We start from the raw sequence: 46,099 nt of genomic DNA, 5'->3' as shown, positions 1-46,099 counted from the left end.
TTTACCAAAACTCTTTCTCATTGTCAAGAACTTTTTTATTTTTTCTTGAACCGTTTTGGCTTCTTTGCTTACCCCTTTCGGAGTCAGCTCGATTATAATACCACTGCTTTTCAGGATTGTCAACAACATTTTTCAACTTTTTTTGTTTTTCTTTTTTATCCGACAGCAGAAATTAAAATCCTTCTTTTTTGCGCTGTTTTCTCAACTGATATCGGCGCTTTCCGCCTTCCCATTCCATCTCCTGCTCTGCGGTTTCCCTGATCAGCCCTGGCACTTCCAGTGCGTTTCCTTCCTGATCGATGGCCACTTCCACAAGATAAGCTGTATTGATCAACCGGCGCTGTCCTTTCAGCGACTCTGCGTAAGTGTCTACCCGCACCTCCATAGAGGTGCGGCCCGTATAAGTAATTCTTCCAATCAACACTACCATATCATTTAAGTATGCCGCCGTCTTGAAATTCAACTGGTCTACGCATGCAGTCGTTATCTCACACTCAGAATGTCTCTTTGCCACAACGCCGGCCAGCTCGTCTATCCACTCCATTAACTGCCCGCCGAACAGCCTGCCATATCCGTTGATATGACGGTTCATAATCAGATACGTCTGCTCTGTCCTGGACTCCGACACTTTTTTCACTCTTTCCATGATCATTCTCCCTTCTTTTTTTGTTTTGCATGCTCTTAAGGCTCCGGAGCAGGTATTCTTTTCCGAAATGAATAATTATCCTTCTGCTTCCGCATCTACCGTGAACCAGAATTCCACACCATTTTCATAATTCACCACGCCATATTTCTGATGCATAGATTCCATGATTGCTTTTACAATAGACAATCCTACGCCACTGCCGCCGTATTCCCTGGTCCTTGCCTTGTCCACTTTATAAAACTTATCCCAGATCCGCTCCACATCCTGCTCCGGGATAGGCTTTCCGGTATTGAACACGCCGACGCGCACTTGTTTTTTCTGTTTTTCAATCGTTACCTTGATCACATTTTCTCCTTCTACATGATTCAGGGCATTGCTTACATAATTGGTCACTACTTCTTCCAGTTTGTATTCATTGGACCATACATAGACGGGTTCTCCCACATCAAACACAAGCCGGACATTTTTCTGTTCAAACAGAATCTTTGTGGACTGAAGCATATTGTGGATCATACCTGTCAAGTCAAACCGTTCCATCTCTACCACTTCATTGCCAAACTCCAGTTCATTCAGCGTGAGCAGATTTTTGACCATCGTATTCATCTTCCCCGCCTCGTCAATGATCACGTCACAGTAAAATTCCCTGCTTTCCGGATCGTCATTGACGCATGCCTGAAGACCTTCCGCATACCCCTGAATCAAAGCAATCGGCGTCTTCAGCTCATGAGACACATTGGACAAAAACTCCCGGCGCATCTCGTCGTTTTTCTCCCGCTGTTCGATATCCCGCTGCAGTTCATTGTTCGCCGTCTTCAGTTCTGAAATGGTTTTTTCCAGTTTTTCTGAAAGCTGGTTCATATGATGCCCCAGGAAATCCACCTCTGCGTCTTTTCCTCCGCTGTATTTCACATTAAAATCCAGGTTGCTCATACGTTCCGACAACTTTGCCAGTTCCAGAATGGGTCCCGCCAGCTTGCCCGACAGAATCCATATAATGACCGCCCCTATAACCAGAGCCGTCAGACCTACCTGCGCGAAAAACCGGTTGGCAAGTTCCACGCTCTCCCTGATCGGCTCCAGAGCAGTTCTCGCCACAAGTGTTTCTCCCCCCTGTAAAAAACCGATGATCTCCAGATATTCTATATCAGTAAAATAATCAGCGCTCACATGAATCGAAAAATTCTGCGTCTCCTGCATGACAATGTCGTTGGAAGTATTATCCTGGGCAAACAGATACATATACAGCCGTCGCTGCAGCACGCCCGAATCCCGGACCGTACTGAGGATACCCTGCCCATCGCTTCCCATAACATAAAGACTGATATTATTAGTCTCACAAAGATTACTGAGTTCCTGCACAAAGTCATCAGCTTCCAGGTTGCCGCCGCCTGACGCATCATTCAAATAATCAAAAGCCTCCACAAGCACCTTCTCTTTATTGTTCATATAATAGCGCTGCAGGAAGAAATGATTGAGCAGCCAGCAGGCCGCCAGCGCAGCAAGCAGGATTACCGTAAATATAATCGTCATTCTGGTACGAATCGAATGTTTTCTGGTTTTTTTCACTCTTTATCACCTGTCCCAATATTCTGCTTTTTCTCAGTTATTACAAAAGGCGGAGCTCCGATGTGCTCCGCCTTCTATTATAACTCTGTTCCCGTTTTTTTTAAAGCTTCTCAATCTTAACCGCGCATACTTTATATTCCGGTATTCTTGCGTATTTATCCAGCGCGGCATTCGTCAGCCAGTTCGCGTTTCCATCCGGGAAATGGAATGGCATCCAGCTCTCTCCCGGAGAAGTTTTTGTTCCCACACGGGCAGTCGTCTCAATACTTCCTCTTCTGGAAGACACACGAACTTTTTCTCCGTTGCTGATATGAAGTCTCTCCGCGTCTTCTTCATTCATCTCGATGAAAGATTTCCCTTCAATCTCCATCAGCTCCGGCGTTCTTCCCGTCATGGCTCTGGTTGTATAATGATACAATATACGCCCCGTCATCAGGATAATCGGATATTCATCATCCGGAAGTTCCGCGGACGGTACATATTCTGCGGGATAAAACCATCCCAGCCCGCGGGTGAATTTGCCCACATGAAGGATCGGCGTGCCCGGATGATCTTTCGAAGTACATGGCCATTGCAGTCCTCTTCCGCCCACTTCTTCACTGTCCAGCCGCTCATGGCTGATGCCGGCAAAACTCGGAGTCACGGAGGCGATCTCGTCCATAATCTGCGCTGAAGTCAGATGCGGCTGGGGATAACCCATACGGTTCATCAGGTCGATAATAATATCTGTATCCAGTCTCATGTCTCCGTCCACGCTCACGGCCTTGCGGACCCTCTGGACACGGCGTTCCGTATTGGTGAATGTCCCTTCTTTCTCCGCATAACTCATACCCGGCAATATTACGTCCGCGTATTTTGCGGTCTCAGTCATGAACAATTCCTGAACCACAAAGAAATCCAGGCTTTCCAGTGCTTTGATCACATGCGAAGTATCCGGGTCGGTAACTACGGGATCTTCCCCATAGATATAAAGTCCTTTGATCTCCCCTTTGATTGCTTTCGGGAAAACATCGGTCGCATGCGTACCCACTTCATGATTCAGCGGCACGCCCCATGCCTTTTCAAATTTCTCCACTACCCCCGGGGTATTGATCTTCTGATAGCCCGGAAAATCTGTGGGAACCGCGCCCATATCACAGGCTCCCTGCACATTATTCTGTCCCCTCAGGGGGTTGACGCCGCATCCCGGACGCCCCAGTTTGCCCACCAGCAAAGCCATATTGGACATGGACATAACGCCCTCTGTACCGGTAGAATGCTCCGTAACACCAAGGCAATAAATAATCGGCGCGCGGTCCGCTTTCGCGTACATGATCGCGGCACGGCGCAGGTCTTCCGGATCAATATGGCAGATCCCGGCCACACGCTCCGGCGTATATTCTTTTACGATATCGCGGATCTTTTCGTATCCTTCCGTCCGCTCTTCGATGAATTTCTGGTCCTGAAGCCCTTCTTCGATGATCACATGCATAATGCCGTTGGCAAATGCCACGTTGGTTCCAGGTCTCAGCTTCAGATGAATGTCCGCCTTCTTTGCCAGATCAATGTCACGCGGATCTACTACGATCAGTTTGCAGCCGCGGTTCACCGCCTGACGGATCTGCATACCGATCACCGGATGTGCTTCTTCCGGGTTGGATCCGATCAGCATGATCAGATCTGCGTTGCGGGTAATGTCTTCGATCGGGTTGGTCATGGCGCCGGAACCCAGCGTCATATAAAGTCCCGCCACAGACGCGGAATGGCATACGCGGGCGCAGTTATCCGTGTTATTCGTTCCAAAGCAGGTACGTACCATCTTCTGCACCATATAGATGTCTTCATTCGGAGAACGGGAACATGCGAATCCGGCCAGTGAGTCCGGGCCGTATTTTTTCTTGATCTCCATGAATTTGGAGGCCACCAGATCCAGCGCCTCATCCCAGGTGGCGCGCTCAAATTCACCGGTCTCCTTATTCTTAATCAGTGGATATTTCAGACGGTCCGGAGAATTGACAAAATCAAAGCTTCCGCTCCGTCCTTTTACGCAGAGCAATCCCTTATTGGGCGCTCCGTTATACGCTTCCGTATCTACGATCTTGCCGTCCTTGACCACCAGATAGAACTGGCAGCCCGTTCCGCAGTGAGGACATGTCGTCAGCACTTTTTTCTCTACCTGCCAGGAACGGTATTTCTTTCTGCGCTTCATGGAAAGAGCGCCTGTAGGACATGCCTGCACACAGTTTCCGCAGGATTCGCAGATGCCCTGATCCCATTTATTCTTATAATGGGCGCCGATTACAGACTCAAATCCACGGTTCATCGTATCGATAGCTCCGCGTCCTACGATCTCTTTACAGGTATTTACGCATCTGTGACAGAGAATACACAGACTTGGATCATAAGTAAAAAATTTATTGGAGTCGTCCACCGGCATATCTTTCATCTCTCCCGGATAACTGGTCTTTTCCACTCCATATTCAAAGCAGTATTCCTGAAGCTTGCAGTCTCCGTTGGCCTCACAGGAGAAACAGTGAACCCGGTGGTCTGAAAGCAGAAGGTCCAGCGTATCCTTCCGGTATGCCACCACCTTCTCCGACATGGTCTGTACTTCATCTCCCTCCGAGCAGCGAAGCGTACATGCCGTATCAAATTTAGTCCTTCCGTTGTTGGCCACTTCAACCACACAGAGGCGGCAGGATCCGTCCGGCAGTACGTCTTTCAGATAACACAGAGTAGGAATCTTCACTCCGATCTGTTCCGCCGCCTGCAGGATCGTCGTACCCTCTTTCACCTCTGCCGGGATGCCGTCTATGGTCAAATGAATCATATCATCTACCCTCCTCTATTCCACATAAACCGCGCCAAATGCGCAGTTATCCATACATGCGCCGCATTTGATGCACTTGGATGCATCGATCACATGCGGTTCTTTCCGATTGCCGGTAATCGCTCCCGCCGGACAGTTACGCGCACATTTTGTGCAGCCTTTGCATTTCTCGGGATCGATCGCGTATACTCGCATAGCCTTGCAGACATGAGCAGCGCATTTCTTTTCCACGATATGTTCCATATACTCATCCCGGAAATTCTCGATGGTGCTGAGCACCGGAAGCGGCGCGCTCTTGCCCAGTCCGCAGAGAGAACGGTCTTTGACAAAATGCGCCAGATGCTCCAGCTTTTCCAGATCCTCCGGCTCTCCTCTGCCATCCACAATCTTCTCCAGGATCTCCAGCATACGTTTGGTGCCGATACGGCATGGACCGCATTTGCCGCAGGATTCTCTCTGAGTAAAGCTCATGAAGAACCGCGCCACTTCCACCATACAGGTATTCTCATCCATTACCACCAGGCCGCCGGAACCGACGATTGCCCCGTATTTTTTCACCGAGTCGAAATCCAGAGGCACATCCAGATGCTTTTCCGTCAGGCAGCCGCCTGAAGGTCCGCCGATCTGTACCGCTTTAAACTTAGCGCCGGATTTCAATCCGCCGCCGATGTCGAAGATAATCTCCCGAAGCGTCGTACCCATAGGCACTTCAATCAGACCGGTATTCTCAATACTTCCGGTCAGAGAAAAGGTCTTCGTTCCCGGAGAGCCTTCCGTTCCGATGGTCCGATACCAGTCCGCTCCCTTTAAAATAATCTCCGGTACATTGGCATAGGTCTCCACATTATTCAGAACCGTAGGCTTTGCCCAAAGTCCCTGCTCTACTGTCCGCGGAGGCTTCACTCTGGGCATGCCTCTGTTGCCTTCAATAGACGCCGTAAGCGCGCTGCCTTCACCGCATACAAACGCGCCCGCGCCCCTGTTGATATGTAAGCGGAAACTGAAATCCGTTCCCAGAATATGGTCTCCCAGAAGCCCCTGCTCCTCCAGTACCCCGATCGCATGTCTGAGGCGCGCCACAGAATTGGGATACTCCGCGCGCACATAGATGTAACCGTTCTGAGCCTGTACCGCATAGGCGGCCAGAATCATGCCTTCGATCATCCGGTAAGGATCTCCTTCCATGACCGAACCGTCCATGAACGCGCCCGGATCTCCCTCATCGCCGTTGCATACCACATACCGGGTCGTCTCTTTCTGACGCGCCACCTGGATCCATTTCCGGCCGGCCGGAAATCCGCCGCCGCCTCTTCCCCGAAGTCCGGACTTATCCACTTCCGCGATGACCTGATCCGGATTCATCTCGAACATGGCTTTCTCCAAAGCGCGGAATCCGCCGCTGGCAATATATTCTTCCAGGGATTCCGCGTCGTATTTTCCGCAGTTTTTCAGAACAATGCGGGTCTGCTTCGCGATAAACGGAATATCTTCCGGACGTTTGCAGTGCAGTCCGCCTTTCTGGTACAGCAGCCGTTCTATGATCTCATCTCCCAGCACGCTCTTTTCAAAAATCTCCCGGCAGTCATCCGGCTGTACCTTCGTGTACTGGATAGTCTCGCCGCCTTTTTGTATCCGGACCAGCGGACCCAGCTCGCAGATTCCCTGACATCCGGTCTTTTTTACACCCAGATGCGCTTTCTCATCATGGGGAGCGAACTCCAGCGTTACGCCCGGAGCATCTTTGGTAATCTCCAGAAATTTTTCATAGATCTTCTCGGAACCCGTGGCGATACATCCGGTTCCTGAACAGACTAAAATCCTGCAGGCATAAGAGTCCAGCACTTTTTCCGCATTCTCTCTTGCCTGTTTCAGCGCGTTTCTATCCTGAATCATGCTCCGGCACCCCCTCTCAGCTGGTCGATCAAGTCTCTTGCTTTCTCCGGCGTCATCCTCGGATGAACTTCATCGTTCACCATCAGTGTCGGCGCCAGTCCGCAGGCGCCCAGGCAGGATACCGTCTCCACGGTAAACATCATATCGTCCGTGGTCTTTTTCTCCCTGCTCAGTCCGAGCTTCTCATATAATGCTTCCAGCACCGGCATGGATTTCCGCACATGACAGGCTGTACCGTCGCATACCTTTATCACGTATTTCCCCTTCGGATCAAACGAGAAATTCTCATAGAATGTGGCAACACTGCATGCCTTTGCCTCTGTAACCCCGATTTTTCCTGCAACATATGTCAGCAGTTCACCTGGAAGATAGCGATACTCCCCCTGTATTGCCTGCATAATCGGGATCAGGGACGCCGGCTCCCCGCCGTACTGGTCGATGATCTCATCCGCTTTGGCATAATAGGACTGATCGAGCATACCCTCTTACCTCCTCTGTCTGTTTTTTATTGAAATATTCTACAATCATCATTATAGATTGCTTTATCTTCAAAAACAATCTGTTTTTATTTCCTTTATTATCCTTATTTTAGATAATATTTTCTTCCCGCAGACGCGTGTAATCTTCTTCACAATTCACGTTAGAAAAACAGGCTTCCGGAGCCTTGCTGCAAAAAATATCATAGCCCGTATGATTGATAAATGCGAATACGGATCCCCTTCCGCGGATCACTTCTTTCCTCATGGCATCCGCCAGACTTTTTTCATAGACACCGATCAGCGGTTCTTCCTTTCCCCCGTGGGACAGGATCGTCACGGCTTCCCGGTTTCCGGCCGACTGTTCCATCAACTGCCTCAATTCGGCAGCCGGGACCAATGGGATGTCCACTCCCAGCACCAGCACTTTATCATGGACGGCGCGCCGCAGGCATGCCTCCAGTCCGCCCAGGGGGCCTCTTCCCTCCAACCGGTCTCTTATCACCGGGACCGGACAGTCCTCCCCACGGTAACCGGATACCAGGATATCCCGGATCCCCAGTTCTGTCCCCTTCCTGATCTGGACATTGAGAAATGTATCCATGCCCAGGAGAAGGTCTGACTTATCCCGTCCCATCCGGCTGCTCTTTCCGCCCGCAAGCACGATCATCGAAAATTCCATACCGATATATTCTCCTTTTGACACCTGAAAACAGGAATTGTATAATGCAGAAAAAGCAGGAGGAAAAGACATGCGCATACAAGAACCGCTATCCAGAGCACCTCTCACACAGAGGCGCGAATATACCTATATTGGCCGTGACGGCATCTGCCGTACGGAGCAGGAACAGGTACTGTGTGAACTCCATATGAAGGTACAGGTTTCCCATGCATATTCTTTTTCCGTCGTATGCATTCCGGAATATCTGCCTGAACTGATACTCGGAAGACTGCTCACCAGCGGCCTGATCTCATCCGCAGACGATGTGGAAGAGATCAGGATCGACAGCAGCCTGAAAACTGCCGACGCCATACTAAAAGAACCGCTCCCTGCCGTCAATGCACCTGAACCGCCGGCGCCTATCCCCTGGTCCCCGTCTCAGATCTTCTCTCTGGCAGACCGTTTTTCCGGCGGTATGCCGCTGCACAGTCAGACCTTTGCCACGCACAGCTGTTTTCTCGCCCGGGAAGACCGGCTCCTTTTCCAATGCGAGGATATCGGCCGTCATAATGCCGTCGATAAAGCAGTCGGCTATGCGCTGCGCCGCGGGATCCCGCTTGGATCATGTATTCTCTACTCCAGCGGCAGGGCTCCCGCAGACATGGTCCTGAAAGCGATCCGGGCAGGCATTCCTGTGTTTGCCAGCAAGGCTTCCCCCACTGCAGAAGCCATCAGTCTGGCCCGGCAGTACCATCTGACCCTGATCTGCGCGGCAAGGCGGGACCGGATGAAGCTGTTCGCGGGCGCTCCATGGACATCGCATCCATAAGAAACGCCGCGATCTCCTCCGGAGCATTCAGATTCAGAAGCGGCGCGTCTATGTCCGGAAGCTCCTCCGGCAGAAGATCTGTAGCCACTGCCCAAAGCCCTTCCCTGCATACACTTTTTCCGGAATTTCCCCTGCGGATCACTTCGATCTTCGGATAGAAGGAATCCTTGAATCCTTCCAGCAGAATCAGATCCGCCTCGGGGAATAAGTTCATCAATTCCTCCTCTGACGTCTGCTTCTGTCTCTTCACAACCATATATTTTTCACCGGAAAAAACAGCCGTTCCATATGCTCCTGCCTGGAAATGGCGGTAACTGTCCGTCCCCGGCACGTCTGCCTCAAAATCGTGGCCGTCATGCTTGATCACTGCCGTCCTGATGCCATGCCTTGCAAGGATCGGAAGCACACGAGTGATCAGAGTCGTCTTTCCGGAATTTTTGATGCCGCTGACTGCGAACACGTATGAAGTTCCTTTTTCTCCCATCATTTTTCCTCGTCACAGAAGGATAGCCTCCGCGGGGGCTCCTTCTTTCAGTTCCGGATCTCCCGGCCGCATGTCGATCAGACAGTTGCAGCCGATCATGGATGCCAACACTCCATTGGAATGAAGTCCTTTCGGAAGATGAAACATTCCGTTCTCCCAATATGCCCGGATCAGCCTGCGCCCTTTGCTGGGCTTGGGAAAGGTATCCGCCATGATCCCTTTCACCCGCACCAGACGGACAGAGTCGTCCCTCTTCATCTTCTGGATAGCCGGTCTCACCAGAAGCTCCACAATCGCCGCGACTCCGAACGGATTGCCGGACAGGCTTAAAACCGGTACTCCCTGGTACACGGAAAACAGCGTCGGCATCCCCGGCTTTACTTTCACCTTCCAGAATACACGTTCGGCTCCGGCCATCTTCAGCGCTTCGTGCATGATATCCTTTTTCCCCACAGAGACGGCTCCTGTCGTCAGGATCAGATCGGCTTTCTGTGCCGCCTCCCGCAGTGTATCCGCCATCGCTTCCGGACGGTCCTCCACCCATCTTACCAGCGAAGGCCGCACTCCCAGTTCCGTCAGACGTCCCGTCAGAAGCATCCTGTTGCTGTCATAAATCTTTCCCGGCAGAAGCGGATCCCCCGGCGTCACCACTTCATCCCCGGTGGTCAGGATCACCACCCTCGGAAGGCGGTAGACCGGAACTGTCCCGCGTCCCATGCCTGCCAGGACGCCCATCTCTACAAAGCCGATCCGGCTTCCCTTTTTCATCAGCACGCTCCCGGCTTTAAAATCCTCCCCCCTGAAGCAGTAATTACCCCATTCTTTTTCCGGCCTGAAGATACGGACCACCTCTTCCCCATAATCCGTGTCCTCCTGCCGCACGCAGCAGTCGCAGCCCGCCGGCACCGGCGCGCCGGTCATGATCCGCACTGCCTCTCCTTTCCGGACCTCCCGGTCCGTATAGGCTCCGGCATATACTTCTTCTACCACTTTCAGGCGGACCGGACGTTCTTCAGAAGCGCCCGCTATATCCACACTCCGGCAGGCATAGCCGTCTATGGGAGAACGGTCAAACGGAGGATTGTCAAATTCCGACCTCATATCTTCCGCCAGGATGCGTCCCAGCGCGTCTTCTACCTCTATCTCTTCCGTCTCATCGATCGCTTTTATCCTCTCCAGGATCAGCTCTGTAGCCTGCTCCACTGATACTGTGTCCATCTCTTATGCCTCCTGCGGTTCAAATTTATAGCCCATTCCCCAGATTGTCTTGATCATATCACCTTTTTCGCCCAGCTTATTGCGGAGTTTCTTCACATGGGTGTCTATAGTCCTGGCGTCTCCGAAGTAATCATAGTTCCACACATTATTGAGGATCTTTTCCCTGGACAGGGCGATCCCCTGATTCTCCATAAAATATGCCAGCAGTTCAAATTCTTTATAGCTCAGCTCTATATTTTTGCCGTCAATCGTCACCTGGTGCGCGGATCTGTTCAGATCGATTCCCCCTGCCGACAAGATGTCTTCGCTCATCATCGGATTGGATCTTCGCAGGATCGCTTCTACGCGCGCGACCAGAATCTTCGGACTGAACGGTTTTGAAATATATTCATCAACCCCCAGCTCAAACCCCTGCAGCTCGTCTCTCTCGTCTCCCTTTGCTGTCAACATAATAATAGGCACTTTAGAATAGTTCCTTATTTCCTTGCAGACCTGCCATCCATCCATTTTCGGCATCATCACGTCCAGCAGGATCAGGGCAATATCTTTTTCCTGGAAGAAAACATCCAGCGCTTCCTCTCCGTCTCCTGCTTCCAATACTTCAAAATTCTCTTTCACAAGAAAATCCTTGACCAGCTTGCGCATACGGCTTTCATCATCTACTACCAGTACTTTAAGCTTTTCCATATTTTCGGCCCCTTTCTTTTTTCTTTATTGTATCAGCGCTCTATGTACATTTTGTGAATCCTGCGCCCGCAGGATTTACTTGAAAACTTTTCTGTTTTCCTATATTATTTTCCTATATTATTTTGGAAAACACAAGGAGAACCTTATGAAAAAGAGAAAAACTGTTCTCATGCTGCTCCTGGCAGCCGCAACATTTTCTGCTTCGCTGTCCGGATGCGGGGCAGACACCGGATCCGGCGAAACCGCAGAGTCCTCCCCGGATGCGTCAGACGGCTCTGTCGAGCTGGAACCATTTACGCCTCCGGTCACCTTTGAGGCTGTTTCTGCAGACGGTGAAACTGTCACTTCCGATATATTCGCCGATTCCCGGCTGACCATGGTCAATGTGTGGGCCACTTACTGTAACCCCTGTCTGATGGAAATGCCTTACCTGGGTGAGCTGGCAGCCGAATACTCCCCGGAAGATTTCCAGATCATCGGAATCATCAGCGATGTGATGGAAGGCGATGAAGACACGCTCCAGACTGCCCTCTCTCTGATCAGCGAGACCGGTGCGGATACCTATACGCACCTGCTCCTGAATGAATCCTTATATACGGCCATGCTGACCGATGTAACCGCCGTACCCACCACTTTTTTCGTGGACTCTGAAGGCAGGATCCTGGATACGGTTCTCGGTTCCAAAGAGAAAGACGCCTGGAAGGAGCTCATCGATGTTTACCTGGAAGAATAATATAAAAATACCCGGGCGCATCCCGGGATGGACCGCCGGGGTTCTGACCGGCATCCTGTTTCTTGCAGCCGGCGCAGTCCACGGCGAATTTACAGTTATTTTCCGGAAAGCAGTCATGATCTGTCTGGAATGCATCGGGATCGGGTAAAACTATGAAACGGATAAGATTTACTGTACAACTTCTTTATACAATTATCACCAATGGCTATGCCTATGGTTTCCTGAGCGGAAAGATCTATCGGGGAAACCTGAAATATGTCTGTGTTCCCGGCCTGAACTGTTATTCCTGTCCTGGCGCTCTGGCTTCCTGTCCCATCGGCGCGCTGCAGGCGCTCCTTAACCGTCAGGGATATGAGATTCCTTTCGCGGTACTGGGATTTCTCTTTGTATTCGGCAGTCTGCTGGGACGTTTTGTCTGCGGCTGGCTTTGTCCGTTCGGGCTTGTGCAGGATCTCCTGCACAAGATTCCTCTGTTCCGCAAAAGAAAACGGCTTCCTTTCCACCATATTCTGAAATATGGAAAGTACGCCGTTCTTCTTCTGCTGGTATGTATCGGATCCTGGTTCCTCTTTGGCGGCAGTTTCGCAAAGATACCTGCTTTCTGCAAATATCTCTGTCCGTCAGGCACCTTTTTCGGAGCCTTGCCTCTGCTCGCTGCCAATGAAAGCCTTCGAGGCCAGATCGGCCCGCTGTTTTTCTGGAAACTGGGTATCCTGGTCGGTATTCTATGTTTATCCATCAAAGTATATCGCCCGTTCTGCCAGTATCTCTGCCCTCTGGGCGCTGTCTACGGATGGTTCAACCGTTTCAGCCTGGTGCAGATACGCTGGGAAAAGGAAAAATGCATCTCCTGCATGTCCTGCCAGCGGGCCTGTCCTCTGGATCTGAAGCCGGAAGAAATCTCCGTCTCCCCCGAATGCATCCGATGCGGAGCCTGCCGCGCGGCCTGCCCCGCGTCCTGCATCCATTTTGGAAAGCATCAGTAATTGATGCCGGTAATCGCCAATCCGTCCGCGGTCATACTGAAAGTAATGCTTCCGCTGACTCCTTCCGTCATCATGGTAAATCCTGCCATGCTGGCGGAGAGCGCGGTCACATCCGTTCCTTCCACCGCTTCCTGAAGTTCCGGCGTGATCACCGTGTCTGCTCCCAGCGCCAGAAAATCTTCTCTCGTTTCCACGACGCCGTTCTCAGAAACGCCCACATATACCGGGAAAGACGTCAGATCAGCCAATGCTTCCAGATCCTGAGCAGCCACTGCCTCTTTGATCTTTTCCGCAAATGCTTCCACTTCTTCCTGATCCACATCGAAATTGTCCAGTCCTCCCGAAGTCTGTCCCTCTTCTGCCGGGGCGCTGTCCTCCGCATCACTTTCCTGCTCCGCAGGCGTTTCTGCTGTCTCTCCCGATACTGCGGCTTCCTCTTCTTCCGGTGCCGCAGTTTCCGTCTCATCCTGCGCTGTGGCTTCCGTCTCATCCTGCTCTGTATTTTTCGACATATCTATAGTTTCTACGGTAGTTGCCATGTTCGCCTGGCCTCCGCACGCCGTCAGGCAGAACGCCGTCAGTATTCCCGCCAAAACAAGTCTCATCTTTTTCATCTTTTTTTCCTCCTACTGATTATTCTTTCACAATTTCAAACTCCGGCATTCCCTCGGAACCCGGCGCAATCTCATACTGGTCAAACACAACGACCGGATTTCCCGCCTCGTTGATATAAAATTTTGCATTCTCAGTGATTCCGGCGAACCCGCCTTCCGCTTCTGTAAAGAAGACTGCTTCACCGGCAGCGATTCTTTCCTCCATCTGATTTCTAATACTTTCATCAGCGATACGGATATAATCATCACCCAGAAGATCCTGCAGCGTCACCGTCTTACCGGTAGACAAATCCAGATTATAATACCTTGTCTCATTATACGCAGACACCCAGTTTTCTGCACCCATGACCGCAAAGGACAGGTATTGCTCTGTCTGAGATTTGATCTCGTACCACACTTTTATCTCAATATTGTGGGCGGCCCACTCTTCTTCGGTACCGCCGGTCGCCATAAACGCCTCTTTGTACTCCTCCGCCCGCTGAATGGCTTCCTGCGCATATTCTTCGCAGCGCGCGTAAATCTCTTCATTTAAGGCGTCAGCAAGACCGCTGTCCTCTCCGATCATCTCCACACTGGGAATATCCACAGAGATCGACAAATCTTCCGTCGTCTTTTCATAAGACCGGAAAGTCAGGACTCTGGCAATGGTGCCTATTACCGGAAGTTCACTCACGCTCTCCGCAAAAGCCGTACTGGTATTCAGTCCCACTGTAAACACAACGGCCAGCGCTGCTGCAGCTGCCAGTACTCTCTTTCCGATCCTGAAGTTCTGCCGTTTCCGGATTTTTTTCTTCCGCACTGCCGAATAATCAATCGCCGACCGGACAACGTCGGACAGTTCTTCCGGAATCGGGATCTCATCGTATCTTTTTTTTGCGTCTGATATCTGGGTCATGCGTCCACCTCCTGTATATTCTGTTTCAAAGTTTTCAGTCCACGATACAACCTGGCTTTTACCGTATTCAGATTTGTCTCTGTGATCTGCGCTATTTCCTGCAGGGTCAGTTCTTCATAAAATCTCAGCTTGATTACGGTCTGCACCTCCTCGTTCAGCCGATTGATCTGCTCATAGAGATCATCCTGTATGTCGTAACCTTTTTCATGATACGGGATCTCTGCTCCGGTACCATCATCCGGCAGAGGCACTTCCTTCCTCTTTCTCAACATGGCAAGACTCTCGTTTACCAGAATTCTGTAAAACCAGGCCCGGACTGCTCCGGCGTCACGCAGTGTTTCATACCGTTCCAGCGCTCTGCATATGGCGTTTTGCACAATATCAAGCGCGTCGTCTTTATTCTGCACATAACTGTAAGCCAGCCGGTAGAACCGGTTCTGATCCTCCAGGATATACTCTATCAGAATCTCGTACAAATCCTTTTCCATATCTGCTCCTTTCTTTTTCTTTCTGTTATATAGATTCCCGAAGTCGGCAAATAGTTGCAGACAAATTATTTTTTCTGGGCAGCAAAAAAGCGCCGTAAAAACGGCGCTCTTTATGGAGCCCGCGCGACGGTACTCGAACCCCGAAGATCATCGTGCTGCGGGACTATGTCGTCCTCAGAATTGCCGTATAAAGCAAAAGAACCCCGGCGGGTGCCGGGGTTCTTTTGCTTTATCATGTATTTGCTGGCAGCGCCATCATGCCACGCCCAGGATCTTCTCGACCCTGTTCAGAACGTCAGCAGGATCCAGGCCGGAGGCCTTCACCTTGCCGGCGATCTCCTGCGCCAGCACGTCGGCAGGATCCGGCTCGGCCGGCTTCGCTGCGACGCCCTGGATGGTGCAGTAGTCAGGGTTTTCGAGGTAGATCCAGCCGGCGCCGCTTTTCAGCTTGCCCCAGCCGTCTTGCACCTCGGTGATGGTGAAGACGCCCTTGCCGGTCTGGCCTCTGACCGCGTAGCTCATGCCAGGGCCCTTGCGGTAGTTCAGATCCGGAATGATGACGCGGACAGTGAAGGGCGTCGCAGGGAAGCCCTGGACGGGCTCCGGAGCCGCTTCCGGCGCCTGGGTAGTGCCGGGGCCCAGGATCTCATTGACGGCCGCAGCGATGGCGCCGTGGCGGTCGTAGAGGTACTGGCCCGGGCAGGCCTTGTTGGCGTAGTCGCGGTGCACGGTCATGTTGCAGCCGTTGGCGTGGTTGACGCGGTCGGTCTTGTTGGTGGACCAGACCAGCTTCTTGATGCCGTTGCGCTTGCAGATGTCGGCCACCAGCTTGATCAGTGCGGCGTAGGCTGCGTCGGTGACAGCGTAGGGGTGCTCGGTGTCGCTGGCGACTTCGATGGTGATGGCGCGGTTGTCGTTCTCACGGCTGGAAGTGCACCAGGAGCGATCTGCCTCATCGACGGACAGACCGATGGAGCCATCCTTGCCGACGACATAGTTGGCGGAGCATTCGCGGTCGGTAGTGGCGAAGTAGTCGCAGCCCTGCTTCGCCGTCCACTGGCCCACGATGCAGTGGATCGTGATGGTGTCGATGGCGTGGTTGCGGGGGCTGGTCTTGTTCTTGGTGATGTTGGTGTACGTTACCAGAGGGCTGTTGCTCATGGTAATCTCCTCCTTCTCTGGGGTTGCTGTAGTGTTTGCGTAGGCGTCATAGTATGCCTGGCCGAAGCCGGCCCGTTTTACCTTGACGGCGTTGCTCATGTTGGCCGGGCGCTCGTACTTGGTCAGCACAATGTCGGACGCCTCCTTCACGGTCCGGGCTGTCCGGAGCACCTGGAAGACGGCCACGTAGCCCTTCAGCTCCTGGAACATGAAATCGAGCTGCATCATTAGGTCGCCGATGGACGCGCCGGTCTTCCGGGCGTAGTTGAGCATGGCCTCCTTGCGGCTCCAGTATGTCCACTGCGCGAGGCCGTAGCCAGCGCTGTCTCGGACGAAGTTGGAGTAGCTCCCGGAGTCCACGGCGGCCGTGTACTCGGCGTCCGTGAGGCCCAGGCGCTTCTCGTAGGTGTTCTGGAGGTTTATCGGATTGAGCCCGCTCTCGGCGTAGAGGTTGCCCATCAGCCCGGCCACACCGGCCGGGCTGAAACCTTTGCAGCAGAAGTAGTTCCAGATGGTCCTCTCGGTGGAGGACCCTGTCGCCTTCACGGCTTACTCCTTGCCTGGGCTGGTGTTAGCGTCGCCCTCTGCCTTCTGTTTCAGGATGTCGATGGCCTTCACCACAACGGCAGGGATAGGCACGCCCATCAGTCCGGCGTTTTCGATAATGCTGATCGTCTCATTGGCGATGAAGGCGATGATCGTCGTGTCTCTGATGAATGTGGAGCCCGTGACCAGATCGAGGCGGCAGGCTACCAGCACCACCAGGAGAGTCGTGCCCTTACGGCAGAGACCCTTCCATCCGGCGCGACTCTCCAGGGCGCCGTCTGTGGACTTCTGGGATCTGTGAAACACGCCGGCAACGATGAGGCCGGTGGCGTAGTCCACGCCCATGAAGATCAGGAGCGTGGTCAGAGCTGCGTCCCAGCCTCCGAAAAGGCTGGCGATGAAGCCGCCCACGACTCCCACTGCTGTGCAAATTCCAGTTTTCATGTTGTGTACCTTCCTTCTTTTTATTTGCTTAGAATTATGCCCCCACGAATATCTCCGTGGGGGCATTGTGGGCTTTACTCAGTGACGAGCTCTGCCAGTTCCAGGTCGATCAGCATCTCCTTGACCTGGGGCTTGATCAGGTCAGGGACGCTGTCGTAGGTACGCTTGCCCTTGACGATCAGGGCGACGTAGATGACTGCCATGTTGTTCACCTCCTTTCTGAGCCAGGATCTGAAGCGCCGGATCATCTTACTCCTCCAGGAGCGCGCGGACTTCGTCGCGCAGATTTTCGGGCACGTCGTCGATGGTTTTGAGCCCCTTCTTGATGAGGGCTGCGTAAACTTTAGCCATAGTTATTTACCTCCGATAATCATTTCATAGACCTCAGCCAGAGCGAGCTGAAGGTCGGTGATGCTGTTGGCGTTGGTGGCCAGAGCAGCTGCGGCGAGTTCCTTCTGCTTTTCCTCAGCCGTCTTCTCGGCCAGGATAAACCAGTAGCTCTTGCCGACCTTGCTGATCTGGACCAGCTTCATGTCCTCGTGGATCTCGGTGCCGTCGGGCCCCTCGATGGTCACGCTGGAGAGTTTGCCGGCGAAGGTGTCCTCGGTGACAGCGGTGGAGCTGATGAAGTTGTTCCCGTTGAGGTTGAGGCCGTCGAGGGATGTGCCATCAGCCAGTGTAATCTTCCATGTCCTTTTTTCCATTTTGGTCTCCTTCCGAACAGCTCATAGTAGAAGCTGCTCATGTTGTAGATTTGGTCGTGTGACATAATTTTGTAGTGACTGCCCAGCCAGGACTTGAACGAGTTCTCGACGGTTGGGTAGTCGATCCGACCGGCGTCCAGCAGGCGCTTGTACGCCTTCAGCTTCCGGCGTTCCCGGGTGATGTTCTTCGGGTGGATCTTCCGGATCAGGCGGCCGGACTCCGTCAGTGAGTAGCACACCTGCAGGTGTCTGAACTGAGAGGAGAGCTTCACGATCCGGGTCTTCTTTTCGTTGATGATCAGGCCATACGCTGCAGCCTCCTTCCTGAAGCCTTCCAGCACATTCAGCAGGAACTCCTTGGAGTCTGCGATGACGTAGAAGTCGTCGGTGTAGCGGCCATAGTGGCGGATGCTCCGGACGATCTTGGCGTAGTTGTCCACCTGGTAGGGGTAGATGATGCCGATGTTCTGGGAAGGCTGCGAGCCTATGTCCACGCCCTTCCTGAGCATCTTCTCGCCGGTCAGCAGCTCCGGATCCACGCCGCAGTTGAGCATCGGGTTGACCTTGCCGGTCATCATGGCCGCGATCTCCTCGTCTGAGAAGCGGGAGACGTCCTGCTCGAAGGTCTTGAAGATCAGGCGCGTCAGCATCTCAGCGATCAGCAGCGTCTCCGGATCTTCGACCTCTCGCTCCAGAAACTGGTCGAGGACCTCGATGCACTTGTCGTGCGGTATGTTGGCATAATAGCCGGAATAATCCACCAGCAGGATGTAGCCCTCGTTGGAGCCGTGTTCCATGTAATACCGATGCAGATGCGCCTCGAAGCGTCTGCGGTGGAAGGCCACGCCCTTGTCCTTTTGGGAGGCGCCGTTGTCGTAGATCAGATACTTGCTGATCGCCGGAGTCAGGACCTCGTCACAGAGGAGGTGGTTGACGGTCTTATCCACCATGGTGTTGCTGGTGATGTAGCGCTGATGCCCGCGCTCGTTGATCGGGAACTTGGTCCCGGGATCTGGGCGGTATGCCCCGTCCATAAAGTCGCGCCGGATGTGGGCCGTGGTCAGCAGCTGCGTCATCTCGAACAGCTGGGTGCTGCGCTTGAACTTGCTGCTTTTCATGGCCTTGGTGCCGGCGTCATAAATTAAATTTGCATCATAGAATACATTCATAAAAAACCACGCGTTAGCCCCATCGGTCGTAACCGGGAGCGTCCTGGTTAGTATTTACCAGCGAGGACGCTGGACGGATGGCCTCTCCTTTCCCATAGCCGCATGCGGGAGCTTTGCCCGTAGAATGTAGTGCGGTTGTGAAATCCGGGCGGACGCCGATGGAGTTCGAGGCGTTCCAGTTGTTGGCATTGCCGTTGTTGTTGACATTGCAGAAATTCGTCGCGGACTGGACGGCACAAACAGAGGCCACCCTATAGGTGTTAGGTTTTCAGGTGCTTCAGGAAGCGGTTGTCAGACTGCCGGAGCTTCTTCACCATGTTGAACAGCTTCTCGACTTCGAGCACGATGTTCATATACCGGTTTTTGTCGGCCGGCAGCGCTTCGGCGATGTATTGGAGCTCGTCCTGGAGCTGGTTGCAGCACTTCAGCGCCTGATTGAGCTCGTTGCGTCTGTCGTCATACTCGAAGCGGTACGACGGCCAGATAGTATTGGCAGCCCTGAGATGCTGGGCGATGTCGCAGCAGAGATCGTCCACACGGTCGCGGTGTCTCTTGATAAACCAGCAGGCGTAGTCGTCCTCCAGGCTGCGGATGGCCGCAGCGACTTCCTCCCGGTGCTCCGGATCCTGGACGTGTGCGGTCTGTTTTCTGATAGCTGCCTCCAGCTTCTTCTCGCTATAGGCGAAGCTGCTGAGGAGCTCGACCGCGATCATCCTCCGGATCGTGAGCGCCTGATGGTGCGCTTCCAGATTAGAATGGGCCCGTTTACTTTTAGGGATGTCTGACACGCTATCTTATCTCCTTGATTAGATTTACCCGGCCCACAAGGGGCCGGGATTTTTGATCAATAGATCAGGAAAGCCGGGCGGACGCCGATGGAGTACGAGGCGTAACAGTTGTAGGCAATGCCGTAGTTGGGGACATCGCAGAAAGCCGTCGCGGACTGGACGTCTCTCAGCCACCAGTTCTCTCTGTTCGTGATCAGATCCGGGCGTGCCTGGAACAGAGCCAGCTGGCTCTTGTCGATGCCAGTGTCGTAGCCGTTCTGCGCTCCGCCGCCCCATGCGTAGGAGCCGTAGACCATGTGCTCGTTCATCAGGTCGATCTGGCTGTCGTACCATGCCCAGCCGGAGCTGGCGCCATTGCTGATAGCGTTGGCCAGGAGAGCCCTGTGAGTCAGGATGTGGTCTGCGCCGAAGTCAGCCTTGATGGTGGCCAGAGCATCAGCCAGGCCGGAGGTCTTCATCTTGCTGCCGTAGTAGGAGCCGGTCGTGTCGTTGGCGTCATTCATCACGCCGTTATAGAAGGACTTGTCGGGAATGACCAGCATATGATGGGTAGTCAGCTCTGTGTCCCCACAGTGCAGACGATAGTCAGCATGGGCGGCCCAGTATTTTCGGCTGTTGATGGTCCAGTAGCCGCCGGTGCGGACCTTCTCGAACTTGCCAGCACGAATGTCGGCAGACTGCTCAGCGGTGAAGCTGGCACCGAGATCGTGCTCATAGATGAAGGAGTTGGCCCTGGACGCACCGGTCTGGCCGAGCATTGCGGTCAGCTCCTTCAGGGCTTTGATGTCTTGGGCGTTGGTGCCTACCAGGCCGAAGACTTCGTTGATGGCGGCGATCAGGCTGGTCTTGTCCTCAGTTTCCAGCGTATCCAGGTCTCCGTTGATGAAGGCCTTGATGGCGCTGATAGGGATCCTCTTGACGCCTGTGCCGTCTGCGAGTCGTACCAGGAGAACGTCCTCCTCGCTGGCCACGGCAGCCAGCGCGTCGTACTCGGTGAAGCGTTTGCCGTTTGTTACGTCAATCTGCATAATGTTCCTCCTTATGCGGTTTTATATTTCCAGTCGCCGATGATCGCGTTGCCATCGTCGTCCAGGATCGGGTTGCCGTCATCGTCAACGATGTGAGTGAACAGATCGTTGTGGATGATCATGTACTCCAGCGCGGTCAGGCGCTCGTCCAGGTTGCTCGTCTTGTTGATGAGCTCGCCGGCCACGTCCTCGTTCAGAAGGCCTTGCACGGTGGCAAACCACTCGTTGAAGGCGTTCTGGCTGGTGCGCTGGAACTCTTTCAGATCCTCCGTGATGGCGGTCAGGTCTGCGTTGCCCTTGTTCTCCAGCGCCTCGATGTACTCGTCGATGGCGGCCGTGTAGCCGTCATAGGCTGCCCTGGCCATCTGCTCGAACTGGGAGTAGCTGGCGTTGGACTTGGCCACAAATTCAGCATAGAAGGCATTGAACTGGTCATAGAAGGCCTCGGTGTCGATGCTGTCGATGAACTGGGTGATGTAGCCGCAGACTGCGCTGTTGGGGCGGGTGTCGCTGATGGAGCTCTGGGTGATGACGGTCTGGTTGGCGCTGATCGTCACATTCGCCAGGCCCAGCTCGTAGTAGTCGCCGCTGACGGGCTGGATGAGCTCCGGAGCTTGGGGCGTTGCCGCTGCCGTGCCGGTCTTCACGATGATCTCGCAGAGGCGCTCCAGGTAGTTGCAGCGCAGCACGATGCGGTCGATGCGGCTGTAGCTCGTAGGAGCTGCGGCCAGCTCGAAGATGGCGACGGCGGGGTCATAGGCGAAGGCGCCGTTAATCAGGCCGAAGCCGGGCTGGACCTTAACAGTGAGGCCCGTGTCGCCTGCCAGAACTTTGAAGCAGTCGGCAGGCTTGGCCAGCACGCCATTGGTCAACAGTTTGGAAAAGAGCAGGCGGAACAGTTCCGACGTCTCTGCTCTGTCAAAAATAGGCATACCCTCGGAGTCCACGCCGGTGATCTCCGAGTCAAAATAGCCGTATCTCATGGCCATGTTAAAATACCTCCCTTTGGATGATTTTCGTGATACTGGTCATCTGGTCATTGCCGAAGACAACGGAGAGGGTCTGCTTGCTGCCCTCGTAGACCTCCTGGATCTCAGTGATCCGCTTGGTGGTCTCGATGCCGACGTCGGCGTAGCGGTAGGTGCAGAGGTCGCCCAGGTCGAAGTCCACGCCGTAGGTCAGGTTGGCGCTGGGATCCACGTCGCTGTTGACCGTCTCGATTTTCTCGTACTCTGCCAGCTTTTCCAGACCGCGCTGGTAGAGCAGCGCCTGGTACTGTGCGGCCGTGTAGGTCTGCTCGTTGCCGTCCTCGTCCTGGTAGGTGCTCTGGAGATCCCGAGCATCCACCCAGAGCTCCCGGCGTTCCTCGTCCGCACTCTGGCGGAGATCCACCTCCACAATGACGCGGGCGGAGCCTTCGCCCTCGCCGGCGACGTAGGCGTAGTTCTTGCAGTCGGACTCGTCCCGGTCATACACGGCATTTTTTACGTTGTAGAAGCTGTCGGAGAAGATCGCCCAGCTGTTCTCGGTCTGGTCATCCGTTCTGTCCTTGCCTTTCCACACTTCGAAGCTGAGGGTGTTGGTCAGGTAGTCGTAGACCAGGCGATGGCTGAGCTCCTGGGTCTTCTCGATCTCGTAGAGCTTGTCGCCCAGCTTGTCGCCGGTGGCCGTGACCGTGACGCTCGTGCCGACGCCTGTCAGAGCCCCCAGCTGTATCTGTGGGATCCCGCGGTTGGTGTCGGCCGGGTTGATCACGCAGCGGTCCACCAGTTTCCGACCGATGCTCTCCGGCGTCCCGGAGAGGCTGACCTGGGGATGGATCACACGGTCGTTCAGCAGCTCCTCGCAGAAGTAGCCCTTGCAATAGGCTGTCCGGGCGCCTTTGGCGTCCCTGGCGAAGTTGACCTCTCGGATCACGCCCAGGTCCTTCCGGTCGTTCCGGTAGAGATAGCGGCCGATGTTCATCAGCTCGAAAAACTCGGCGGGAGTATGCAATTCAAAAAGGCCCGAGGCATAATACCGGCGGTCCCAGATGAGTGTATTGAACACGCTGACGACGCCCAGCGTGTCGAAGTTCTGGTCGAGGATGATCAAATTCATGCGCTACACCCCCAAATACTTCGGAGTGTAGAACAGATTGACGTCCAGGTTGGTGTAGTTCTCATCTGCGTCGTACTCCAGATAGTTGTCGCCCACTTCCAGCTTGAAGGGCTCACTCCGGCGGTCGATGTGCTGGTAATAGTTGACGCCGTTCAGAGTGATGACCTGGTGCCGGTCGTTGGTGTCGATGAGAAGCACGTCGCCGGTCTGCATCGTGACATTCACGCGCATGAACTGGCCCGTGCCGGTGTTTGTGATCTTAGGGTTGACCACGGCGCCCCTGGTGGCGATGAACTGGATCTGGACGCCTGTCGGAACGTCGCCGTCATTGCTCAGCACCACCTCTTTGTGCAGCGTTCTATAGCCCATCGTGCTGCCGCCCAGGAGGAGGCCACGGGCTTCGGCCTTGTAGTCCAGCTTGCCCGTCTCCATCCTTTTACTGAGCATCCTCCAGGGGAAAGCGAACAGCGGCGAGATGTTCGCCATGTTCTTGCCGAAGTTGTCCACGTTGAGCATATACGGGTCCGGACAGATCAGATCCACCAGGATCTTCAGCTTGTTGTCCAGGTTTTTCATGGCCGCGAAGGTCCAGCCCTCCAGCTCGTACTCGATGTTGCGGCTGACGCCCATGTTGGTGATGCGCGCCTTGCCGGTGTACTTCGGATTGAAAAACTTGATCACTTTCGCCCGGTTTTCCGGGTTGTTTTTGTTGCTTCTAAAACTGGCCTCGATGTGGATGGGCCTTGGCTTGATCTTCTTGCCATCGACGGACGCCCCGTCCACCAGGGCGTTGTCTGATGTGCTGATCTCGACCTCGGAGGACTCCAGGCCGGACACGGCAGTGATGTCGATGTCCTCGCCCGGTCCCATTTTGAGGGTCTTGCCGTTACAGGTCAGCTCTATGGTTAATGTATTTACTGTCATTTCACACCTCCGACCATGTTCCGCAGAGCCTCCCGCTGTGTCTTGGCCACTTCGGAAGGTGTAGCCACGGGCACGTTGTAGGTGTTGCTCTGCTCCATGCGATTGTCATAGTAGACGGTGGTGCCGGCGCCTGCCATCCTCAGCCCCGCTGCGTGCGAGGCTCCGACGGAAAGCTTGCCGGCGGTCGCCGACATCTCGGCCCGCATGGCGCTGACGAGCTCGCTGGCCTTGGCTTCCATGTCCTTCAGTGTCGCAGGCATAGACTTGTCCAGCCCCTTGCTCACGCCGGGCATGATCCAGCGGCCGACCTCGTCCGCGAACTCTTTAGACGGAGAGTTAATGCCGAGGGCGTCCTTCGCTGCGTCCAGCAGGCTGCTGGCCAGGCTGCTGACCTTATTCGTCAGCCAGCTCCAGCCGGAGCTGATGCCGTTCCAGATGCCGCTGATGATATTGCTGCCGATCTCCGCCATCTTGCTCGGCAGGCTTGCCAGGCCGTTGACGATGGAGTTGAACAGCTGGGTCGCCGCTGCGGCGCCCTTCTGAGCCAGCTGAGTGCCCCAGGTGACGACCTTCTGGGCCGCCTGGCTCAGATAGTCCCAGACCTTGCCCGGGAGCTGCTGGAGCGTGCTGGCGACCTTGCTGAGCATATTGCTCGCAGCGGTCGAAGCGTTGGAGACCATCTGCTGGCCCCATGCCACCACCTTATTGACGGCATTGACCAGGTGCGTCCAGATCTTTCCGGGCAGCTCCTGGATGATGCTGTTGACCTTGCTGAGCATATTGCTCATTGCGGTCGAGGCGTTGCTGAGCATCTGCTGGCCCCACTGCACGACCTTGGTCACTGCGTTGACCAGGTGCGTCCACACCTGTCCCGGCAGCTGTCTCAGGACGTTGGAGATCTTGGTGCCCATGTCGGTGATGGCCTTTTGAGCCTTGGTCGCCATGTCGGCGCCCCACTCCTGAAGGTCCGCCAGGATCTCAGAAAATACCTGAGCCACCTGATCGGGCAGAGTTGCCAGGCCATTGATCAGACCGTCTACAATGTAGCCACCCTGTTCGGCCATGACCGTGCTCGGACTGTTGATGCCGAGGAAGTCCTTGATGCCGTTGAGGATGTTGCTGCCCAGCTCACACGCTGCGTCCCATACCTGGGAGGCTCCGTTGGCCAGTCCAGTCACGATGCCGTTGATGATCTCTGGCACGGCCTCGCCGATCTTGGCGATAATATCCGGCACGGCCTCCTTGATCTGGCCCCAGAGCTCTTTGGCGCTCTCCAGGACCTGCGGACCGGCCGCGATGAGGCCGTCAATGATTGCCGTAATGATGTCGGGCAGAGCTGCGACCAGCTCGATGACGATAGTCGGGATGGCCTCGATCAGAGCCATCAGGAGCTCGATGCCAGCCGCCAGAATATCGGGCGCGGATGCCGCCAGAGTCGTCACGACGGACTCGATGATCTGCGGAAGGGCGTCTACCAGCGCGTCGATGATGACGGGAAGGGCGTCCACCAGTGCCATCAGGAGCTCGATGCCGGCGTCAATGATCTGCGGGACGGCCGAGATCAGGAACTGCACGATGGCGCTGATGATCTCCGGCAGGGCGTCGATCAACACGGGAAGCGCTGCAAGGATGCCGTCCGCCAGGCCCATGATCAGCTGGAGAGCGCAGTCCAGGATCGCCGGCAGCTGGTCGATCAGTGTGGTCACGGTGTAGGCGATCAGCTCGACGAGGGCCGGCAGTAATGTCGGCAGCATGGAGCTGATGCCGTTGACGATACCGGTGAAAATATCCACCAGGCAGCCCAGGAAAGAGCCCAGGCCGTCGCTGCTGATGAAGTCCGTGATGCCTTCGACGATTGTCTCGGCAGCAGCCACAAAGTCAAAGTTCTGCACGACGTCACGGAGCTGCTCCATGATACTCTTGCCGGCAGAAAGCACGGCAGGCACGATGGCAGAGACCAGATCCGGGATCTGCTTCACGATGGCACCAGCCAGAGCCGGCAGCGTCTCAGCGAAGCGCGGGATGAGTTCGCCCAAAACTCTGACGACGTTGTCGGCGGCTGTGGCGAAGGCGTCGGCCAGCTGGTCGGCGTCGCTCGACCCATTCATAAAGTTATCCCAGGCGGCCTTGGCGGAAGCCAGAGAGCCCTCCAGGGTCTCCGATGCCTCTTTCGCTGTCGTGCCGGTGATCCCCATCTCCTCCTGGATGACATGGATCGCCTGGTATACGTCGTTCAGGTTGTTGATGTCATACTTGACGCCCGTCAGCTCCTGAGCGTCGGCCAGCAGTCGCTCCATCTCGGTCTTCGTGCCGCCGTAGCCCAGCTTCAGATTGTCCAGCATGGTGTAGTTCTGCTTTGCGAAGCCCTGATAGGCGTCCTGGATGCGGTCCATGGAGGTGCCCATCTTGTTCGCATTGTCGGCCATGTCGATGATGGCCATGTCCGCCACCTTGGCGGCTTCCTCAGTATTTCCGCTGAGGGACTGGAGCAGGGACGCCGAGAAACTCGTGACCGTGCTCATGTAATCGTTGGCAGACATTCCCGCCGTCTGGTAGGCTCTGTCTGCTGCGGCGATGACTGCGTCGGCTGTGTTGCCGAACAGCGTCTCGACGCCGCCCACGTTCTGTTCGAGAGCGCCCACGCTATCGAGGGCCGTCTTACCGAGGTTGACCAGGCTATCGACTGCCCTGGTCATCATCTGGCCGCTGAACACGCCCAGCGCCTGCTGGGCGATGTTCGCGACCTTGCCCATCCCCGACTGTAGACCGCCGGAGTCCAGGCTTGTATCAAATCTTAGGGTTCCATCTGATGCCATGACCGTACCTCGCTACCATTCAAAAGTGCGGCGGGGTTTCCGCCGTTCATAAGTAGTTTGTTAAGGTCACTTTCGAGCTGCTGTCGGTCAGCCGACTGAGGGAGCGCATAGACGCGCTTCATGTGCTCATAGTGCTGCCGTTGCTCCTTGGAGATCTTGGCCGGGATCTTCATCGTGCGGTAGCCGATGATCTTGACCAGCTGAGTGTCTTCCGGGAGCGATCTAAAGAGTGCTCGGAACTGCCACCAGTGGAGGGGATGCCGCGCCAGATCCAGACCGTAGGCCTGCATAAACGCGGAGTAAATATAGTCAGCGTCGTGCTCGTAGGAAAAAGGCGGATCTTCTTCGGCGGCTCCGGACTTTTCGCCCGTCGTCTCTGCGGGATCCGTGCCGCAGCGGTAAAACCAGACCAGCCTGCTGAGGGCCTCGTCGAGCACGTCATAGTCGAAGACGACGCCGGGGAAATACAGGTGCAGAGCGGTCTGGAGCTTCTCCAGGTCGTCCAGCCCTGGGTCTTGCAGTAGTTCCTCGAACAAAATGCCCGTGCGGAAGTCACTGCTGATCGGGACCTGCTGGCCTGCGATCTCGACCTGTTCCGGCAGTCCGTCGATCAATAAATTCAGTGCTTTTTACCCTTGCCGTGCTTCTGAGAGACGAACTGCGCGGTCTGCATATTACGGACGGCGTTCTGCTGGCGCTGGGTGTAGCGGTTGGTGAAGTCGTTGAGGGTCTTGCGTTCTCCCGCAGCCCACTCGCTCACCTTCTCGATGGCCTTCAGGTGCTCCATGACGTTCATCTTGCCGCCGAACAGCTTGGCCGCTGTGCCGGCACCGAAGATCTCGTCGAAGCAGACATTGACCACCTCGCACTGTGCGCGGTAGTTGGCCGCAGCAGTCGGGAAGTTTTCGCCTCTTTTCTGCTGAGCCGTGTCGCGCATTTTGATCATCGCGGTCTCGAACTTCTCCATGAAGTCGGCGTCCATAAGATCGCCTTCGAGCTTGACATTGTTAATAATCAATTCCATTATTCTGTTTTCCTCCATTGGTCGGTGCTATAAAAAAGCACCAGCAGGCTGCACCGTTTGGCCTGCTGGTGCCTGGTCGCTCACTGCCTGATTAGGCCAGTCGCGCGGAGCCAGTTGTTGCGTTGTTAGGCGTCGTACTTGCCGCTGAAGTTGCCGGCCGTGAACTGCTTGGTCACGGTGTCAAACTTGCCCTGAACGGGATCGCCGACCGCGTGCAGCACGCCGGAGACGCTGATCTTCTCGCCACCAGCGCCGGAGTTGTCGCTGACCTCATTGGCCACGGTGAACTGGCGGGCAGTGAACTCGGCAGCATCCTCGGTGGCTTCGCCGATAGGGTTGAAAAGCTCGACGCGGACGTATTTCAGCTGGGCGTCAGTGCCGGTCGCATGATCGCGGCCCATCTTCCAGAGCTTATAGATCGCCTTCTGGGAAGGGATCAGACGGGACTCATAGGAGAACTCTGTCTCGTAGCTGGTGATGTCAGTGGTGGCAGTGACCTCGTTGATGTAGGTCTCGCTGTCGGTCTGTGCGTTGGGGCTCTCGTCCAGAGTGGTGAAGCCGGTGCCCATGAGCTCGTAGGTGCCGTCGATCTCGGCATAGTCCGCGATGGCGTTGCGGAGCAGGGCAGCACGACTCTCGTCAAAGAGCTGAAGATCAAACTTTTTCATGTGCTTATGCCTCCTTGTGATAGATGAGTTCTAACTGGATTTGATAGCGTGCGTTCCTCATGGACTCGTCGAACATATAGCCAGACGAGAGCACGCTGAGCTGTTCCGGGTGCATACCTTCCGGCAGCTCCGGAAAATTGCCGGCCGCCTCCTGATCTTCGACCCAGTTGGCGAAGTCCTCGTAGAAGGTGCTGTTGGCGATGTTCTGGAGCCGGTCCATGCTGTAATACTCCCGGCTGCCGAAGTTGAACTGGTAGCGCCGGTCAGAGCTGCCATCGATGTACGTCTCGATGATGGGGTTGAAAATCCCCGTCTCGATGGTGTACTCCTGCGGCTGGTCTCCCAGGGCGTCCACGCGGAACACTCCGGCATTGAGGAGAGGGCAGTCCTTGAAGAAGTCAGCGACGCCCTCGATGATTGACTTGACCATTTCGGGCCTCCTTTACTTGTTGACCAGCTTCAGGATCTGCGTCCTGTGTGCGGTTTTCATTCGTTCAAACCACATACCGCCACGCCTGGAGTCATAGCTCCGGGTCGTGCTGGTGTTGTAATACTGACGCCGGGCGTATGGTGCGATGTACTTCACCTCGCCGGAGCCGATGACTGTGCCCAGGGTGCCGGATCGTTCCAGGGCGCCGGTCCGTTTAGGGACCATCGGAGCGCAGAGCCGGAGCACTTCGCTGTCTATGATCTCCTGCTTCTTGCTGAGCACTTCGTTCATTCTCGGGGCGCAGCCGGCGTTCCAGATCAGCTCGGCCTTGCCGTTCTTTCCCTGGATGATGGCGCCCCTGGGGTTGGTGATAGGCTTAAACGCCATTTTACTCGCCTCCGATCCTCCAGTGCTTCACGGCGGCCGAGCCTCTGATGGTGTTGTCCGCGTACTCCTTGACGTAGATCAGATGGCCGAGCGCCTCCATCTGCTTCTGATCGACCGGAGCCGTCAGCTCGGTCGCCATAGGCAGCACATAGTCGCCGGTCTGGAGCGTCCACGCCTTGGCGGCTGCATCCTCGTCCAGCTGGCGGAACTTATCCGCCGGGACGTAGCTCCGGCCGTCCTGGATCTTCGCTCCCAGCGGGATCCTCAGCTTGTAGGCGAGGCTCTGGGAGTGAGCTCCGTCCGTAGAGTGGCCGGAGCTCTTGTTCTCCAGGAAGGACGCGCTGCGGATGCAGGTCGGGAAGTAGACCTCGCGCCGATCAGCGCCCAGGCGTTTGTTAAAGACTGTTATCGCAGTCTGCACATACATGGCGGCAGCCTCCCTTCAGGGATCGGCTCAGCCATCCGGTCGGCAGCAGGTAGACGCGGACCGCTTCGAGGATCTTCTTGCGGAGCAGCTCCTCAGCGGTCTGGCCATCCTGGCCCTCCGTGATGTAGGTCACGGAGTAGCCGTCGTTGGTCTCGCTTTTCACACCTGCAGCCTGGTTGCCGTTTGCACTGGCCTGGTTGTTATGATAATGGACGACCTCCGCCGCAGCGCAGACCGCGAGCTTCACGCGGTTGTCCTCTTTGGCGAAGATGTCCCCGTTGATATAGGTCAGGTAGCCGATGACCGCCTCCGCTTTGGCCTCGACTTTGGAGAAGTCAGCCTCGGGGATCGTGTCCCCGAAGGTCTGCTTGTAAAAATCATAGGAGACGTACATCAGGCTGCACCTCCTTTACTTAGGCGCCGGCAGGGGTCAGCACGGCGAACGGGAAGCGCTTCGCCTTTTCCTTGGCCATGGCGTTGACAGGGTTCGGGATCTCCCAGCCCAGACGCATGACAGCACGAAGGGCCACCATGTCGTTCTGCATCAGGTTGTAGGCGATGGTGCCGTCAGTGTTCTGCACGATGCCCTCGGTGAACAGCTTGAAGGTGATGTCCTGGCGGATGCTGTAAACCAGCTGAGAGAAGTCGCCGGAGATCATGTGGGCCTTGGTCTTGTCGAAGGCGCCATTACGAGGGAACTGGATGGCGGAGCCGTCCAGGGTATAGTTGCCAGCCTGCTGCATGGAGTTCAGGAACAGAGGACGCTCGTTGCCGTCCTTCAGGCCGCGCAGCTTAGCACGCATACCGATGTCGGCCACATGGCCGGACACGAAGTAGCCGGACTCCTCCACCTTGGAGATGATGCCGCCCTCGCCGAGCAGGTCAGTGTAGAGATCAGCGGAGATCTGCTTCACTGCGCCGGCAGTAGTAGCGGAGGGCACCAGACCCTCGCGCCAGGTTGCGGGCTTGTTAGTGCCGAACAGGATGGCGGCGTCGATGACCTGGCCAAAGGCCTCCTGGATACGAGGACGGACCTCGCCCCAGATGTCGTAGTCGGCGTCGTCCAGAACTGCCTCGGGGATGGGGACGATGACCGCGATCTCCTCGGCGATGATGGTCTTCTTGTCCCATGCCTGTCTGGTGGTCTTCTTCTGACCGGTGTCGCCGTTCACGAAGTAGGCGATGGGCAGAGCGTCCAGAACAGGGAGACGGGTCTGGGCTGCGGTCATATTGGCCAGACGGCGGCCCATGGAGAGGACAGCGGACTGGGCGATGGCGCCCTGGATGATTTCCGCAGCACGGTCCTCGGGGATCAGAGACTCGGCGCCGGATCTGTCAATGATCTGAGCGTCGGTCTCAAAAAGCTGAAGATTAAAATACTTTTTCATGTGGTTATTCCTCCATAATTTTGTTAGTTGCGGCCCGCTTTTCTGCGGATGGCAGCGTTGATGAAGTCGTTGCTGTTCTGATTTCCAGAGCTGCCCGCCCCGGAACTTTCCGTGCCGGTCTTCACGCGGTAGGACCCGCTGCCGCTGGTAGTAAAGCGGGGGTTTTCTTTCAGGAACTTGGTGGCGGCCTTCTCGAAGTCGAGCTTGCTGTCCTCTTTCATCAGGGCCGTGATCTTGAACATGACGTAGTCGGTGTCCTCAGCGCGGACGCCCTTCTGGGCGAGGATCTGGCTGTTCTTCATCTGGGCCAGTTCTGCGAGCGCGTCATCGCGCTCTTTCGTGATGGCGTCCACATTGGGGCGCTGCTTCTCTCGGTTGGCCTTGAAGTCCTTGATCGCCTGGTTGATTTCCTCCTCGCTCATGCCCTGCTGCTTGAAGTAGGAGCTGAGAGCGGCCTTCTCGGCGCGTTCTGCACGAGCCTGGGCGATCTCCTCGGCCTGCTGGAAGCTGTAGCCTCCGGCGCCTCCATTATTCCCGGCATTTCCCTGGCTGCCGTTGCCGTTCCCAGCGTTTCCACCCTGGCCTCCGCCAGAGCCGCCCTCGCCGCCGTTGTCAAAGAGCTGAAGGTTAAAATGCTTTTTCATTGGGTCATTCCTCCGTTTTTGTAATGTGTCGTGAACATTCCCGCCGGCTCAGAGCCCGGCGTCTGCTCATAATAAAAGCGCCTCGCGGCGCTCAAATTATCGTTATTTCTCCATAGCTGTCCCGGATGCCTTCCAGGCCCAGGACATAAGTGCGGACCAGCGCCTGGCCGATCTCATTCAGATCCGACCAGCTGATGACAGTGCTGCCCGGGCTGACGCTCTCCTGGATCTCGATGCCCGCCACCTCGCGCAGCCCCTCGATCAGTGTGAGGGTCAGCGCCGAGACGCCGGCGCAAATTATGTTGTGCCCGGGAGACGCCCCAGGGAGCCGCTGTGCGTGCCCTGAGACGGTGATCCCGGTGTCCTTGACGTTTATCCGGATCATGTGCTTGCCCCCTTCTGAGCGGCGTCCTGGGCCGCTCTGCGCTGCTTCTCGGCGCGTTCTTTCGCACGGTTGGCCGCTTTGGCCGCCTGCTCGGCCTGCCATTGCGCGTAGACCTGCGGGCTCGGTGAGATCCTGCCCGGGGTGCGTCCCGTGTAGATGCGCTCCGTCTGCTCCTCCAGGCCCATCGCCTTCGAGAAGCTGCGGTACTGCTCCAGCTGGGCCTGGTACTTGCACTGGGCGATGGTGATGTCTTCCTTGTCAGCCCCTCCGGCACGAAGGAGCTGCACCTGCTCACGCCGGGCCCTCATGGCCGTCTCCATCTGCCTCTGCTTCTGGGTGGCCTCGTAGGTGGTGTACTCCTTGCCACGGAAGCGGCGCGGAGTGTTCTCCCTGGCGTTCTGTTCTTCCAGCCATTCGTCGGTGTAGAGCCGCTCGCTCACTCCGGGGATGAAGGGGTAGTAGGTGTGGCGGCAGTTCCAGCCCAGCAGGCCCGGACCGGTGCCCAGGCCGCACTTGGTCGTCAGCTGCTCCTTGGTGTAGACCTTGCCCTGCCATGCAGCGTGATCCGGACGAGCCCCGGCGTGCCATGTGACCTCGAAGTAGTTGGTCCCCAGCCGCTGGGCGTTCAGATCAGTGACGTGACCGGTGAGCTGGCCGAAGCCAGTGAGCAGAGCACGACGGGCGGCCACGTCCACGCGATTGTGCCAGCCGCTGGCGTAGTCCACGCCGTAGTCGCTGCCGCCATCGCTGAAGGCGTGGTCGGTCCGGAGCCCGGAGGCTGTCATCTGGCTGACCATGCGGCGGACCAGCGTGTTGTAGTCGTAGGCGCCGTTGGCCATGCCGGTGATGGCGTCGTCCAGGTAGCCGTTGTAGACATCGGCCAGGGGCGTGAAGACTTTCCCGCCGTGGCCATTGTCCAGCATGAAGCCGGTGCTCTTGGTGATGTTGTAGAGCTCCTCGCTGGACTGCTGCACCAGGGCGTCCGTGATCTGCTGGAGCTCGGGGTTTTGCTCGTAGGGGATGAACTCCTTGCCGATCTGCTCGTAGAGGCTGCGGTCGCGGGTATATTCCCGCTCGATGACCTCAGCGTAGAGCCGGCGGACTTCCTCCTCGTTTCCGTCCACGGCCTTCCGGATCAGGTCCTCGATGTCCTGGGTGCTGTTGCCCAGGATGATGAGGCGCTGGATCTGCCAGTCGGCCGAGTCGGTGATTGTGCCGGCCTTCCGGATCCGGCGGATGATGTCGTCCATGATCGCCATCTCCAGGTCCCGGAAGCGCTTCTCGACGCCGGCAGCCAGTAGGTCGTGGTAGCTCTGATCCATTACATCAGAACGCCGGCGGACTGGTCAGGCAGCTTGCCGGCTGCGACCTCCTCCGTCTCGCCGTACCACTTCGCGCGGTACTCCGGCAGGCCCATGGCGCCCATGGCGACGTCTTTGCGGTCCTCGGCTCTTTCCGTCTGCTTGTCTTCGATGATGGAGTCGTCGAAGTCGATCACGATGTCGGTGTTCTCCACCAGGCCGGGCACGTTGGCAGTCTTGCCCAGGCGGATGATCGTGCGGATCAGATCGGTGAGAACGTCCTGGAGGATGATCTCATGCTTGCGGATCGTGCGGTACATATCGGAGTTTTCGCTGATGACCTGGGTGGCCGTCGCGACCGTGCCGCGCTCGAAGCGGTAATACTGGGTGCCGAAGCCGCACTTGAAGGAGAGCAGGTTCAGGTCGTTGTTGATGGCCTGCTCGTGCTGCTCGGTCCTCAGCTCCATGTTGACCTCATGCAGCGCTTCCTTGGTGTTCTTGAAGTAGTCCTCCGGCAGCGTGTAGAAGACGCTGTCGTCGGGGTCGAATACCTGGGAGCCGTTGGCGTCGGTCAGCATCTCAGGCGCCACGAAGATGCGCTTGCGGCCGAGGGTGAACTCGTTGGCGTAGCTGTCGTACTCCAGGTCGATCTTGGCCAGGACGTCGATGCTGTTGGCGAAAAGCGCCACGCCCATCGGGTTGGTGTCGTCCTCGTCCACATTGTTCGCGATGTTCAGCTTGTCGATGATGAACTGGGGCTGGTTGGAGCCGGTCTCGACTCTGGCAGCCAGGCCCTCGAAGTGCGGGATCGCGTTCCACTCAGCGGGCGTCAGATCTCGGCCAGCACCGGAGGAGCACTCCACGACGCTGTTCTCGATGACGTACTGATAGCCGAGATCGTTGCCGTCCTCGTCCTGCCAGGGCTCCAGCTTGTGGTGCTGGAGCTGGACGTACTTCTTGCGCTTGTATGTCTTCGGAAATGCGAAGATGACCTCGGTGATCCTGGAGTTCTCCCAGGCTGTGGGGTAGATGTTCTTGGCCACCACATAGTCCAGCTTGATGTCAGCGCTCAGGACGCTGCCGTCTTCGGCCACTTCCATGTTGGTCAAATACGGGACATAGGCCACGGTGCCGCAGGCAGCCTTGCGCTCCTGGTACTCGTTGCCCTGCACGGTGAAGTTCGCAGCATCGAGAACGCTGCGGACGAACTTGGCCGTGGCCTCGTCCTTGATGGTGATGGTGACGCGCTCGTTCAGCAGCAGGTCGCTGATGTCCTCGCAGATCTTCTTCGCCATGCCCAGGCTCTTGCGATGGCAGCGCTCATACTGCCCGGTGCCATGGTAGACACGGTACTGGTGGAAGCGCTTGACGTTCGCCCTGTACCAGCTGTCCCACATGGCGATCTTGCTGTAGAAGGAGCTGTCGATGGTGTCGATGCCCTTCTTTTTGAAATACTCGAAAATGTTCATTTTATGACTCCTTCCGGCTCCTCCTCTTTATCCCTAACGGGCAGGTAGTTCTTGATTTTCGACCACATTCCCATGACCAGGTAGCGGATGGCGTCCATGCCATGATCGTCCTGCTTCACGGGCTCCTCGCGGCCCCTCTCGATGCTTTTCTTGTCGTACTCATAGAGACCGAACTCCCGGACGGCGTTCTCCTGGTCTGGCGACACGGTCATCATCTTGAAGGTCAGGAGCTTCTGCACTCGGGAGATCCCCAGCGCCACGTCGTTCTCGGCGTCGCGGATCAGCACGTTGTAGCCGATGCCCCTGGTGGCCCGCTTGATCTCCTCCATCAGACCACGGGCCGAGGGGTCGATGAAGGTATAAAAATAGCTGCATGAGTAGGTCTCATGCAGCTCGTCCAGGAACTTGACGAAGTCCTTGGCGTATTCGCTCGGGCTTTTCTGCGTGCCGGACTCCCGGCCGCTGTGATAATATTCGCCCAGGCCCTCCAGCCGGTGCAGCGACTCATTGAGCCCCGCCGCCTGGTAGGTGGTGGCGTTCTGCTGGCCATAGTCCACGCCGACGCCGATGATCCGGTAGCGCTCCTGCGACGGTCGGGCGATGGAAGCATCGCCGAACATATAATAGATCAGTTCATCGACGCCGATGGAGAGCCCCAGCCAGAGCCAGCGCCACTGCCGCTCGTCGAGCTCCCGGAGGATCTCAGCGGACTCGATCAGCTTGGCACCCAGCCAGTCAGGAGGGACGTCCCGGTAGTCCACATGGACGTGGATGCAGTCCGGGCGCTTCTCCATCTTCCGGCACCAGACCACCACGGGGGCGTTGGGGTTCTTCGGTGGGTTGTAGAGGTAGAGCATCTGGAAGCCCTCGGCGTTGCCTCTGATGAAGGTCGCCTCGATGTTCTGGAGCTCGTCCTCGCCCTCGCCGTCAGTGAAGAACTCGCTGACCTCGTCCAGCAGGACGATCTTGATGGGCTTGTTCTCGTCGATGATGCCCTTGGTGTCGTCTATGCTGTCGGATCCGGTGAAGTAGATGGTGTTGCCGTTTGGCTTGTATGTGATTTCCATGGGGCTGACCGTGATCTTGAACAGGCTCTCCGGCAGCCCCAGGCGCTTGATGGCTCGCTTGATTTCTTTGTAGACCGTTTTCCGGAGCTTGTTGTGGCGCTTCCGGATGACCACGGCGGAGCAGTCTTCCTCGCTGACGATCTTATACACGACCTCGATGGCAGCCTCTGAGGACTTGGTGCCTGCTCGCCCAGAGGTCAGGATCTTGTGCGTGTGCTCCCGGTCATTGAAGGCCGGCCAGAACTTCGGGATGATCAGGTCACTGATGCGGGTCGTGCGTGTCATTGATGATCACCACCTTCCCCGCGTCATCGGAGCCGTCGTTCAGCTTCGCCTTCAGCAGCTGCAGGCGTGCTTTCTGTTCCTCCGTCGCTGCCTCCCAGTCCTTGTGCAGCATCTCATCGTATTGTTTGATTAGGCCCCGGAGCTCACTCTGAGCGCGTGCCTGAGCCTTCATAAAGTTGGCTTGCTTGTCCCAGGCCTGCTGGACTTCCCACTTCTCGCCCCAGGACTCGGCGCCGCTGCGATCCTCGATCTTCTCGATGGTCTTGTCTTCAGCGTCTTTGACGTAGGCGATTTTCTGGGCCCGGATGATGGCAGCGTAGGCCAGCTGGATCTGGGTCCATAGGAGATCCAAGGGAGAGGAGTCAGCTGTGAGATGCAGCAGCTCCAGCGTCTCCTCCGGCAGATACTTGGACAGGAAGCCGAACTTCTCGGCGTTCTTGTTACCGGGGGGCCCGGTGGCGTTCTTGTTACCTGGCTGCCCTCCTCGTTTGCGAGCGTTCGGTTTTTTAGGTTGCGAGCGCTCGGTTTCTTCGGGGGCGTCCCATTTGTAGGTGCATTTCCATCGGCGGACAGTCCCCTCCGGGATGTCCAGCTTCCGGGATATTTCTATGAGTTTAAGGCCCTGCCGATACAATGCAAGGGCCTCGTCCACTTTCGAGTTCCTTGCTTTTGGCATGGTCTCGCCGCCTCCTATTCGTCGTTTCGGTAAACGTAAAAGAGCAGGCCCTCTTGGTCCTGCTCTCATTCGTCCACTTTACCAGTATAACACATTCTGATTTGCAATGTTCGCCGACTTTCTAAAAGTCGTTCAGCAGCTCGTCCTCGGCCTCCTGGATGCGCTTGGTGGCCGTGTCGAAGTATTGGTCGGACAGTTCCATCCCGATGAAGCTCCGGCCGGTTTTAACGGCCGCCACGCCGGTGCTGCCTGATCCCATGAAGGCGTCCAGAACAGTGCCGCCCGGGGGACAGATGGCCAGAAGGCTCTCCAACAACTCCACGGGCTTCTCAGTCTGATGGAAGCGCTGCTTCGGCGCCACTATGGGGACATGGTAGACGCCCGGCAAGGCCTTGGTGCCTTTAGCAGCCTTCCAGTCAATAGGCAGATCGCCATTAGAGCACCAGACCACGAACTCGCAGTCGTTCCGGAAGCGTCCCGGCTGGTTTCTGCTGATGCCCTTGTCCCATACGACGACGCCCCTCCACACCCAGCCGGCCATCTGCACGGCGTCCGTCATCGCGGGGAGGTTTCTCCAGTCCACGAACATCTCCAGGATCCCCCCCTCCCTTGTCTTTTGCCTCAGCTCGCTGCACACCCATCGCATAAAGGCCGTGAAGCTCCGCTGGTCCATGTTATCGCCGGAGAAGGCCGGGAGCCTGGCGGCCCCGTTGAAGTCGTTGTCGGTGTACTTGGCCGTCGTGCTGGCCTTGCGGTCGCCGGCATGAGTTCCGCCGGAGGAGTAGGGAGGATCGCAGAGGATCAGGTCCACGCTGCCAGGCTCCACCTCTTTCAGCATTGCCAGACAGTCGCCATGCAGGAGTCGTATCATCCTAAAACCTCCCCCAGATGGGTGACGCCCATCTTCCTGAAATGATACGCCCTGCGGACGCTGTAGTTGATGGCGTCGGCCACCTCGGTCATTGGTGCCCGTGCTATGTAGAACTCGGTCAGCACGGTCCTCTCGTAGTCGTCCTCCAGCGTCTCGATGGCGTCGCTGATCTCGATGACCAGGGAGGCCTTCTCACGCCGGAGCTGCTCGATCTCTCGGTCCAGCTCGTCCACTCTGGCGATGACGTCGGCCATCTTATCGGTCGGAGTGCTCTGGACCCTGTCACGGTCATAGCGGATGGCGCCAGGCAGCAGGCAGGCCCTCAGCTCGTCCCGCTGGGTCTCTTTCCGTCTGATGATGATCTCCTTGCGGCGGATCTGCATCAGGAAGTCATAAGTCTCGTTTAGGTCCATGGCAGTGCTACCTCCTTTGTGAGAAGCTGCTCCAGGCCCACGACGATCTTGTCAGTGCCCAGGGCGAAGCCCAGCTCGCGGTTGGCTCCCTTCGAGTCCTCCCAGCCTGGAAGCTGCACCAGGTAGTCGGCAGTGGCCAGGAGCTCCATGTCGATCTTCATGATGTCCTCGTAGCTCATCTGGTCGAGAGGGAGAGCCGCTCCCAGCTCGGCGGGGTTGATGACGTTGTAGCCCATCTCCTTCAGCGCGGCGGCAGCCTTCGCAAACTGACGCCTGTAGTCTTTATGGCCCGTAATGGGGCCGCTTAAATATCCGATCATCTGAAAACCCTCCCTGTCTTTTTGTGTTTTATCGTGATGCGGCCGACTATTTCAAAGCCGGCCATGTCGGCCAGCAGGCGGAAGGTGTGGATCAGGTCCTTGCTCTTGCGCTCGGCCTCATTTTCTTCTTGTATGATGCTTTTGGTTCCGTGGTAGGCTGTCAGATCGAGATAGCCTTCCTCGTTTCTTCTTGGGTCGCTCATTGCGTTCTCCTTTCTTTCAGTGCTGCCATCAGAGCCGCCTGGCTCGTGTCCTTAGCCTCCAGGGCGTCCATGACCTGCTCGTCTACGGTGCCCTCCGCGATCAGATGGTGTATAATAACCGGCCGTTCCTGGCCCTGCCGGTAGAGGCGGGCGTTGGCCTGCTGGTAGAGTTCCAGGCTCCAGGTCAGACCGTACCACACGATCACGTGGCCGCCTTCCTGAAGGTTGAGTCCATAGCCCACGCTGGCCGGATGCGCCAGGAGCACCTGGACATTGCCAGCGTTCCACTCTGCGATGTCCTCCGGGCCGTCCAGCGTCCGGGCTCCTGGGATCGCTGCCTGGATGGCGGCCAGGTCGTGCTTGTAGCTGTAAAATACCAGGACGGGGCTGTCGGTGGTGTCGATGATCTCCAGCAGCGCCTCCAGCTTTGCATCATGCAGCCGGACGACGTTGCCCTCGTGGGAGTAGACGCTGCCGTTGGCGATCTGTAGGAGCTTGGTCATCACGGCGGCTGCGTTCAGAGCGACCACGTCCTCGTCGTCGATGTGAAGCAGCTGCTCGGCCTCCATGGTCTTGTACTGCTTCATCTCCTGGGGGCTCAGCTTGACCGGGATCCGGTTGTCGATCCGCTTCGGCAGCTTCAGGTAGTCGGCCGCGCTCATGCTGATGCAGATGTCGCTGATGGCGGCCTCGATCTTCTCCCTGGCTCCCCGAAGGGGCTCCCACTTGAAGACGATGTAGCCGTTCCGGGCTCCCGGCCGGAAGTATTTCTCGCGGTAGGCTCCCAGCGTCTGGCCCAGCCGCTCGCCACGGTCCAGCAGGTAGATCTCAGCCCAGAGATCCATGAGACCGTTGGCCGAAGGGGTGCCGGTCAGACCGACGACCCTGCTCACCCTCGGCATGACCTTCCGGAGAGCCCGGAAGCGTTTGGCCTGGGGGTTTTTGAAGCTGGAGAGCTCGTCGATCACGATCATGTCGAAGGGCCAGCCGGTCTTCAGCTTCTGGTAGAGATCCACCAGCCAGACCACGTTGTCGCGGCCGATGACGTAGATGTCGGCGTCCGTGGCCAGAGCCCGGCGCCGCTGCTCCGGCGATCCCAGCACCTTGCTGACACGAAGATGGCGAAGGTGGTCCCACTTGGCGTGCTCTCGTGTCCAGGTGTCCTCGGCCACTCGCTTCGGCGCGATGACCAGGACGCGATCCACCTCGAACATCTCGTTGATCAGGATGTCGATGGCGGTCATGGTGATGACAGTCTTGCCGAGTCCCATCTCCAGCAGCATCCCGGCCTTCGGGTGCTCCAGGATGAAGTTGGTGGCCCTGGTTTGGTAGTCGTGGGGGGTGTACTTCATCAGCCGATCACCTCCCAGATCCAGGCTCGCGCCTCCTTCATGCCTGCGATCACTGCCACGTTGCAGCCCAGCTTTCGGAGTCGTTCAATCTGCCATTCCTGGATCTTTGTCGGGGCCTCGCCGTCCTTCTTCAGTTCGATAAACCACACCTGGCCCCCCGGCAGTATTGCGATCCGGTCAGGCACGCCATCATTGCCGGGGCTGGTGAACTTCAGCGCGATGCCTCCCATTTGCTCGATTTTCTGCCGCATCCATTTTTCAATATCTCGTTCGCGTTCCATGCGTGTGTCCTCCTGTGGTAACGAGGCCCCCGGAAAAAGTTCTATAATGCGCGTATGTGCTCTCGCGGGTGCCCGTTTTCGTGTGTGTAGGGTAATTTTTTAATAATCTATATAAAAACCTTGTTACCTCGTTACCGCTTGCCTTTTTTCCCTTGCGGTTGCTGGCTTTTTGGCGGTAACGTGTGGGGTAACGTGTGGGGTAACGACGGCGGCGTCGTTACCATTTGCCGTCGCTGGCGGTGGTAACGAGCCCCAGGTGGTCACGATCCCGATCCTGGGGCCTCGTTACCGTTACCAGCAGCCCGGACGAACACGCGCTGCTTGCCGTAGTCCTTGATCCTCATGGTGGCGTTTGATGGTCTTTCCCACTCTGGCAGCCTTGCCATGATGGCGGCGATCTCGTCGCCGTCCTTCCTTGTCCAGTAGTTCTTTGGGCGTCCGAAGCACTCGCAGAAGATCTCCATGGCGCTGACTTTCGTGCGCTGCATGGTGCCCTTGGTGTCCGGGCTCAGAACGTCACGCTGCTGGAAATAGTCCACGCGCTGATTCAGGTCCCAGTTGTACCAGTCCTCCGGGAGCAGGGTGTCCAGGTAGTCGATGACCTGGCCCTCGCGCTCGTCGTACATGAGCGCCGCCTGCTGCGCCTTGGCCGCTTCCTTCTCCATGGCTGCGTCCAGGTAGGAGGTCTCGCCCTCCGCCACGAAGATCATGGCCTCGGCCCAGATCTGGCTGCGGGTCTCCTCGGTCATATCCCAGACAGAGAGTGAGCCCCCGCCGTTGACGGTGACGGGCCAGAAGCGCCGGTTGCCGGTGGCGTCTCTCAGGAAGCCGGTGGTGCTGTTTGTGGTGCCGCAGATGATGGCTGTCCTCGGGTGGCGCTCCACCACGCGGCCGTAGGCTGCGCGGTACTCGTCCACCTGGCGGCTGATGAAGCCCTTCATGACGTCGACGTCGGCCTTCCTGGTGCCCTGCATCTCGCCGATCTCCATGATCCAGACGCCTTGCAGCTTCTCAGCTGCGGTCTTGTCCCTGGTGTCGGCCAGACTGAGGGAGTCACTAAACCATTTCCCGCCCAGCTTCCGGAGCAGGGTGCTCTTGCCGATGCCGGGCTTGCCATCCAGGACCAGGACCGTGTCGAACTTGCAGCCAGGCTCCAGCACGCGCTGGATGGCTCCGATCAGGGTCTTCCTGGTGACGGCGCGGACGTAGGCGGAGTCCTCGGCGCCCAGATAGTCGACCAACAGCGTGTCCACTCTCGGCACGCCGTCCCACTCGGGCAGGTTTTGGATGTACTCCCGCAGCGGGTTGAAGCGGCGCTTGTCCGTGACGATGGTCAGCGCCTTGGTGAAGCGATTCTCCGGGAACTGGACGCCGTACTGGTCGACCACATATCCATAGAGGAGGGCGTCGTCAGCGTCGCGCCAGTATTTGCTCGGGCGGCTCCAGGGCAGCTTGCCCTTGACCTCGATGGCGCCGCTCAGCTCATTGTGCCGGATCCCCTGAAGGGCGGGGTCGTTCTCCAGGATCAGCACGGCGTTGGTGATCAGCGGCTTGATGGATCCGCTCTCAGAGAGGACGAGCTTGGTTTCCCAGTCTTCCTCTGGCTCCGGCAGCGGCTCGCCCTCGAAGTCGAGCACGGCCTTCGCCCTGGCGTCGCTCGCGAGCGTCATGCGAACGCTCGGATCCTCCGCGGCGAACTTGGCCATCTCCTTGTAGCTGGGGCGCTCGCTGCCGCTCCTGTCCTCCTTGCCGTCGTCCAGGTCGCTGAACTTGTGGAGGCGGACGAGGTCGAAGGCGTTGCAGAGCTGGCCGCCGGCCGGGTCGGTGCTGTGGTTGGAGTAGGCGAAGACGTCGCCGTCATAGACCACGAGGCCGGCAGCAGTTGAGCCGGCTGCGTAGGTGTAGCGGTCCTCTTTGGCCGTCTGGGTGTAGACGTCCGGCAGGAACTTGGCGATGGCCTGGGTGATCGTATAGGTGCGGCAGAAGGCGCCCACGATGCCCTTCTTGGCCAGCGGGTCGCCTTGTTTGTCTGCTTGGCGCTTTCGGATCCCGGCCATGCGGGACGACTCCGGCCAGTAGCTGGTGTCGGTCCAGTCCGGGTACTCGGCCAGGATGGAGTCGGCCGCCAGGAAGGGGGCGTCGTAATATTGGAAGAAGGGCTCGACATCCACGCTATGGCTCGGCCAGTACATCAGACGGGTCGGCTGGAAGGTGGAGTCGTCGAAGTAGTCGATGCCGATCTTCTCGGCGATCTTGCGGGCGATGGCCTCGTACTCGTCCGGCGTGACCTCTCTGTCGAGGGGCATGATCAGACGGTAGCGGGGCTTCGCCTTGGTGTGCTTATGTGTGGAGTAGACCGCCAGGGCGTTGTCGATCTCCAGGTTGTCGATGATGTTGTCCCAGAACTCGGCCGGAGGGAAGTCCAGGTCGAGGGTGAGCAGCTGGCGGGCCGTGACGTAGCCGGTCTTGCGGCGGCCATCCCTCAGATGACCGCCGACGAAGCCGCCGATGTCCTTGATCTTGTCCTGCTGCTCCTTGCTCATCTTCATGTACTCGGCGTGGGTCTCCGTGGTCTCCATGGAGCGGGAGAGTTTATTCAGGAGAGCCGCCCAGCTCATGGTCTTATTTTTCCAGGAGGTCTCGAAGCGGCTGCGGCCGGTCGAGATCAGGAGGTCGCCGTTGTACTTGACCCTGAACAGGGGCAGGGTGAGTTTTTCCGCTGTGTTGGTCATGGTCTCAGCACCTCCGCGTTCTGTCTTAATTTCTCAGCTGTGGCCTCAGCGGCCTCGAACTCGCGCTTTTTCTTCCGGAAGGCTGAGAGAGCTCCGGAGCGCTCGGCGGTCAGCTTCTTCAGCTGCTCCCGCTCCTCGTGCAGCCGTTCAGGGTAGCCCAGCTGTCGGGCCTTCTTCGGCTGCTCTTTGATGCAGGCCCGGAGGGTAGTGATCCGGCGCTTGGCCGTCTCGATCTGCGGCTCCAGGTCCGCTGCTTTTTGGTGGTGGTTTACTGCCTCGTTGGCGAGGCTCTTGCGGCCGTCCAGGAGCTCCTGGGCTCGGCTCTCGCAGGCCCCGGCCAGCTGCATCCGGATGACGTCCTGATGCTCAAAGTCCAGGGCGACCACCCGGAGGAGCTTCCGGATCCTGGCTGCACTTGTTGGGAAAAAGGCGTCCGGGTTGATGGTCATGTGGCCGGTCTCCCAGCGTATAGTGATAGGCTCCATCGTTGTCCTCCTTGCTTTGTAGATAGTCTATGGCGGGGGCACGAGGCCCCCGGGATTTATGATAATTTGATCAGGAAAGCCGGGCGGACGCCGAAGGAGTGCGAGGCGCCCCAGTAGTAGGCATTGCCGTCGCTGTCGACAATGCAGAAATACGTCGCGGACCCCTGGCGGATGTTCTGGATCCATCCCCACTCGTAGCTCTCGCCCTTGCGTTCGGCGATGCGGTTGGCGCGTTCCTTCATCAGAGGCCACTGCTCGCAGTCGTCAGGCTCCACGGCGCCGGAGTTGTACCAGTCGTCGTGCCCGAACAGCTCGCCGTAGAAGGGCAGGCGGAGCAGGTCGCCATTCTTGAAGGGCACCAGCTCCAGGGGCGCGAACTCGTCGAGGATCTTGCCGCTGTTCAGCTCTTTGCGGAGATCGCTGGCGTCGTAGCCGCCCGCGTTGGTGTTCTTTTTGTTCATCTGCATGGCCTTGTCCAGATACTGATCCAGCAGGAACAGGGCCAGGCCCTCGCCGACCAGCTTCTGGCAGGTGGCAGTGTAATGGCCGACCTCGATGCGGTCGCCGATCTGGATCTCGTTGGTTTCGATGGTCATGGTGCGGGTGATTTTCATTTGTGTGTCCTCCTTAGTCTTTCATGTAGAACGGGGTCTCGTAGCCGTCACCCCGTAATGGTAAACCGGGCGCCCAGGGGATCGCCTCGCCCATGCAGGCGTTGATCCGCTCCAGCGCGTCGGCGTCTTCGATTGGCACGTCAACGATCATCTCGTCATGGACGTGCATCACGATGTTATAGCCCAGAGCTGCGACCCTCTGCATGGATATGGCCAGGCAGTCTCTGGCGATGGCTTGGGTGATGTTCTCGACCAGCTTGCCGCCGTAGGTCTCAGTCTCTCCCCATTGCTTGGTTTCCTGATTGACTCCCATGTAGACGATGTGCTCGCGGCCGTCCCTCGGGTCCATCTTCAGGCGGGTGTTCCAGTAGCAGAGCTTCCGGCCGCTGGGCAGCTTGATGAACAGGTTGCTGTTGATGTAGCCGAAGGCGATGCCGTTCTTCAGCCGGACGGTGCGGTGTTCCTCGATGACTGTCCTGGCTGCCAGCTCGCAGTTGCGCCAGAGCTTCACCACGTTGGGGTTGGCCCCCCGCCACTGGTCCACGACGCTCTGGAGCTCGTCCTCCGGGATGGTGCCGCCTTTGTCCATGCGTTTCATGGCGCCGACGCCGCCCTGGTAGCCGCAGGCCAGCACGGCGACCTTGCCCTTCTGGCGGAGGTGGCTGTTGGCTCCGTGCTTTTCCACGGGCACGTGGTACATCATGGAGGCGGTCTCGCAGTAGATGTCCTTGCCCTGCCGGAAAGCCTCCAGGGTCCATTCCTCGCCGGCGATCCACGCCAGCACGCGGGCCTCGATGGCCGAGAAGTCAGAGACCACGAAGCGGCAGCCCTCTGATGGGATGAAGGCCGTCCGGATCAGCTCGGAGAAGACGAAGGCCGTCTCGCCGAACAGGGTGCCCATGGTCTCGAAGTCTCCCTCGGCCGCCAGCTCGCGGGCCAGAGCCAGATCCGGCAGCGTGTTCTTGGCCAGGTTGTGCGTCTGCACCAGGCGGCCGGCCCAGCGCCCGGATCGGTTGGCGCCGTAGAACTGAAGGATGCCTCGCAGCCGGTGATCCTGGCAGTGTGCCACCAGCATCGTGCTGTACTTGGCCACGCTGGTCTTGCCCAGGGCGGTGCGGATCTCCAGCACTCTCCGGACGACGTCCGGGAGCTCCGGATCTCGCAGCGCTTCGGCGATGGTGTCCTTGGTGACGCTGGTCATCTCCACGCCCTGCTCTGCGAGCCAGCGCTTCAGTTGGGCCAGGCTGTTCGGGTTTTTCAGTCCGGTGAGCTCCTGGGCTTCCTCCTGGAGCTCCTGCCGGCGCCGGGTGTCATACTCGACGATCTTCTCGACCATGGGGATGTCGAGCGCCACGCCGTTGTCGTTCATGTGTTGGTCCAGAGCCCAGAGCTCCTGCTCTGACTCCGGTGTCTTGTAGATGGATAGCTTCCGTAGGATCTCCTGCTCTGTCACGACGTCCTGCCGGTTGTAGCCCTTGTAGAGCTGCCACTTGGCCGGATCATGCTGCGGGAGGTTGCGCGTCCTCTGGCCGTTGGTCCGGGTCGGCTTGCACGGCTTCGAGAAGAACTGGATCAGGGCCTTGCCCTGGGGATCCTTTAGCTTCTCGGGAGGAAGGCCCAGCGCCTCGCCGGCGCCTGCCAGGTTGCCCGGCAGGCCCAGCGTCAGCGCCTTGACCATTGTGCAGCGCCACTCCTCCGGCGGCATGGGCTTCCGGAGCCACTTGGCCAGACAGGTGCGCTCGAAGTTCGCGTTGAAGGCGGTCTTGACGATCTGGGGATCGAGGAGGGCCTCGCAGAACTCGGCCATCATGTCAGGATCAGCATCGAAGCAGTCGATGGTCTTGACGTCGTCCTCGCCCCAGTCGTCGAAGATGTACGAGATGAGCAGGATGTCGAAGTCAGGCGCCTCCACGTAGGCGTAGACGCCCGCCTCGGTCAGATCCACGGAGCTATAGGTTTCTATATCCACGCCCATAACTCGGTGCATCTGTATGTCCTCCTTAGAAGTCCTC

At 57.2% G+C, this 46,099-nt stretch carries 53 protein-coding genes (1 of these 53 running past the window's edge); 4 read left to right on the top strand and 49 right to left on the bottom strand.

What is annotated here, in order from left to right:
• Positions 1 to 172: 172 nt before the first annotated feature.
• The 6 genes from B5F29_RS11800 to mobA form a co-directional block, all read right to left on the bottom strand.
• Complete coding sequence (locus B5F29_RS11800; protein ID WP_087154828.1) at positions 173 to 646, bottom strand: acyl-CoA thioesterase; 474 nt, start codon at positions 644 to 646, stop codon at positions 173 to 175.
• A 75-nt stretch (positions 647 to 721) separates the two neighbouring features.
• A complete protein-coding gene (locus B5F29_RS11795) occupies positions 722 to 2,212 on the bottom strand; it encodes a HAMP domain-containing sensor histidine kinase (RefSeq protein WP_330397602.1) in 1,491 nt (496 codons plus the stop codon).
• 100 nt (positions 2,213 to 2,312) lie between these two features.
• Positions 2,313 to 5,021 (bottom strand): formate dehydrogenase subunit alpha, encoded by a 2,709-nt coding sequence (fdhF, locus tag B5F29_RS11790; protein WP_087154827.1) that lies wholly within the window; start codon positions 5,019 to 5,021, stop codon positions 2,313 to 2,315.
• 15 nt (positions 5,022 to 5,036) lie between these two features.
• A complete protein-coding gene (locus tag B5F29_RS11785) occupies positions 5,037 to 6,914 on the bottom strand; it encodes an NADH-ubiquinone oxidoreductase-F iron-sulfur binding region domain-containing protein (RefSeq protein ID WP_087154826.1) in 1,878 nt (625 codons plus the stop codon).
• Positions 6,911 to 7,393, bottom strand: a complete 483-nt coding sequence (locus tag B5F29_RS11780) for a complex I 24 kDa subunit family protein (protein WP_087154825.1) — start codon at positions 7,391 to 7,393, stop codon at positions 6,911 to 6,913. Before B5F29_RS11780 ends, B5F29_RS11785 begins: the two co-directional genes overlap by 4 nt.
• Before the next feature lie 109 nt (positions 7,394 to 7,502).
• A complete protein-coding gene (mobA, locus tag B5F29_RS11775) occupies positions 7,503 to 8,072 on the bottom strand; it encodes a molybdenum cofactor guanylyltransferase (RefSeq protein ID WP_162608416.1) in 570 nt (189 codons plus the stop codon).
• 70 nt (positions 8,073 to 8,142) lie between these two features.
• Here mobA and B5F29_RS11770 point away from each other — a divergent pair, with 70 nt between their 5' ends.
• The gene (locus B5F29_RS11770; RefSeq protein ID WP_242955654.1) at positions 8,143 to 8,880 is read left to right on the top strand and encodes a formate dehydrogenase accessory sulfurtransferase FdhD; all 738 of its coding nucleotides are present in this window, start codon (positions 8,143 to 8,145) and stop codon (positions 8,878 to 8,880) included.
• Here B5F29_RS11770 and mobB read toward each other — a convergent pair.
• From mobB to B5F29_RS11755, 3 genes are read right to left on the bottom strand one after another with little or no spacing between them, the layout of a single operon-like run.
• Positions 8,783 to 9,364, bottom strand: a complete 582-nt coding sequence (gene mobB / locus B5F29_RS11765; protein ID WP_087154823.1) for a molybdopterin-guanine dinucleotide biosynthesis protein B — start codon at positions 9,362 to 9,364, stop codon at positions 8,783 to 8,785. The genes B5F29_RS11770 and mobB overlap by 98 nt on opposite strands.
• A 12-nt stretch (positions 9,365 to 9,376) precedes the next feature.
• Positions 9,377 to 10,582, bottom strand: a complete 1,206-nt coding sequence (locus B5F29_RS11760; protein ID WP_087154822.1) for a molybdopterin molybdotransferase MoeA — start codon at positions 10,580 to 10,582, stop codon at positions 9,377 to 9,379.
• Between the two features lie 3 nt (positions 10,583 to 10,585).
• Positions 10,586 to 11,269 carry a response regulator transcription factor gene (locus B5F29_RS11755; protein ID WP_087154821.1) on the bottom strand — a complete coding sequence of 228 codons (684 nt, stop codon included), beginning with the start codon at positions 11,267 to 11,269 and terminating at the stop codon, positions 10,586 to 10,588.
• 145 nt (positions 11,270 to 11,414) lie between these two features.
• On the opposite strand from B5F29_RS11755, the gene B5F29_RS11750 reads away from it, so the two are divergent.
• The 3 genes from B5F29_RS11750 to B5F29_RS11745 are packed head-to-tail and all read left to right on the top strand — an operon-like array spanning position 11,415 to position 12,988.
• A complete protein-coding gene (locus B5F29_RS11750; protein WP_087154836.1) occupies positions 11,415 to 12,002 on the top strand; it encodes a TlpA family protein disulfide reductase in 588 nt (195 codons plus the stop codon).
• Complete coding sequence (locus B5F29_RS16565) at positions 11,983 to 12,150, top strand: CD1871A family CXXC motif-containing protein (protein WP_164488379.1); 168 nt, start codon at positions 11,983 to 11,985, stop codon at positions 12,148 to 12,150. Before B5F29_RS11750 ends, B5F29_RS16565 begins: the two co-directional genes overlap by 20 nt.
• Before the next feature lie 4 nt (positions 12,151 to 12,154).
• Positions 12,155 to 12,988: a 4Fe-4S binding protein gene (locus B5F29_RS11745; RefSeq protein WP_087154820.1), complete on the top strand. Its 834-nt coding sequence runs from the start codon at positions 12,155 to 12,157 to the stop codon at positions 12,986 to 12,988.
• Here the strand turns inward: B5F29_RS11745 and B5F29_RS11740 are convergent.
• The 40 genes from B5F29_RS11740 to B5F29_RS11555 all read right to left on the bottom strand — a co-directional run.
• Positions 12,982 to 13,602 carry a hypothetical protein gene (locus B5F29_RS11740; RefSeq protein WP_087154819.1) on the bottom strand — a complete coding sequence of 207 codons (621 nt, stop codon included), beginning with the start codon at positions 13,600 to 13,602 and terminating at the stop codon, positions 12,982 to 12,984. The two genes, B5F29_RS11745 and B5F29_RS11740, sit on opposite strands and share 7 nt — an antisense overlap.
• Positions 13,603 to 13,621: 19 nt before the next feature.
• The gene (locus B5F29_RS11735; RefSeq protein ID WP_087154818.1) at positions 13,622 to 14,497 is read right to left on the bottom strand and encodes a DUF3298 and DUF4163 domain-containing protein; all 876 of its coding nucleotides are present in this window, start codon (positions 14,495 to 14,497) and stop codon (positions 13,622 to 13,624) included.
• On the bottom strand, positions 14,494 to 14,985 hold the full coding sequence (locus tag B5F29_RS11730; RefSeq protein WP_087154817.1) for an RNA polymerase sigma factor: 492 nt from the start codon (positions 14,983 to 14,985) through the stop codon (positions 14,494 to 14,496). The genes B5F29_RS11735 and B5F29_RS11730 overlap by 4 nt, the downstream gene beginning before the upstream one ends.
• Positions 14,986 to 15,240: 255 nt before the next feature.
• Positions 15,241 to 16,692: a phage tail tip lysozyme gene (locus B5F29_RS16455; RefSeq protein WP_242955653.1), complete on the bottom strand. Its 1,452-nt coding sequence runs from the start codon at positions 16,690 to 16,692 to the stop codon at positions 15,241 to 15,243.
• Positions 16,693 to 16,695: 3 nt separating this feature from the next.
• A complete protein-coding gene (locus B5F29_RS11720) occupies positions 16,696 to 17,136 on the bottom strand; it encodes a phage holin family protein (RefSeq protein ID WP_087154816.1) in 441 nt (146 codons plus the stop codon).
• A 74-nt stretch (positions 17,137 to 17,210) separates the two neighbouring features.
• A complete protein-coding gene (locus tag B5F29_RS16990; RefSeq protein ID WP_308132632.1) occupies positions 17,211 to 17,339 on the bottom strand; it encodes a CD1375 family protein in 129 nt (42 codons plus the stop codon).
• Positions 17,340 to 17,385: 46 nt separating this feature from the next.
• Entirely contained in the window at positions 17,386 to 17,487 is a 102-nt protein-coding gene (locus B5F29_RS16985; protein WP_275532934.1) for a CD1375 family protein, read from the bottom strand.
• A 2-nt stretch (positions 17,488 to 17,489) separates the two neighbouring features.
• Positions 17,490 to 17,711, bottom strand: a complete 222-nt coding sequence (locus tag B5F29_RS11715; RefSeq protein WP_087154815.1) for a hypothetical protein — start codon at positions 17,709 to 17,711, stop codon at positions 17,490 to 17,492.
• Positions 17,708 to 19,009 (bottom strand): RNA-directed DNA polymerase, encoded by a 1,302-nt coding sequence (locus B5F29_RS11710; protein WP_087154814.1) that lies wholly within the window; start codon positions 19,007 to 19,009, stop codon positions 17,708 to 17,710. Before B5F29_RS11710 ends, B5F29_RS11715 begins: the two co-directional genes overlap by 4 nt.
• Before the next feature lie 260 nt (positions 19,010 to 19,269).
• Complete coding sequence (locus B5F29_RS11705) at positions 19,270 to 19,722, bottom strand: hypothetical protein (RefSeq protein WP_143449151.1); 453 nt, start codon at positions 19,720 to 19,722, stop codon at positions 19,270 to 19,272.
• A 131-nt stretch (positions 19,723 to 19,853) separates the two neighbouring features.
• Positions 19,854 to 20,825, bottom strand: coding sequence for a hypothetical protein (locus B5F29_RS11700; protein ID WP_087154812.1), 972 nt, complete (start codon positions 20,823 to 20,825; stop codon positions 19,854 to 19,856).
• 11 nt (positions 20,826 to 20,836) lie between these two features.
• Positions 20,837 to 21,814 (bottom strand): hypothetical protein, encoded by a 978-nt coding sequence (locus B5F29_RS11695; protein ID WP_087154811.1) that lies wholly within the window; start codon positions 21,812 to 21,814, stop codon positions 20,837 to 20,839.
• Position 21,815: 1 nt separating this feature from the next.
• Positions 21,816 to 22,925 (bottom strand): siphovirus ReqiPepy6 Gp37-like family protein, encoded by a 1,110-nt coding sequence (locus B5F29_RS11690; RefSeq protein ID WP_087154810.1) that lies wholly within the window; start codon positions 22,923 to 22,925, stop codon positions 21,816 to 21,818.
• A 3-nt stretch (positions 22,926 to 22,928) separates the two neighbouring features.
• Positions 22,929 to 23,849: a phage distal tail protein gene (locus B5F29_RS11685; protein WP_087154809.1), complete on the bottom strand. Its 921-nt coding sequence runs from the start codon at positions 23,847 to 23,849 to the stop codon at positions 22,929 to 22,931.
• Complete coding sequence (locus B5F29_RS11680) at positions 23,846 to 26,665, bottom strand: phage tail protein (protein ID WP_162608415.1); 2,820 nt, start codon at positions 26,663 to 26,665, stop codon at positions 23,846 to 23,848. The genes B5F29_RS11685 and B5F29_RS11680 overlap by 4 nt, the downstream gene beginning before the upstream one ends.
• Positions 26,644 to 27,279: a bacteriophage Gp15 family protein gene (locus B5F29_RS11675; protein ID WP_242955652.1), complete on the bottom strand. Its 636-nt coding sequence runs from the start codon at positions 27,277 to 27,279 to the stop codon at positions 26,644 to 26,646. Before B5F29_RS11675 ends, B5F29_RS11680 begins: the two co-directional genes overlap by 22 nt.
• 5 nt (positions 27,280 to 27,284) lie before the next feature.
• Positions 27,285 to 27,689, bottom strand: a complete 405-nt coding sequence (locus B5F29_RS11670) for a DUF6673 family protein (protein ID WP_087154806.1) — start codon at positions 27,687 to 27,689, stop codon at positions 27,285 to 27,287.
• Between the two features lie 125 nt (positions 27,690 to 27,814).
• Positions 27,815 to 28,357, bottom strand: a complete 543-nt coding sequence (locus tag B5F29_RS11665) for a hypothetical protein (RefSeq protein ID WP_087154805.1) — start codon at positions 28,355 to 28,357, stop codon at positions 27,815 to 27,817.
• A 4-nt stretch (positions 28,358 to 28,361) separates the two neighbouring features.
• A complete protein-coding gene (locus B5F29_RS11660; protein WP_087154804.1) occupies positions 28,362 to 28,787 on the bottom strand; it encodes a hypothetical protein in 426 nt (141 codons plus the stop codon).
• 12 nt (positions 28,788 to 28,799) lie between these two features.
• A complete protein-coding gene (locus B5F29_RS11655) occupies positions 28,800 to 29,174 on the bottom strand; it encodes a minor capsid protein (RefSeq protein WP_087154803.1) in 375 nt (124 codons plus the stop codon).
• Between the two features lies 1 nt (position 29,175).
• Positions 29,176 to 29,601, bottom strand: a complete 426-nt coding sequence (locus tag B5F29_RS11650) for a hypothetical protein (protein WP_087154802.1) — start codon at positions 29,599 to 29,601, stop codon at positions 29,176 to 29,178.
• Complete coding sequence (locus tag B5F29_RS11645) at positions 29,570 to 29,995, bottom strand: hypothetical protein (RefSeq protein WP_087154801.1); 426 nt, start codon at positions 29,993 to 29,995, stop codon at positions 29,570 to 29,572. Before B5F29_RS11645 ends, B5F29_RS11650 begins: the two co-directional genes overlap by 32 nt.
• A gap of 19 nt (positions 29,996 to 30,014) precedes the next feature.
• Complete coding sequence (locus B5F29_RS11640; protein ID WP_087154800.1) at positions 30,015 to 30,989, bottom strand: phage major capsid protein; 975 nt, start codon at positions 30,987 to 30,989, stop codon at positions 30,015 to 30,017.
• Between the two features lie 23 nt (positions 30,990 to 31,012).
• Positions 31,013 to 31,633, bottom strand: a complete 621-nt coding sequence (locus B5F29_RS11635; protein ID WP_087154799.1) for a hypothetical protein — start codon at positions 31,631 to 31,633, stop codon at positions 31,013 to 31,015.
• Between the two features lie 91 nt (positions 31,634 to 31,724).
• Complete coding sequence (locus B5F29_RS11630) at positions 31,725 to 32,018, bottom strand: ribosomal-processing cysteine protease Prp (protein ID WP_162608414.1); 294 nt, start codon at positions 32,016 to 32,018, stop codon at positions 31,725 to 31,727.
• Positions 32,015 to 33,340, bottom strand: a complete 1,326-nt coding sequence (locus B5F29_RS11625) for a phage minor capsid protein (protein WP_087154797.1) — start codon at positions 33,338 to 33,340, stop codon at positions 32,015 to 32,017. Before B5F29_RS11625 ends, B5F29_RS11630 begins: the two co-directional genes overlap by 4 nt.
• On the bottom strand, positions 33,340 to 34,788 hold the full coding sequence (locus tag B5F29_RS11620; RefSeq protein ID WP_087154796.1) for a phage portal protein: 1,449 nt from the start codon (positions 34,786 to 34,788) through the stop codon (positions 33,340 to 33,342). Before B5F29_RS11620 ends, B5F29_RS11625 begins: the two co-directional genes overlap by 1 nt.
• Positions 34,785 to 36,140: a PBSX family phage terminase large subunit gene (locus B5F29_RS11615; RefSeq protein WP_087154795.1), complete on the bottom strand. Its 1,356-nt coding sequence runs from the start codon at positions 36,138 to 36,140 to the stop codon at positions 34,785 to 34,787. Before B5F29_RS11615 ends, B5F29_RS11620 begins: the two co-directional genes overlap by 4 nt.
• Positions 36,115 to 36,816, bottom strand: coding sequence for a phage terminase small subunit (gene terS / locus B5F29_RS11610; protein ID WP_087154794.1), 702 nt, complete (start codon positions 36,814 to 36,816; stop codon positions 36,115 to 36,117). The genes B5F29_RS11615 and terS overlap by 26 nt, the downstream gene beginning before the upstream one ends.
• Positions 36,817 to 36,937: 121 nt before the next feature.
• Entirely contained in the window at positions 36,938 to 37,687 is a 750-nt protein-coding gene (locus B5F29_RS11605; protein ID WP_087154793.1) for a DNA-methyltransferase, read from the bottom strand.
• Positions 37,684 to 38,100, bottom strand: coding sequence for a DUF1492 domain-containing protein (locus tag B5F29_RS11600; RefSeq protein WP_087154792.1), 417 nt, complete (start codon positions 38,098 to 38,100; stop codon positions 37,684 to 37,686). Before B5F29_RS11600 ends, B5F29_RS11605 begins: the two co-directional genes overlap by 4 nt.
• Positions 38,091 to 38,420: a DUF4406 domain-containing protein gene (locus B5F29_RS11595; RefSeq protein WP_087154791.1), complete on the bottom strand. Its 330-nt coding sequence runs from the start codon at positions 38,418 to 38,420 to the stop codon at positions 38,091 to 38,093. The genes B5F29_RS11600 and B5F29_RS11595 overlap by 10 nt, the downstream gene beginning before the upstream one ends.
• Complete coding sequence (locus B5F29_RS11590; RefSeq protein WP_087154790.1) at positions 38,417 to 38,623, bottom strand: hypothetical protein; 207 nt, start codon at positions 38,621 to 38,623, stop codon at positions 38,417 to 38,419. Before B5F29_RS11590 ends, B5F29_RS11595 begins: the two co-directional genes overlap by 4 nt.
• Positions 38,620 to 39,975, bottom strand: a complete 1,356-nt coding sequence (locus B5F29_RS11585) for an SNF2-related protein (RefSeq protein ID WP_087154789.1) — start codon at positions 39,973 to 39,975, stop codon at positions 38,620 to 38,622. The genes B5F29_RS11590 and B5F29_RS11585 overlap by 4 nt, the downstream gene beginning before the upstream one ends.
• Complete coding sequence (locus B5F29_RS11580) at positions 39,975 to 40,256, bottom strand: hypothetical protein (RefSeq protein WP_087154788.1); 282 nt, start codon at positions 40,254 to 40,256, stop codon at positions 39,975 to 39,977. The genes B5F29_RS11585 and B5F29_RS11580 overlap by 1 nt, the downstream gene beginning before the upstream one ends.
• 260 nt (positions 40,257 to 40,516) lie before the next feature.
• Positions 40,517 to 42,988: a virulence-associated E family protein gene (locus B5F29_RS11575; protein ID WP_087154787.1), complete on the bottom strand. Its 2,472-nt coding sequence runs from the start codon at positions 42,986 to 42,988 to the stop codon at positions 40,517 to 40,519.
• Complete coding sequence (locus B5F29_RS11570) at positions 42,985 to 43,473, bottom strand: hypothetical protein (RefSeq protein ID WP_087154786.1); 489 nt, start codon at positions 43,471 to 43,473, stop codon at positions 42,985 to 42,987. Before B5F29_RS11570 ends, B5F29_RS11575 begins: the two co-directional genes overlap by 4 nt.
• A 56-nt stretch (positions 43,474 to 43,529) precedes the next feature.
• The gene (locus B5F29_RS11565) at positions 43,530 to 44,087 is read right to left on the bottom strand and encodes a hypothetical protein (RefSeq protein ID WP_087154785.1); all 558 of its coding nucleotides are present in this window, start codon (positions 44,085 to 44,087) and stop codon (positions 43,530 to 43,532) included.
• A 13-nt stretch (positions 44,088 to 44,100) separates the two neighbouring features.
• Positions 44,101 to 46,074: a DNA polymerase gene (locus B5F29_RS11560; RefSeq protein ID WP_087154784.1), complete on the bottom strand. Its 1,974-nt coding sequence runs from the start codon at positions 46,072 to 46,074 to the stop codon at positions 44,101 to 44,103.
• A gap of 13 nt (positions 46,075 to 46,087) precedes the next feature.
• On the bottom strand, positions 46,088 to 46,099 hold the 3' portion of the coding sequence (locus B5F29_RS11555) for a DUF2815 family protein (RefSeq protein WP_087154783.1). The gene runs 537 nt beyond the window's last position; 12 of the gene's 549 nt are visible here — the last part of the coding sequence; its start codon lies beyond the right edge, outside the window — the gene reads right to left on this strand; it ends in the stop codon at positions 46,088 to 46,090.

Origin of the sequence: Lachnoclostridium sp. An196 (genome assembly GCF_002160135.1) — a bacterium.
GTDB lineage: Bacteria > Bacillota > Clostridia > Lachnospirales > Lachnospiraceae > Hominiventricola > Hominiventricola avistercoris.
Note: the sequence above shows the minus strand (reverse complement) of the source record. Positions and strands in the feature narration are given on the sequence as shown.

Excerpts from the sequence above, each read along its gene's own strand:
- B5F29_RS11800 (WP_087154828.1), bottom strand. The coding sequence starts at position 646 with ATGGAAAGAGTGAAAAAAGTGTCGGAGTCCAGGACAGAGCAGACGTAT.
- fdhF (WP_087154827.1), bottom strand. The coding sequence starts at position 5,021 with ATGATTCATTTGACCATAGACGGCATCCCGGCAGAGGTGAAAGAGGGT.
- B5F29_RS11785 (WP_087154826.1), bottom strand. The coding sequence starts at position 6,914 with ATGATTCAGGATAGAAACGCGCTGAAACAGGCAAGAGAGAATGCGGAA.
- B5F29_RS11780 (WP_087154825.1), bottom strand. The coding sequence starts at position 7,393 with ATGCTCGATCAGTCCTATTATGCCAAAGCGGATGAGATCATCGACCAG.
- mobA (WP_162608416.1), bottom strand. The coding sequence starts at position 8,072 with ATGGAATTTTCGATGATCGTGCTTGCGGGCGGAAAGAGCAGCCGGATG.
- B5F29_RS11770 (WP_242955654.1), top strand. The coding sequence starts at position 8,143 with ATGCGCATACAAGAACCGCTATCCAGAGCACCTCTCACACAGAGGCGC.
- mobB (WP_087154823.1), bottom strand. The coding sequence starts at position 9,364 with ATGGGAGAAAAAGGAACTTCATACGTGTTCGCAGTCAGCGGCATCAAA.
- B5F29_RS11760 (WP_087154822.1), bottom strand. The coding sequence starts at position 10,582 with ATGGACACAGTATCAGTGGAGCAGGCTACAGAGCTGATCCTGGAGAGG.
- B5F29_RS11755 (WP_087154821.1), bottom strand. The coding sequence starts at position 11,269 with ATGGAAAAGCTTAAAGTACTGGTAGTAGATGATGAAAGCCGTATGCGC.
- B5F29_RS11750 (WP_087154836.1), top strand. The coding sequence starts at position 11,415 with ATGAAAAAGAGAAAAACTGTTCTCATGCTGCTCCTGGCAGCCGCAACA.
- B5F29_RS16565 (WP_164488379.1), top strand. The coding sequence starts at position 11,983 with ATGTTTACCTGGAAGAATAATATAAAAATACCCGGGCGCATCCCGGGA.
- B5F29_RS11745 (WP_087154820.1), top strand. The coding sequence starts at position 12,155 with ATGAAACGGATAAGATTTACTGTACAACTTCTTTATACAATTATCACC.
- B5F29_RS11740 (WP_087154819.1), bottom strand. The coding sequence starts at position 13,602 with ATGAAAAAGATGAGACTTGTTTTGGCGGGAATACTGACGGCGTTCTGC.
- B5F29_RS11735 (WP_087154818.1), bottom strand. The coding sequence starts at position 14,497 with ATGACCCAGATATCAGACGCAAAAAAAAGATACGATGAGATCCCGATT.
- B5F29_RS11730 (WP_087154817.1), bottom strand. The coding sequence starts at position 14,985 with ATGGAAAAGGATTTGTACGAGATTCTGATAGAGTATATCCTGGAGGAT.
- B5F29_RS11720 (WP_087154816.1), bottom strand. The coding sequence starts at position 17,136 with ATGAAAACTGGAATTTGCACAGCAGTGGGAGTCGTGGGCGGCTTCATC.
- B5F29_RS16990 (WP_308132632.1), bottom strand. The coding sequence starts at position 17,339 with ATGGCAGTCATCTACGTCGCCCTGATCGTCAAGGGCAAGCGTACCTAC.
- B5F29_RS16985 (WP_275532934.1), bottom strand. The coding sequence starts at position 17,487 with ATGGCTAAAGTTTACGCAGCCCTCATCAAGAAGGGGCTCAAAACCATC.
- B5F29_RS11710 (WP_087154814.1), bottom strand. The coding sequence starts at position 19,009 with ATGAATGTATTCTATGATGCAAATTTAATTTATGACGCCGGCACCAAG.
- B5F29_RS11705 (WP_143449151.1), bottom strand. The coding sequence starts at position 19,722 with ATGATCGCGGTCGAGCTCCTCAGCAGCTTCGCCTATAGCGAGAAGAAG.
- B5F29_RS11700 (WP_087154812.1), bottom strand. The coding sequence starts at position 20,825 with ATGCAGATTGACGTAACAAACGGCAAACGCTTCACCGAGTACGACGCG.
- B5F29_RS11695 (WP_087154811.1), bottom strand. The coding sequence starts at position 21,814 with ATGGCCATGAGATACGGCTATTTTGACTCGGAGATCACCGGCGTGGAC.
- B5F29_RS11690 (WP_087154810.1), bottom strand. The coding sequence starts at position 22,925 with ATGAATTTGATCATCCTCGACCAGAACTTCGACACGCTGGGCGTCGTC.
- B5F29_RS11685 (WP_087154809.1), bottom strand. The coding sequence starts at position 23,849 with ATGACAGTAAATACATTAACCATAGAGCTGACCTGTAACGGCAAGACC.
- B5F29_RS11680 (WP_162608415.1), bottom strand. The coding sequence starts at position 26,665 with ATGGCATCAGATGGAACCCTAAGATTTGATACAAGCCTGGACTCCGGC.
- B5F29_RS11670 (WP_087154806.1), bottom strand. The coding sequence starts at position 27,689 with ATGGAATTGATTATTAACAATGTCAAGCTCGAAGGCGATCTTATGGAC.
- B5F29_RS11665 (WP_087154805.1), bottom strand. The coding sequence starts at position 28,357 with ATGAAAAAGTTTGATCTTCAGCTCTTTGACGAGAGTCGTGCTGCCCTG.
- B5F29_RS11660 (WP_087154804.1), bottom strand. The coding sequence starts at position 28,787 with ATGGTCAAGTCAATCATCGAGGGCGTCGCTGACTTCTTCAAGGACTGC.
- B5F29_RS11655 (WP_087154803.1), bottom strand. The coding sequence starts at position 29,174 with ATGGCGTTTAAGCCTATCACCAACCCCAGGGGCGCCATCATCCAGGGA.
- B5F29_RS11650 (WP_087154802.1), bottom strand. The coding sequence starts at position 29,601 with ATGTATGTGCAGACTGCGATAACAGTCTTTAACAAACGCCTGGGCGCT.
- B5F29_RS11645 (WP_087154801.1), bottom strand. The coding sequence starts at position 29,995 with ATGTACGTCTCCTATGATTTTTACAAGCAGACCTTCGGGGACACGATC.
- B5F29_RS11640 (WP_087154800.1), bottom strand. The coding sequence starts at position 30,989 with ATGAAAAAGTATTTTAATCTTCAGCTTTTTGAGACCGACGCTCAGATC.
- B5F29_RS11635 (WP_087154799.1), bottom strand. The coding sequence starts at position 31,633 with ATGAAAAAGCATTTTAACCTTCAGCTCTTTGACAACGGCGGCGAGGGC.
- B5F29_RS11630 (WP_162608414.1), bottom strand. The coding sequence starts at position 32,018 with ATGATCCGGATAAACGTCAAGGACACCGGGATCACCGTCTCAGGGCAC.
- B5F29_RS11625 (WP_087154797.1), bottom strand. The coding sequence starts at position 33,340 with ATGGATCAGAGCTACCACGACCTACTGGCTGCCGGCGTCGAGAAGCGC.
- B5F29_RS11620 (WP_087154796.1), bottom strand. The coding sequence starts at position 34,788 with ATGAACATTTTCGAGTATTTCAAAAAGAAGGGCATCGACACCATCGAC.
- B5F29_RS11615 (WP_087154795.1), bottom strand. The coding sequence starts at position 36,140 with ATGACACGCACGACCCGCATCAGTGACCTGATCATCCCGAAGTTCTGG.
- terS (WP_087154794.1), bottom strand. The coding sequence starts at position 36,816 with ATGCCAAAAGCAAGGAACTCGAAAGTGGACGAGGCCCTTGCATTGTAT.
- B5F29_RS11605 (WP_087154793.1), bottom strand. The coding sequence starts at position 37,687 with ATGATACGACTCCTGCATGGCGACTGTCTGGCAATGCTGAAAGAGGTG.
- B5F29_RS11600 (WP_087154792.1), bottom strand. The coding sequence starts at position 38,100 with ATGGACCTAAACGAGACTTATGACTTCCTGATGCAGATCCGCCGCAAG.
- B5F29_RS11595 (WP_087154791.1), bottom strand. The coding sequence starts at position 38,420 with ATGATCGGATATTTAAGCGGCCCCATTACGGGCCATAAAGACTACAGG.
- B5F29_RS11590 (WP_087154790.1), bottom strand. The coding sequence starts at position 38,623 with ATGAGCGACCCAAGAAGAAACGAGGAAGGCTATCTCGATCTGACAGCC.
- B5F29_RS11585 (WP_087154789.1), bottom strand. The coding sequence starts at position 39,975 with ATGAAGTACACCCCCCACGACTACCAAACCAGGGCCACCAACTTCATC.
- B5F29_RS11580 (WP_087154788.1), bottom strand. The coding sequence starts at position 40,256 with ATGGAACGCGAACGAGATATTGAAAAATGGATGCGGCAGAAAATCGAG.
- B5F29_RS11575 (WP_087154787.1), bottom strand. The coding sequence starts at position 42,988 with ATGACCAACACAGCGGAAAAACTCACCCTGCCCCTGTTCAGGGTCAAG.
- B5F29_RS11570 (WP_087154786.1), bottom strand. The coding sequence starts at position 43,473 with ATGGAGCCTATCACTATACGCTGGGAGACCGGCCACATGACCATCAAC.
- B5F29_RS11565 (WP_087154785.1), bottom strand. The coding sequence starts at position 44,087 with ATGAAAATCACCCGCACCATGACCATCGAAACCAACGAGATCCAGATC.
- B5F29_RS11560 (WP_087154784.1), bottom strand. The coding sequence starts at position 46,074 with ATGCACCGAGTTATGGGCGTGGATATAGAAACCTATAGCTCCGTGGAT.